Below are 53973 nucleotides of genomic sequence, written 5' to 3' on the forward strand. Positions count from 1 at the left end.
AGATCATCAATGAGAACTTTGCCGAGCTGGATACCCGTACGGCTGCAGCGCTGGCAAAGGCTGGGCAGGGTGTGGCGGACGCTGCTGCAGCCAAGGTCAAAGCGGATGCTGCAGTTCCTGGTACGGCGCTGGGGGTCTCTGTGGCGCAACTGATCGATGGCTTGGTACCGGCTTCCCAGCTTCCCAGCTTCGTCGATGACGTGCTTGAGTTTCCCACCCTTGCCGATTTTCCTGCCACCGGTGAGACAGGCAAGATCTACATCGCTATCAACGACGGTGACAGCCCAGCCAACCCGACGCGCCAGTACCGCTGGGGTGGTTCCGCGTTTGTGCTAATTCCATCCTCGCCTGGCTCAACTGACCAGGTTCCGGAGGGATCGATAAATCAGTACTTCACGCAGCCCCGCGTGCGTTCGACAGCGCTTTCAGGACTGGGCGCTCTGCTCAATGCCGCGATTTTGGCAACCGATACGGTGCTGCAGGCTTTTGCAAAGCTGCAGGGTCAGCTCAACGTCAAGCTGGGCAAGAATGAGGTGGCGACAGACTCCGACAAGCTCGGAGGTCAGCCGGCATCCTTCTACACGGCAGTGATGACTGGAGCCACTGCTACCGCCGGCGGCACAAAAGGACTAGTACCAGCGCCCTCGGCAGGTGATCAGGCAAAGTTTCTGACGGGCGCTGGCACTTATGCTGCACCGTCTACTACCCAGACATCCTGGGGAGGAATCGCCGGCGTGATTTCAGATCAAGCCGACTTGAAGGCTGCGTTGGATGCAAAGCCTGGCATTTCAAGCCTGGGTATCTCGAAAAAGTGGAGTAGCGGGCCGCTTACTTGGTCCGTAGCCGGGATACTAAATTTGACTCACAACCTCGGGTTTGAACCTGCCATTGTTGTTGTGAAAGGGCGCTACAAAGTGGCGGCGAACGGAATGGCTATCGGTGAGAGTGAGTTCTCTGTCGGCATTCTTTATCAGTCTGCATTTCTTGGCGTCATTACGAGAAAGCCGACAACTACCACTCTGCAGGTACAAGTGGCTCGTGACGGTTTGAGGCTTTCAAACTCTGCCGGAGAGCTCATGCCTGTCACCCCGGCACAAGTTGACCTCGTTGTGGAGATCTGGGCATGACGGAAGTAATCGAAAACCGAATCGTGCTGATGCTATGCGTGTTTCCCGACGGTCGCATGGATGGTTGGTACGAAGTGCCGCCAGAGGGCAGCATTCCGGTCGATATGGCAAACGAGTATTATGATCAAATATGGCTGTTCCCGGGCTGGAGTCCGAGCCCCTCAAATCTCCGTCGCATTGAGGACGATTGGCGCGAGTCTGAGCTGATCGCAATTTCCGCCCAGCTCGATGCGCTGGAAGAGGTAGAGGCTGGTGATGCTCCGCCAGATCTTCTCGCCGGAACTCGGTCTCAGTGGCTGAGGTACCGGGGGCTGGTTCGGAACTGGGCCGAAGGGAAGGGTGACTATCCAGAAATCACCAAGCGTCCGAAGCGCCCCTGCTAAATCACTGTCACCCGCCTTCGCGCGGGTTTCTTTTTGCCTTGAGGAAACACCATGCCGATCACGGCCGATATCCAGACCCTGGAGCCTGGCGCGTGGGTGGAGCTTTTCGAGCTCGACGCCACCAGCCTCGGCGCCGAACTCTACCGCTTTCACGGTTACCCCCAGCAGTCGTCGATCTTCTGGCAGGGGCTCGAGTATTCCCCCTGGCCGATCCAGGCCGAGGGCTTCGAAATGACCGGCAAGGGCTCGCAGCCGACCCCGACCCTGTCGGTGGGCAACGTCGATGGTTTCATCACCGCCCTGGTGCTGTATTTCGAAGACCTGGTAGGGGCCCGGCTGATTCGCCATCGGACCCTGGGCAAGTACCTGGACGGCCAGCCCGAGGCCGACCCCGAGGAAGAGCTGCCGCCGGACATCTGGTACGTCGAGCGCAAGGTCGCCGAAGACAACGAGGTGGTGCAGTTCGAGCTGTCCAGCGCCCTGGACTTCAACGGCGTGCAGCTGCCACGGCGGCAGATCGTCGCCAACGTCTGCTGGTGGCTCAGCTGCGGCGGTTATCGCGGCCCTTACTGTGGCTACAACGGCGGCCCGGTGGCGGACGTCAACGACGTGATCGTCACCGATGCCGCCAAGGATAAATGCGGCGGGCGCCTGAGCAGCTGCAAGCTGCGTTTCGGCGAGAACAACCCGCTGCCCTACGGTTCGTTTCCTGCGGCGGGCCTGCTACGGAGCTGAACATGAACAAGGCGAACCTGGCGGCCATCGAGCGCCACGCCCTGGCCGAATACCCCCGCGAGTGCTGCGGGTTGCTGATTCGCGAGGGCCGGCGGCGGGTCTATGTGCCGTGTCGCAATACCGCCGCCACCCCCAGCGAGCACTTTCGCCTGGCTCCCGCGGACTACGCGGCAGCCGAGGAGCGCGGCGAGGTGCTGGCGGTGATCCACAGCCACCCGGATTACTCGGCCACGCCCAGCGAGGCGGACCGGGTGGCCTGCGAGGCCTCCGGGTTGCCCTGGCACATCGTCCAGGTGCTGGCGGACGACGCCGGCCAACCGCGTATTGGCCAGTGGGCCCAACTGGCGCCCAACGGCTACCAGGCACCCTTGGTTGGCCGGGCCTTCGCCCATGGCGTGCACGACTGCCTGAGCATCATCCTCGACTACTACCGGCGCGAGCTGGGTATAGAACTGGGCGACTACCAGCGCGAGGACGGCTGGTGGGACAAGGGCGGCAACCTCTACCTGGAGCACTTGCCCGAGGCCGGTTTCGAGCGGGTAGGGGACCTGCGCCAGGGCGACGTGGTGTTGATGCAGATCCGCTCGCCGGTGCCCAACCACGCGGCCATCTACCTGGCCGATGGCGTGCTCAAGAGCGAGCCTGCGCACTACCCGGCACCGGGCTCCATCCTGCACCACCTCTATGGCCGCGACAGCAAGCGCGACACCTATGGCGGCTACTGGGACGAAGTCACGGTCAGCATCTGGCGCCATCGCCAGCTCATGGCGTCGGCTTGAGGCCGTTGCCTTTCCCGGCTGCCAACCGGGGATCTTTCTTCCTGGGAGTCATGTGATGAATCAGCAAAAAGTCCGGGTCGTGCGGTTGTACGGCTCGCTGGGAGCCCGCTTCGGCCGGGTGCATCGGTTGGCGGTGGGCAGCGCTGCGGAGGCGATCCGCGCCTTGTGCGTGCTGGTGCCGGGATTCGAGGCCTTCCTGATGGCATCCAAGGATCGCGGGGTGACCTACTCGCTGTTCCTCGGGCGCGACAACCTGGGCCAGGATCGCCTGCACGCTCCTTGCGGCAACAGCGATATCCGCATTGCCCCGCTGCTCATCGGCAGCAAGCGCTCGGGCGGGTTGCAGACCATCATCGGCGTCGCCCTGGTGGTGGCCGCGTCCTATTTTTCCGGTGGCATTGCCGCCGCGGGTGGCAGTTCAACCTTGATCGGGACTACCGGCACCACTGGCTGGACCTTCGCCGCCAGCATGGGCATTTCCCTGGCCATGGGCGGGGTGATGCAGATGATGTCGCCGCAGCTCAAGGGCCTGGGGGCCATGGACCGTCCCGATAACCGTGCCAACTACAGCTTCAACGGCCCGGTCAACACCACGGCCCAGGGCAACCCGGTGGGCCTGCTCTATGGCCAGTTGATCGTCGGCAGCTCGGTGATCAGCGCCGGCATCTACGCCCAGGACCAGCTCTGAAACAGCGGTCTGCGTTGTCCATCCAAACCCGCCGCGGCGGGTTTTTTATCGCCAGGAGAACCCCATGGGTTTGGCCGTAGAACCACAAAAGATGCAAACCGTGCTGCTGTCCGGCTCCCTGGCCCGGCTGTTCGGGCGTGAACACCGGGTGGCCATCAGCGCAGGCTTCAAGGACGTGATGGGTTACTTCCGGCAGTTCCCGGGTTTTGAGCGCTACATGGTGCAAAGCGCCGACAAGGGCCTGCGCTTCGCCGTGTTCAACGGTCGGCGCAACCTGTCCGAGACCGATATCCACCAGCCCCTGGGCAAGCAGGTGATCCGCATCGCCCCGGTGCTCGGTGGTTCCAAGCGTGCGGGAGGCCTGCAGACCATCCTCGGCGCGGTACTGATGGCCGTGGCCTACTACAACCCCTTCGGCTTTCTCACCGGCCCGGCAGTCACGGCCATGATGATGACCGGAGCGACCATGGTGATCGGCGGCGTGACGCAGATGCTCGCGCCCATGCCCAGGGGCCTGGGCGCCCAGGAACGCCCGGAAAACCGCCCCAGCTACAGCTTCAACGGGCCAATCAATACCACGGCCCAGGGCAACCCGGTGGGCCTGCTCTATGGCCAGTTGACCATCGGCAGCACCGTGATCAGCTCTGGCATCTACGCCCAGGACCAACTCTAAGCATTCCCGTCTTCCACCTGCCTGCGATGCCGCGGGCCTCATTTCGCCTGAAGGAAAGCCATGACCGACCCTATTCTCGCCGGTAGCAAGGGCGGCGGCGCCAAGCCGCCCCGTCCCTCCGTGGAAGCCCCGGACAGCCTGCACAGCACGGCCTATGCCCGGATCCTCGATCTCGTCAGCGAAGGCGAGATCGTGGGCCTGAAGAACGGCAAGCGCTCGGTGTTCCTCAACGAGACGCCCCTGGCCAACGCCGACGGCAGCCTGAACTTCTCCGGGGTCAGCCTCGAGACCCGCAACGGCAGCCAGGACCAGACCTACATCCCGGGCTTTCCGGCGGTGGAGAACGAGTCCCAGGTGGCGGTGGAACTGCGCAGCGACCAACCCTGGACCCGCGTCATCACCAACCTGCAACTGTCGGCGGTGCGCATCCGCCTGGCGGTCTCGCGCCTGGCCCAGACCAACACCAGCAACGGCGACACCAACGGCTACACGGTGCGTTACGCCATCGAGCTGTCCACCGATGGCGGGGCGTTCGTCGAAGTGCTGCAGTCGGCCTTCAGCGGCAAGAGCTCCAGCAAGTACGAGCGCTCCCACCGGGTCGACCTGCCAGCGGCCAAGGCCGGCTGGACCGTGCGAGTGCGGCGGCTGACGGCGAACTCCAGCAGCGGGGCAATCGCCGATACCACCAGCGTGGAGTCCATCACCGACGTGATCGACGCCAAGTTGCGCTACCCCGGTTCGGCGATCATCGGCCTGCAGTTCGATGCCTCGCAGTTCCAGTCGATTCCCAACCGCTCCTTCGAATTGCAAGGACGGATCATCCGCGTGCCGAGCAACTACGATCCGGCCACCCGGACCTACAGCGGCGTGTGGGACGGCACCTTCAAGTCGGCCTGGACCGACAACCCGGCCTGGATCTACTACGACCTGCTGCTGCACCAGCGTTATGGCCTCGGGCACCTGCTCAACGCCGCCCAGGTGGACAAGTGGGAGCTGTACCGCATCGGCCAGTACTGCGACCAGCCGGTGTCCGATGGCAAGGGCGGCACCGAGCCGCGCTTTACCTGCAACCTCTATCTCTCGGTGCGCGCCGATGCGCTGAAAGTGCTGCAGGACCTGGCCACCACCTTCCGCGGCATGGCCTATTGGGGCGCGGGGTCGGTGATGGCGGTGGCCGACATGCCGGAAGACCCGGTGTACACCTATAGCAACGCCAACGTGATCGACGGCAAGTTCGTCTACGGCGGCTCGGCGAAAAAGACTCGCTACAGCGTGGCCCTGGTGAGCTGGAACGACCCGGCGGACTTCTACCGGCAGAAGGTGCAGTACGTCGACGATCCGGAAGGCATCGCCCGTTATGGCGTGCAGCAGACCGAGATCACCGCCACCGGCTGCACCTCCCAGGCCCAGGCCCAGCGCATCGGCAAATGGGCGCTGCTGACCAACCGCCTGGAAACCGAAAGCGTGAGTTTTTCCGTGGGCCTGGACGGCACCCTGGTGCGTCCGGGGCAGGTGATCCGCGTGGCGGACAACGACCGGGCCGGCCGGCGGATCGGCGGGCGCCTGCGCTCGGCGACCCTGGACGCCCTGGTGCTGGATGCCGACGTCAAGGCCTACCCCGGCGATACCCTGACCCTGATCATGCCCACCGGCAAGGCGATCTCCCGGGTGATCAAGTCCGTGGGTTATCCACTGACCTGGGACAGCACCGGCATCACCTGGGACAGCGGCGCCACCACCCTCGACACCACCGGCTTTCCTGCTGAAGTGCAGCGGGTGGTGCTGGAGAAAAAGCTCGAGGAGCTGCCACCGGTGCATTCGATGTGGGCCATCGATTCACCGACCCTGGCGGTCCAGCAGTTTCGCGTGTTGTCGGTGGCCGAGGACTTCTCCGACTCGGCGATCAAGTACAGCATCAGCGCGGTCAAGCATGTCGCCGCCAAGTTCGCGGCGATCGACAACGGCGCGCGCATCGACCAGCCACCGGTGACGGTGATCCCGCCGAGCGTGCAGAACCCACCGAAGAACGTGCGGGTGCGCAACGAGCATTTCGTCGACCAGGGCAGCGCGGTCGGGGTCATGACCATCGACTGGGAGCGCCCGGACAACGCCATCGCCTACGAGGTGCACTGGCGCAAGAACGACGGGGACTGGGTGTTCGCCGGACGTACCGGGGGCAACGCCTTCGAAGTCAGCGGTATCTATGCCGGGCGCTACGTGGCCAAGGTCCGGGCGATCAACGCCCTGGACATCGGCTCGGTGTTCGCCACCTCGGCCGAGACCGTGCTCAACGGCAAGACCACACCGCCGCCGATGGTGGCTTCCTTCAACGCCGAGTCGATCGTGTTCGGCATCAAGCTCAAGTGGAGCATCCCGGCCGGGCTGAGCACCGCCGACCTGCAACGGACCGAGATCTGGTACAGCCAGGGCAGCGACATGGCCACGGCCACCAAGTTCGGCGACTACGCCTACCCGCAGACCGATCTGACCATCATGGGCTTGGCCGCTGGCGTACGGTTCTTCTTCTGGGCGCGCCTGGTGGACAAGATCGGCAACCTGGGTGCCTTCCATGGGCCGGTCACCGGACAGTCATCCTCGGATGCCGGGCCGATCCTCGAATACCTCAGCGACAAGATCAGCGAGACGCAACTGAGCCAGCACCTGCTGCAGAAGATCGAGTCCGGCGGCGGCGCCCAGGTCGAAGTCGAGACCATGAAGCGCGAGCTGGCGGCAATGTATTCGATCAAGACGCAACTGACGGTGGATGGGAAACCCTATCTGGCGGGGATTGGTGTCGGGGTCGAGAACGATAAGGGCGTTATTACCAGTCAGGTATTGGTTGCGGCTAATCGGTTTGCGGTTGTCGATCCTAATACTGCCAAGGCGGTATCTCCGTTTGTTATTGAGAATGGCGCTACTTATATAGATTCTGCGTTTATTGCAAAGGGATCAATTACCAATGCAAAGATTGGCGAGTATATCCAGTCTGACGACTATCGACCGGGTGAACGCGGATGGTGCATGAAGAAGTCGGGGACTCTTGAGATCAATGGCAATGGTATTGGTTATAAGCTTCAGGTTTTGGATAGAGGCGTATATCTAACAGATACCACGACCAATGTAATGGTGGTTGAACTGGGATTGCTTTCATGACTTTTGGTCTAAGAGTTAGAGATGCAGAAACTGGGAGTATCACGTTAGAAGTCACCGATCGCTTGACGCGTCAGCTTGGGGTTATAGAGACCGGAGTGTCAAATGGGTCAATAACCAATCCAGGGTTTTCTCTGGGGCAGCCGTTTTTTGTAGTGGTAGACCCATACTCCGATCTGTGGACAAACTACACGCGACCTATACCGTCGATATCTGGAAATACACTTTCCTGGAACTTTCCGGATATCTACGGTTTTAGAGTCTCCGTGAAAATTTTATACGGTGTCTCATGAGCGAAATTGGATTCAGGGTTAAGAATTCCGCAAGAAGCATTCAAATTGACAGTCAATTCAGAAACCACTGCCTCCTAACAAAAGGGCGCGTGACCCCAAGTCAGACTGGTGATTTCGACTCTAGTTTGAGGTTTGAGGATGTTCCGCTGCCTCTGTCGACGACCCCTTGCATCGTAGCTATCAGGGCAAACAATCCTGCTTTTTACGTGATGGTGGAGGGGCGTGCGGTAAGGCTGTTCTCAAAAACTAGAACGATGGAGTCCCAGGGCTGGGTTGACTACTTCATATTCGGAACCCCGTTTGCTGACCCGGGAGGTCGCCCAGGACTTCGGATACGAAACAGGTTGACGGGTGAAACGGTTTACAACTCGCTCAGAAAGTATCTTCGAGTGATTAGAACATACACCGGAAACGAGCAGAACTCTGGAGAGATCGGTGCGGGAAGAGTGTGTGCACTAGTCCAAAATCTCCGAAGTTATGGTGCGAGAAAACAAAAGGCAGGAGGAACTAATGGATCCATTGTCATTGAAGATGTGAAATCTAGTACTATCAAGACACCTACTGATAATAGCTGGGAGCATAGATCTGGCATAGTTGCTCAGGCAACTAGGCCATGGGATGGAATGTCATTTGGTGAGTATAACTATCAACAAGCCCAGCGGAGTGTGACTGTCATCGATGTAACAGACTTTTAATAGGGTGATTTTTATGGTGTCACACTCTGTCCACAATTGTGCGGATTGTTTTTCTGGAGTTTTCTCGTCCCAAGTACTGTGTCGAGTTATTTTGCCAAACCTCTGTGATTGCTTGGGGGGTATATGAAAATTACCCCTGTCTATACCCAGGTAGCGACTCAGTGCGTAGGTCTTGCCGTTAGAGTAGTAATTGGCATTGATTTAACTCCGCAAAATCCATTTGCTGTTCTAGATACCCCTGCTGTTCTTATCGTGCCCCTAGCTGATCTTTCCAGTCGAAGCACTGCTGAAAATAACAGTGCATCGATCATCCGCGACCGCTTCGAAGTCGCCTTGCTCCTCGATGCCACTCACCCGCAACAGGCCCTGGACCAGCTCCATGACCTGCGAGCCGAGGTCTGGCGTGCGCTGGTGGGTTTCAAGCCTGGGGCCGAGTACAGCCCGATCCAGTACGAGGGCGGTGAGCTGGTGCCGGTGGGCAATGAGCGGTTGCTCTATCGCCTGCGTTTTTTCGCCGAGTTCCAGTTGGGGCGCAATCGTTCCGGGCAGCCGGCGGAAACCTGGCATGAACGTGAACTCGACGGCTTGCCGTCCTTTACCGGGGTCACGGTCCGGGTCGATGCCATCGATCCGGCGGATCCCAATTTGAAAAGCCCGGGCCCTGATGGGCGCCTGGAGCTGACTTTCTCAGGAGAGCTGAAGCAATGAGCAAACGCATCACCGTGCTGCCGGCCGCTGGCCGTGCCGTACCCGATCCGGAAGCGGGCGACCTGCTGCCGGTCACTGGCCGTGAAGTCACGGACAACGCCTGGTGGCGTCGCCGTCTGGCCGATGGCGATATCACCATCAACGCCGTGCAAGCGGCACAACCGAAGGGAGCCCAATAATGGCGATCGGATTCAGCAATATCCCCGCGGACATTCGTGTTCCGCTGTTCTATGCCGAGATGGACAACTCGGCGGCCAATAGCGCCTCGTCGGCCATGCGCCGGCTGATCGTCGCCCAGGTCAACGACAACGTGCCCGCCAGCGACGTGGGCAAGCTGGTGCTGGTGTCCAGCGTGGCCCTGGCCAAGAGCATCGGCGGCCAGGGTTCGATGCTGGCCTCCATGTACGAGACCTTCCGCAAGACCGACCCGGTCGGCGAGATCTGGTGCCTGCCGCTGCACAACAGCGAAGGCAGCGTGGCCAAGGGCACTTTGACCCTGACCGGCAGCGCCACCGAGAGCGGCGTGCTCAACCTCTATGTGGGCGGCGTGCGGGTCCAGGCCGCCATCGCCAAGGGCGCCACCGCGGCCCAGGCGGCCACCGCCCTGGTGCAGAAGATCAACACCTCGGCCGACCTGCCGCTGAGCGCCAGCGCCGCCGAAGGCGTGGTGACCCTGAACGCCAAGTGGACCGGCGACAGCGGCAACGACATCAGCCTGCAGCTCAATCGCCTGGGCAAGAGCAACGGCGAGAGCACCCCGGAAGGCCTGGCCATCGTCATCGGCAAGATGGCCGGTGGTGCCGGCGTGCCCGACCAGGTGGCCGCGGTCGCCGCCCTGGGCGATGAGCCGTTCGAGTTCATCTGCATGCCCTGGACCGACGTCGCCAGCCTCAACACCTGGCAAGCGGTCATGGATGACAGCGTGGGTCGCTGGTCCTGGGCCAAGCAGCTGTTCGGCCATGTCTACACCGCCAAGCGCGGCACCGTGGGCACCCTGGTCGCCGCCGGGCAGGCGCGCAACGACCAGCACATGACCATCCAGGCCCTGGAACCGGGCGTTCCGCAACCGGCCTGGGTCCAGGCTGCGGCACTGGCCGCGCGCACCGCGGTGTTCATCTCCGCCGATGCCAGCCGTCCGACCCAGAGCGGCAGCCTGCCAGGCCTGGACCCGGCCGCGGCCAGCGAGCGCTTCACCCTGACCGAGCGCCAGTCACTGCTCAACTACGGCATCGCCACCGCCTACTACGAAGGCGGCTACGTGCGCATCCAGCGTTCGATCACCACCTACCAGAAGAACGCGTTCGGCCAGGCGGACAACTCCTACCTGGACAGCGAGACCCTGCACCAGTCGGCCTACATCGTGCGCCGCCTGCAAAGCGTGATCACCAGCAAGTACGGGCGCCACAAGCTGGCCGCCGACGGCACCCGCTTCGGCGCCGGCCAGCCGATCGTCACCCCGAGCACCATTCGCGGCGAGCTGATCGCCCAGTACGCCAAGCTGGAGCTGGAAGGCCATGTGGAAAACGCCGAGCGGTTCGCCGAGCACCTGGTGGTGGAACGCGATGCCCGGGACCCGAACCGCATCAACGTGCTGTTCCCGCCGGACTACATCAACGGCCTGCGAGTGTTCGCGCTGCTCAACCAGTTCCGCCTGCAGTACGACAACGCCGCCTGAACGCGCGTTCGACTGTGAATCCAGCCCACCTTGCGTGGGCTTTTTATTGAAGGGAGAAACACCATGGGTCAAGTGATTGCGGGCACCTGCTACGTCAAGGTCGACGGTGCTCAACTGACGATCAACGGCGGCTGCGAGGCGCCGCTGATGTCCACCAAGCGTGAAACCGTCGTGCCGGGTTTCTACAAGGAAGTCGAGGTCACCCCGACATTCAAGGTCACGGCGCTGCACACCCCGGACTTCCCGCTCAAGCAGCTGGTGGCCGGTACCGACATGACCGTCACCTGCGAATTCAACAACGGCAAGGTCTTCGTCCTGGCCGGCGCCTACCTGGTGGACGAGCCGGTATCCAAGGGCGACGACGCCAGCATCGCGCTGGTGTTCAACGGCGTGAAGGGGACCTGGCAATGACTCAAGTCGTGAAGCTGCAAGTGGCCATCGAAGCCCACGGCGAAACGCTCGATGAACTGACCCTGCGCCGCCCGACGGTGCAGGAGGTGCGCAACATCAAGGCGCTGCCGTACCGGATCGACAAGAGCGAGGAAGTGAGCCTGGACATGGATGTCGCGGCCAAGTACATCGCGGTCTGCGCCGGTATCCCACCGTCCTCGGTGAACCAGCTGGACCTGGCCGACCTCAACGGCCTGAGCTGGGCCGTCGCGAGTTTTTTCATGAGTGCGGCGTCGCAGCCATCGGCGACCTGATCGCGGCCGCCTATGACCTGGCCTGGTTCTGGAAGGTTGACCCCGAACAGATGATGGCCAGGCCATTGGATGTGCTCCGCGAGTCACTGGAGCACGCGCAACGGATCAATGCGATGCAGCAGGTGCAGTGATGGCGAATATTCAACAAAGCATGAGCCTGACGAACATCCAGACCACGGTGCACATGTCCGTGGTGGTGCTCGGCGCACAGAAACTCGAAGCCCAGATGTCGGGGATCCGCGCCAGGATCGGCGCCTTCAAGAAGAGCATCGAGGGCAGCGGCCTCGGCTCCCTCGACCTGGGCGGCTTCATCAAGGGTGGCGGTCTGCTGGAGCCGTTCATCCATGGCATCAAGCAGGCGATCAAGGCCGAGGACGACCTGCAAGCCAGCAGCCAGCAACTCACCCAGCTCAAGGCGCCGCAAGTGCCCCTGGGGGAAACCTCGGCCCACCTCAAGCAGTTCGACGACGCCTTGCAAGGGGTGTCGCTGAAGATGGGCCAGGCGCTGTTGCCGGCGGTCAACCAGCTGATCACCGGACTGACGCCGCTGATCAGCAGTGTCGGTGCCTTCGTTGCCGACAACCCGGCCCTGGTGGAAGGCTTGGCCGCAGCGGCCGTGGCCTTCACCGTGGTCACCACCGGGGCCATGGGCCTGGCGGCGGTGGTCGGCCTCTTGGCCTCGCCGGTGGGCATCGTGGCGGCGGCGATCGCCGTGGCCGCTGGTTTGATCGTGGCCTACTGGGAGCCGATATCAGGCTTCTTCAGCGGGATCTGGAACAGCCTGCAGCAGGCGGCGCAGGTGGCCTTCGCCACCTTCAAGAGTCTGTTCGGCTGGAGCCCGTTGCAGGCCCTGGCCGGTGCCTGGGGCGCGCTCACGGGGTTCTTCTCCGGGCTCTGGAGCTCGGTGGTCGGCGAGGCGACCCAGGCCTGGGCGCCGCTCAGCGAGTTCTTCAGTGGCTTGTGGCAGGGCATCCAGGCCCTGGCGTTGCCGCTGCTGGATTTCTTCAAGACCTTGTTTTCCTGGAGCCCGCTGGGGCTGGTGATCGATAACTGGCAGCCATTGACCGGGTTGTTCTCGGCGCTGTGGGAGCTGTTGCGGGCACTGTCGGTGCCGGTGATGAGCTTCTTCAAGACCTTGTTCGACTGGTCGCCCCTGGGCCTGGTGATCAATAACTGGCAGCCGCTGCTGGGCTTTTTCGGGCGCTGCTGGGATGGCCTGCGGGCGCTGTCGGAACCGGTGCTGGGGTTCTTCAAGACCTTGTTCGACTGGTCGCCCCTGGGCCTGGTGATCAATAACTGGCAGCCGCTGCTGGGCTTTTTCGGACGCTGCTGGGATGGCCTGCGGGCCCAGGCGGAACCGGTGCTGGGGTTCTTCAAGACCCTGTTCGACTGGTCGCCCCTTGGGCTGGTGATCAATAACTGGCAACCGCTGATGGGCTTCTTTTCGGCCACCTGGAACCAGTTGCTGGCGCTGAGCGCGCCGGTGGGCGAGTTCTTTCGGGCGCTGTTCAATTGGTCGCCGATGCCGCTGATCAATGCGGCCTGGGAGCCCGTAGCCGGATTCTTCAGTGGCTTGTGGGACTCGCTGCTGGCGATCACGGCGCCGGTCCAGGGGTTCTTGCAGGAGCTGTTCAACTGGTCGCCCATGGATATGGTCACGGCCAACTGGCAGCCGATCGCCGACTGGTTCTCGGCGTTCTGGGACAAGCTCAAGGGCACCCTGGGCGGCATCCGGGAAATGCTCGGCGGCAGCTTTGGCGGCTTCATCGCCAAGATCACCGGCAAGGTCGAAGGCCTGACCGAGGCCCAGCAGCGCACCAACGCCGAAGGCAAGGGCCAGTTGGCCCCGGCATTCTTCGGTGCCGAGGCTTCGCCGGCGGCGCGTAACCTGAACCAGGGCTCTGGTGCGTTGGTGCAGCAGAGTGCGGCCAACAATCGCACGCAACTCGAAGGCGGCCTGACGGTGCGCTTCGAAAACGCCCCGGCGGGCCTGCGCACCAGCCAGCCGCAGACCAACCAGCCGGGCCTGGCGGTGACTCCGCGCATCGGCTATCGCTCACTTTCCCTAGGAGGTTCCAATGAGCTGGCGTGATCGGTTGTTGCCGGCGTCGTTTCGCGGCGTCGGTTTCTGGGTCGACCAGGCCAAGACCCCGGTGGGCCAGAAGGGCCAGTTGCATGAGTATCCCCAGCGCGACCAGCCCTTCTACGAAGGGCTCGGCCAGCAGGCCAAGGTCCACGACCTGACGGCCTTCATCGTGGGCGAGAACTGCCTGGAGCAGCGCGACCAGCTGCTCCAGGCCCTGGAGCAGGGGGCCGGGGAACTGGTCCACCCTTGGCTGGGACGGATGCAGGTCAAGGTCGGCGAGTGCGAAATGACCCATACCCGCCAGGACGGCGGCCTGGTGACGTTCGCCCTCAAGTTCCACCCCGACCAGCCGCTGCTGTTCCCCACGGCGGTGGTCAACTCCCGCGAGCAATTGCTGGTGGCCGCCGACAGCCTGCTGGGTTCGGCGGTACGACGCTTCGAGGAGGTCATCAGCCTGATCAAGGCCGCACGGATCGCGGTCAAGGAACTGCGCGATTGCCTCAAGGACGTCTACGCGGTGATCGAGCATGAGTTCAAGGCGCTGATCGACACCTACAAGGACCTGCGCCAGCTGGTGCTGGCGCTCAAGGAGCTGCCCCGGGAGGTCAGCGCCGAGTTCAAGGGCTTGCTCAAGGACATCCGCGAGCTCAAGGACTTCGCCCGCGAGGGTTATCGCGGAGTGCTGGCCAATGCTTCGCAACAGGTCGAGGCGGCGAAGAAGATCGATACGCCCAAGCTCACCACCGGCAAGGACACGGTGGCCGCGGCCCAGGCCATGGCCAACCTGGTTCAGGACATGCTGCTGGTGAAGCTCGGCTACCAGGTCGCGCAGATGCCGGCGGCGGCGCCGGTGGTCAAGCTCAACTCCACGCCTTCGGTGGCCCAGCAGGCGGTCCAGCCGGTACGCCGCCTGGATGTGCCGGTGGCCGAGGATGTGCTGAGCCTGCGTGATGCCCTCAATGAGGTGATCTGGCAGGCCGCGCTCAAGGCCGATGCCCTGCATTACCAGGCGCTCAACAGCCTGCGCCAGCAGCTGTTCGGCCATCTCACGGCGGTGTCGTCCACCGGGGTGCGGCTGCTGACCCTGTCGCCCAAGCAGAGCCTGCCGGCCCTGGTGGTGGCCTACCAGCGCTTTGGCGATGCCACTCGGGTGGGGGAGGTGAGCCAGCGCAACAAGGCGGTGCATCCAGGCTTCCTGCCGCCGGCCGACCTGAAAATCGCCGAGGTGTAGACCATGAACCCAGCACAAGATGCCGTCACCCTGACCGTTGACGGCCTGGACTACGGCGGCTGGAAAAGCGTCGAGATCAGCGCGGACCTGGAGCGCCAGTTCCGCAGCTTCAGCCTCAACATCACCTGGCAGTGGCCGGGGCAACTGGAGGTCAAGCCGATCAAGCCCGGCTCGCGTTGCCAGGTGCGTATCGGCAGCGACCTGGTGCTCACCGGCTACGTGTACAAGGCGCCGGTCAGCTATGACGCGCACCAGGTCAGCCTGAGCATCGAAGGCAGTTCGTTGACCCAGGACCTGGCCGACTGCGCGGCCATCAACCGCCCGAGCCAGTGGCAGGAGCAGAGCCTGTTGAGCATCGTCCAGGCCCTGGCGGGCGCCTATGGCGTGGGCGTGGTCAGCGAGATCCCGCAGACCGCCAAGCTCGGCAAGCACAGCATCGTGCCCGGGGAGACGGTGTTCCAGTCCATCGACCGCTTGCTGACCCTGTACCGGGTGTTTTCCACCGATGACGCCGAGGGCCGCGTGCTGCTGGCCAAGCCCGGCAGTAGCGGGCGGGCCAGCGATGCCCTGGAGCTGGGCAAGAACATCCTGTCGGCCAATGCGCCGATGGATTTCAGCCAGGTGTTCTCCGAGTACCGGGTCATCGGCCAGCACAAGGGCAGCGACCAGAAAAGCGGCGCTGCGGTCGCCGAGGTCTCGGGCCAGGCCCGGGACCCGAGCATGGCGCGCAAGCGGGTCACGGTGATCAGCGAAAGCGCGCAGCTGACCCCCGAACTGGCCCAGCAGCGGGCCGACTGGGAGAGCGCCACCCGCATGGGCAAGGCGCTGACCACCACCTACCGGGTCCAGGGCTGGCGCCAGGGCAACGGCGATTTGTGGCGGCACAACACCCTGGTGCGGGTGATCGACAAGGTCCTGGGCTTCGACCAGGACATGCTGATCTCCAAGGTCACCTATTCGCTCTCCGAACAGGGCTCGATCACCACCTTGCAAGTGGCGCCGCCACACACCTTCGACGCCAACCCCGTCCCCGCGAAAACCTGAGCCGCCCCCGGCGGCCTACAGGCCACCGGGGCCCGCCATTGCCTGCCCGATGCGTCGGGCCCGGGCCAGCCAAGGAATCCACCATGAGCCTACTGACACGCCTGTTGGCGCGCGGCACCGTCGTGCTCGCCAACTCGGCCAACAAACTGCAATCGCTCCAGATGCGCCTGACCGCCGGCGAGGTGAATGACGACATGGAGCATTTCGAGCCCTACGGCTTCACCAGCAATCCGCTGGCCGGGGCCGAAGGCATCGCGACCTTCCTCGGTGGCGACCGCTCCCACGCCGTGGTGCTGGTGGTCGCTGATCGCCGCTACCGCCTCCAGGCCCTGGCGCCCGGCGAGGTGGCGATCTACACCGACGAAGGCGACAAGGTGCACTTCAAGCGTGGCCGGGTGATCGATATCCAGACCGGCACCCTGAACATCCGGGCGGACACGGCGGTGAACATCGATACGCCGACCCTGACCCAGACCGGCAAGATCGTCTCCCAGGGCGACCAGGTGGCCGGCGGCATCAGCCAGATGCGCCACCCGCATGCCGGCGTGCAGCCGGGCCCCGGCCAGACCGGCGCACCGGTGGGAGGTCCATGATGTTCCTCACCCACGACCTCAAGACCGCGCTGACCCGCGCGGTGCTGATCAGCCTCTACACCTGGCGCCGCGCCGCCGACGATGACGTGCTCGACGATGACGAGCGCTTCGGTTGGTGGGGCGACAGTTTTCCCACGGTGGCCGACGACCGCATCGGCTCGCGGCTGTGGTTGCTGCGCCGGGTCAAGCTGACCCGCCAGACCCAGCTCGACGCCGAGTTCTACGCCCGCGAAGCCCTGCAATGGCTGATCGACGATGGCCATTGCAGCGCCGTGGACATCAGCAGCGAACGCCTCGACGCCCAACGCCTGAACCTGCGCATCGTGCTGGTACTGGCCGGTGGCGAGCGCCTGGACATCAACCCCGAACACAGTTGGCAGGTGACCTATGCCGTTTGAAACGCCTTCGCTGCCGGTGCTGATCAAGCGCACCCAAAGCGACCTGGCCAGCGATTCGCTGCGCCAGTCCGATGCCCAAGTCCTGGCCCGAACCCTCAGCGGCGCCGCCTTTGGCCTGTATGGCTACCTGGATTGGATCGCCGAGCAGATCCTGCCGGACAAGGCCGATGAGTCGACCCTGGAACGGATCGCCGCCCTGCGCCTGAACCAGCCACGCAAGGCCGCCCAGGCGGCCAGCGGCAACGTCAGCTTCATGGCGTCGGCCGGGGCGGTGCTGGATGTCGATACGCTGCTGCAGTCCAGCGATGGCCGCAGCTACAAGGTGACCGCCGCGCGGACCACCAGCAGCGGCCTGAACAGCACCAGCATCGCCGCCCTGGATGCCGGTTCCCTGGGCAATGCCGAGGCCGGCCTGAGCCTGATCCCGGTGCAGCCGATCCAGGGCATCAGCGGCAGCTTCACGGTGCTGGCGCCAGGGCTGGTGGGCGGCGTCGCGCGCGAGAGCCTGGAGTCGCTGCGCTCGCGGGTGATCCGTTCGTACCGGGTCATTCCCCATGGCGGCTCGGCCCAGGACTACGAGACCTGGGCCCTGGAGTGCCCCGGCGTGACCCGCGCCTGGTGCCGTGGCAGCTACCTCGGGCCGGGCACCGTGGGCCTGTTCGTGATGCGTGACGATGATCCGCACCCGGTGCCGGATGCCGCGCAACTGGCCGAGGTGCAAGCGCATATCGAGCCGCTGCGGCCGGTGACCGCCGAGGTCCACGTGCTGGCCCCGGTGCAGCAGCCGGTGACCTATCGCCTGCGCCTGAGCCCGGACACCAGCGCCGTGCGCGCCGCGGTGGAAGCCCAGTTGCGCGATCTGCACCACCGTGAAGCCGGTCTCGGCGAAACCTTGCTGCTGACCCATATCGCCGAAGCCATCAGCAGCGCCACCGGCGAGAACGACCACAAGCTGATGGCGCCCAGCGCCGACGTACCGGCCGCCAACAACCAGCTGCTGACCTTCGGAGGTTGTGTATGGCTGGAATGAGAAGCGCGGCCCAGTACCAGGAACAACTGCGCAGCTTGCTGCCCAGCGGCCCGGCCTGGGACCCGGAGCAAGTGCCGGAACTGGAGCAGGTGCTCGAAGGCATCGCCCAGGAACTGGCGCGCCTGGATGCCCGGGCCGCCGACCTGCTCAACGAGATGGACCCCGCCGGGGTCAGCGAATTGGTGCCGGACTGGGAGCGGGTGATGGAGCTGCCCGACCCCTGCCTGGGGGCCATGCCGCTGTTCGACGACCGCCGCCTGGCGGTGCGTCGGCGCTTGCTGGCGGTGGGCAGCCAGGCGCTGAGCTACTACGTGGAAATCGCCCGCAGCCAGGGTTACCCCAACGCCACCATCACCGAGCTGGAGGCTCCGCGCATGGGTCGCGCCCGCTTCGGCTCGGCGCACTTCGGCACCTGGCAGGCGCAGTTCATGTGGACGCTCAACACCGGCGGCCGGCTGCTGCTCGGGCGGCGCTACGGCGCCAGCTACTGGGGCGAACGCTTCGGCATGAACCCCGGATCGGCCCTGGAGTGCCTGATCCACCGCAGCGCCCCGGCCCATACCCGGGTGCATATCAATTACGACTAGAGGGCAGGTGATGGACTTTCCCAGAAGTGTGCCCAGCGCGGGGCTGGTCAACGGCCGGTTCGCCGACGAAAACCCGCTGACCGGGACGCCCGGCTCGTTGATCACCGCCGCCTGGGGCAATGGCGTGACCGAGGAGTTGCTCAATGTGATTCGTGCGGCGGGCATCACGCCAGCCGAAAGCGAATCGGACCAGTTGCTCAGGGCCTTGAAGAGCGTACTGGCCCAGGATGCCCAGCCCCTGGCGGCGTTGGCCTTTCCCACCGTGGCCACGGCCGACGGGCGTATCGCGGTGACACCGGGTACGGCTGCGGCGGGTGGCACGGTCATGGTGCCCGGCGGGGTGCTGGTCAGCCTGGGCGAAGAAGCCCTGGTGGGCATCACCGCCCGTCCGCGGGCGCTGTACAGCGTGCCCTGGATTTCTCCCGACCTGGATATCAACAGCACCTACTTCTTGCGCATGCAGGTCATGGGCGGGGCGTTGGGCTGCTACCTGCAAAAGGGCACCGACAACGACGCCGTTCCCCCGGCGCTCAAGGGCGCCGCCGGCGCCTCCGGAGGCGGTTTCGATTCCACCTGCATCGACATGCTCCTGGCCAAGGTGGTCACCGCCGGTGCCGGGACCCTGCCCAAGCTGACCTTGCTGGCCAACAAGGCGCGGCTGGAAGCCGTGGGGGTCTGGTCCGGAGCAAGCGGCAGTTACGCGCTGCCCCTGAACTGGGCCAGGAAACCCCGGGCCTACGTTGCGGGAATGATGGACTACGACGATCTCGTCAAGACCGACTACAGCATCGTGGCCGAGGACACCGGCCATAACTTCAGGGCGGCGACATCGGTCATGCCCGAAGGTGGCTTCAGCGATCGCTACATGGGGCGTGTACTGATCCTGTCCTGGGCGCAGAACACCAGTACGTCGGGGGTGATCAACGCCCGTGTCAGATGGGAGGCCTAGGAATGAAAGCCTTTATCGAACAGGGCGTGGTGACGGCCCTGGTGAGCGGCGATATCGACGGTGGCGTCGAGCTGCCGCCAGGCCTTGCGGTGACCGTCGGCTGGCGCTACCAGGATGAGCTGTTCAGCCCGGCTCCGGACAGCCTTGGCGCCGAACCACAGCAGCCGCTTTTGCAAGCCGAGCGCGACTGGCGCCGCATGGCCCTGGCCGGGACCGACTGGCTGGTGGCCCGCCATCGCGATGAACTCGACGCTGGCGTCCCGGCGACCCTGGGGCGCAAGCAGTTCGCCAAGCTGTTGGCTTACCGCCAGGCCCTGCGGGACTGGCCGGCCTCGGCCGGCGAGTCGCAAACCCAAGCGCGACCCGAGCCGCCCAAGTGGCTGGCGAAGTTGCCCCACTGACAGGACATGAACCATGGATTATCCGAAAAGCGTACCCAGTGCGGGCCTGGTCAATGGCCGCTTCGTCGATGAAAACCCACTGACCGGCTCGCCGGGATCGCTGATTCCCGCCGACTGGGGCAATGGCGTCACCCAGGAGATCCTCAACGTCATCAAGGCGGCCGGCCTGGTGCCGGATGAACGCAAGACTGACCAGCTGACCCAGGCCATTGGCGAGTTGCTCGACTTCAAGCGCTTGAAGAACACCCCCACCACCCTGGGCGGCTACGGCATCAGCGATGCTGGCGGGCGGCTGTTGGCGGTGAAGCAGTTTGAAACCGTGGGCATCACCCTATACCGACCCGACCCCAGGGCCAAGCGCATTCGCGTACGCCTGGTGGGCGCCGGTGGTTCCGGCGGCGGCTGCCAGCCGGTGCCCGCAGGTAGTTTCACCGTGGGCGGTGGCGGTGGTTCCGGCGCCTATGCCGAGGGCTTGTTCGATGTGACCCCACAGATGCTGGCGGGGGTGCCCATTACCCTGGGTGCCGGTGGCGAGGCGCGAACGGCGGTGGGCGCCAGTGGCGGTAGCGCCTCTTTCGGCAGCTACATGAGTGCCTCTGGAGGTACGGGCGGCCAGGTGATCACCTTTGTTTCGACTGCCCCCGGATTCGTCCAGGGGGGCGTAGGCGGTGGCGTGGTGACGGGCGGCAACCTTTCCAGCGCCCGTGGCATACAGGGCGGTTATGCCATGAGCAATCCGAACTGGGGCACGCTGGCGGGCTGCGGTGCAGCCAGTCCGTTCGACGGCGGTGCTGGCGCCACTGGCCTGAACACCACGGGTATTGCCGGGGTGCGGGGTTCGGGTGGTGGCGGTAGTTGCTCATACAACGCCAGCGCTGCCTGCTTGAGCGGCGCCGGTGGTAATGGCTTTTGTGAAATCTGGGAGTACGCGTGATGGCCCGTTATGTCCGTGTGGAAGAGGGCGTGGTGGTCGAGTTGATCGAGACCGGCGACTACGCCATCGCTGATTTGTTCGCCCCGCAGTTCCTCGCGGCCATCCACCCTGCGCCCCCGGGGCGCGAAGTGCGGGTGGGCATGGAATGGCAGGCCAGCCCAGTGCCGGCTGCGGCGGCTGAGGCAACCGAGCCGGTGGCTGCGCCGCTGGCGACACCGCCAGGCGACAAGCTGGAAACCATGGCCCGGGCCCATGTGGCCGAAGTGGTGGCCCAGGGGGCGGAAGCCCGGGAGCGCCAATGGCGCAGCGACAGCCTGGAAGCCAGCCAGTGGCTGGCGGCCCGGCACCGCGATGAACAGGACCTGGGTCGCGGTACTAGCCTTAGCGCGCAGCAGTACCTGGAGTTGCTGGAGTACCGCCAGGCCTTGCGCGAATGGCCCGATCGCCAGGGGTTTCCGGCCGTGGCGGCGCGCCCGCAGGCCCCCCAATGGTTGCCAGGCAACCTGCCTGGCCAATGACCGGCGCGAATCCTTCGAGCCGTTTTCAATCATCTCAAGACGCCTGCCCGCCACCCGGGTGCCGACGTTGCCTGGCCGCAGGCCGAGCCGCGTCGCACCCGGGGCGCAGCGGTGGACGTCCTTTTCAGGACATCACCTGTGGACTATCCAAAAAGCGTGCCCAGCTCCGGGCTGGTCAATGGCCGGTTCATCGATGAAAACCCGGTTGCCGGCACGCCGGGGTCGCTGATCCCGGCCAGCTGGGGCAACGCGATCACCGATGAAATCCTCAATGTGCTGTCGGCGGCGGGCATCGCTCCGCTGGAGGGCAGCAACAACCAGCTGATCACCGCGCTGCGCAGCGGCGCGCTGTTCCAGACCAAACCGCAGTTCGACAACGGCAAGTCGGCGGCCACCACCGAGTTCGTGCAACGCGCCCTGGGTTCGCTGCGCGATGTGGCGGTCTACAACGCGGCCACCACCCTGACCGCCGCCGACATCGGTCGTTGCGTGCGCTTCGGTTATGGCGGCTACAGCATCACCTTGCCCGCGGCCGGGCCGGCCATCGCCAATGGCAGCGCCCTGTACCTGATGAACACCGGCACCGGGGCCATGACCGTGGTCGTCAATGGGGGCGACAAGATCGCCGTCGGTAACGGCTACCTCGGCAGCTTCGAGTTCGGCGTGGGCGATTCGGTGGTGCTGGTCAAGCATCTCAATGGCGAATGGACGGCGCTGCTGGGCAGCGTACCGATGCGCTACATGCCGGGTTTTGCCTGTGCGTTGAACACCACGGGTTATCAGAAATTGCCCAGTGGCTTGATCGTGCAGTGGATCGCCGGTGGCTCCGACAGCAACGGCAACATGATCGTCTCGTTGCCTATCCAGTTTCCCAACGCGGTGCTGGGCGGGATTGCCAACGAACTCAATCCCCTGGGCTGGGGAGCCACGGGCCGAACCACGGTCTGGGCCTTCGACCTGCTCAGTAGTAACAAGGCGGTGGTGGTGGCCAAGTCCCGGGATATCTTTGGGACCAACGCCCCCATTCCGACTGCCATCGGCGGCCGCATCCTGGTTTGGGGGTATTGAATGAGCAAGTATTTTCTAGCGCAGACCCTGGGTTTCCTGTGCTCCGACGAGCATGAACCGGCGCTGCTGGAGCAGGCGGTGAAGATCACCGACCTGGAGTACCTGAAGCTGTTCGAGGGCCAGGCCCAGGGCCTGGCCATCGCCGCCGACGAGTTGGGCCGGCCGATCCTGGTGGAGCGCCCCGGGCCTTCGGCCGAGACCTTGGCGCTGATCGAGCGGGCCTGGCGCGACGATCAATTGCAGGCGACCGACGGCGTGGTGGCACGCCATCGCGATGAGCTGGACGCCGGTGGCGCCACCAGCTTGTCGGCGGCTCAATTCCAGAGCCTGCAGGAGTATCGGCGGCTGTTGCGCCAATGGCCGGCCCAGGACGGTTTCCCCGCCAGCGACAAGCGCCCCGTGCTAGCGATGCCGGCGCCGGCAGCGGCTGCCGCGGTGAAGCGCACCCGGGCCAGAAAGCCCGCGCAACCGGCCCCGGATGCAGCGTCCTGATGTGGGCCAGCAGGCGTCGTGAGGCCGATGGGGCGGCATGCCCAGGCCTTGTTCATTGGAAAAAACATGCAGGAGTAGAACAGTGGATTATCCCAAAAGCGTTCCTGGCATAGGCCTGCTCAACGGCAAGTTCGTCGATGAGAATCCTGTGGCCGGAACTCCCGGGTCGCTGATCCCCGCCGCCTGGGGCAACAGCATTACCCAGGAGCTGTTGACGGTGATTGGCCGCGCCGGGCTTGTACCTGATGAAGCCGATACCGCTCAGCTGCTCAAGGCGTTGCAGGTCATGTTGGCCAACGCCAGTCCCATGCTTTCGCGCGTGCTCCAGATCAACCATTCCAGAAGCCTGGCCGCGCAGGACCTGGGTCTGGTGATGGTCAACGGCGCACAGGAACCGATTACGCTGACGCTACCGGCGGCGGACTCGGTACTGGGTGTGCGCGACGTGATCGTGCGGCGGCTCGACAACGGTGGCAACCGGATACTGGTGCAATGCACGGGGGCTGACACTATCAAGTTCCACACCCATCTGCGTGCCGGGGGGTACGGTTTCCTGGTGTTGATGGGCGCTGGTGATTTTTGGCATCTGCGCAGTGATGGGGCGGGAGGCTGGTGGCCGGTCGGGCGCTATGACAATGCTGCCCTTGGGCGAATGTTCTTCGAGACCACGACCCAGTTCAGCCCGGGTGGATATGGCGCCTTGAACGGCAAGTTGCTGAACCGCGCCGACTGGCCCTGGCTGTGGGATCACGCGAAGCAATCGGGCATGTTGCGCCCCGACAACGATCGTGCGGGGGGCTGGAGCTACGGTGATGGTGTATCGACTTTTCGCCTGCCCGAGGCCCAGGGCGAATTCCTGCGGGTACTCGACGAGGATCGTGGGGTCGATGTCGGGCGTGGGGCGGGCAGCTGGCAAACCGGAACCAATATCACCGGCGACAACGGCCAGGCCCCGGCGGTGCACGGTATTGGCGAGATGGCCAAGGTAGGGGTCGATCCGACCTCGTTCAATGGAATGATCTACTACAACTTTGCGGCCAATACAGAAGTGATCTCAAGTGTTTTCTGGGGCATGGTGCGTCCGCGAAACATCGCCTATCCCGGCCGTATCAAACTTATCTGAGGTTCTCATGCCTGAATATCTTGTGAGCCCTGCCGGAGCGTTGATCGGGCCGGTGGTATTTCCTGTGGTTCCCGGGCTGGGTGTGCAGTTGCCGGCCAATGCCGTGGAATTGCCCAGCGAGTTGAGTCCGCCCGAAAAGGGATTCGCCTGGGCCTGGGTCGATGGTGCTCCCCAACTGTTGCCTGATCACCGCGGCCAGGTATTCCAGATCCATGGTGGTGCGGCAAGTACCTGGGAGCGCCTGGGTGATCTGCCCGAGGGACTGACTACCCAGCCCCGTCCCGATCCCTATCACGTTTGGCTCGATGACCGCTGGCAACTTGACCGGGAGGCCCGGGAGTCCGCGACTCTGGAACAGCTGCTGTTGGAGCGAGACAACCGTTTGCGTGAGGCGGCTATCCGCCTGGCCCCCCTGCAGTACGCCGTCGACCTTGGAGAGGCCTCTACCGAGGAGAAAAACGCCTTGCTCGATTGGAAGCGCTATTGCATCGCCTTGAATCGTATCGAACAGCAGCCCGGATATCCGTCCGAGATCGAGTGGCCGGTACTGGCGCCTTCCGTATTGAAGGCTCCATCCAACCCACTGTTCGCGCTGTTTCGTGGGAAGAACAAATGAAAGGAATCCTCTATGTCGATCACTGAAGAGCAGTTGCTCAAGATCATGCCGAACGCCCGCCGCCAAGCGGGCGTTTTCGTATCCCCGCTCAACGCTGCCATGGCTCGCCGGCAGATCGATACGCCCAAGCGCCAGGCGGCGTTCCTGGCGCAGATCGGCCATGAATCGGGGCAGTTGCAGTACGTGCGCGAGCTGGGCAACGACCAGTACCTGAGCAAGTACGACACCGGCACCCTGGCCGCGCGGCTGGGCAATACCCCCGAGGCCGATGGCGACGGCCAGCGCTATCGCGGGCGTGGGCTGATCCAGGTCACCGGGCGCAGCAACTATCGCCAGTGCAGCCTCGGCCTGTTCGGCGACGAGCGCCTGCTGGAGTTGCCCGAGCTGCTGGAGCAGGCGCAATGGGCCGCCGAATCGGCAGCCTGGTTCTGGGAACGGGCGGGGCTCAATGCCTTGGCCGATCGTGATGAGTTCAACGCCATCACCCGCCGTATCAATGGCGGCCTGAACGGCTTGGAAGATCGCCGCCAGCTCTGGGGCCGGGCGCGCTCGGTACTGGGCCTGCCGGCCGCCTGAGGCCGCCGGCCTGCGCCAAGGAGAATCAGCATGAACATTCGCAGTTGGCTGGCCGTGGCGGTCATGGCCGGGCTGCTCTATGCCCTGGGCTACATCACCGGGGTCGGCAGCGAGCGTAGCCGCAACCACGTCCTGGACGAGGCGCGCCTGCGCCAGTCCTTCGAACAGGGCCAGGCCCTGGGTACGGTCAAGGAGAAGGTGGTGGTCGAGTACGTCGACCGCATCGTCAAGGTCTACCAGGCGGGCGCCACGATTACCAAGGAGGTTCCTATCTATGTTTCCCAAGCCGCTGATAGTGCTTGCGTGGTGCCTGCCGGTTTTGTCCGGGTGCACGACGCCGGCGCCCGCAACCTGCCCGTGGCCGGAGGCCCCCGCGGCACTGATGGCGCCGCCTCGGGCCTTGCACTCTCTACCGTCGCCGCCAGCGTCGTCGACAACTACAACCAGTGCCACGCCAACGCCGAGCAACTGAAGGCGTTGCAGCAGTGGGTGCGCGAGTCCCAGGCCCTGCTGCAGGGCGCCCCGGCGGTGGCCCGGCATCCCTGAGGGGAACAGGAGACTTTCATGTCCGTACCGGATATTCGTAAACCTTCCGAACTGCTGCAGGCCATCGAGCGTGGCTTGCGCCAGGCCGAGCCGGGCTTGCAGGTGGGCACGCGCCAGGACTTCGACAACACCTCCGGGCAGCCCTGGCTTTTGCTGGATATCGAGCGTAACCAGCAGGCCCCGCGTTCCTCCCAGGGGCGCCAGGCGCAGTTGCTGCGCATCGTCCTGCAGCTGTATGTGCCGCGCCAGGCGGGTTCGACCCAGGCCGCCTGGGACCTGGCCAGCCGGCTGCTGACGGTGCTGGCGGATAACCGCTGGGGCTGGTCGGCCGAGCAGTGTGGCGCGGCGGGCAACATCGTCGCGCAGCCTTTGCCGGCGGCCGATCCGCAGCCGACCCATGACGCCTGGAGCCTGAGTTTCGAGCAGGCCATCTACCTGGGCCCGGCGCTGCTGGACGACCCTGTGGGCAAACCGCTGTTCGCCCGCACCTGGGAAGTCTCCAGCATCGACGATCCGAGCCAATACCGAGCCCTGGAGGACTGAACCATGTTCGATGCCTTCCTTAGGGTGCAACTGGCCCCGATCATCGAGCGCCTGGCCGAGATGGAAACCGAGCTGGACGACCTGCATCGGCGTGCCGAGAGTTTCTGCCGGATCGGCGTTTGCCATTCGGTGGACGCCGCCAGCAATACCTGCCGGGTCAGCCATGGCGACCTGCTGACCCCGGCCATCCGTTTCTTCAACCCCAGCGCTGGGGAGCAGAGCGAGTCGCGCATTCCTTCGGTGGGCGAGCAATGCCTGTTGCTCAACCACGGCGCGGGGGAGGGCGGGGGCCAGTCGGTGGCTTTGTTCGGGCTCAACAGCCAGCGCTTCCCCCCGGCCTCCACGGTCGCCGGCCTGACCCGGCGGCAATACCGCGATGGCAGCCAGAGCAGCTACGACGACACCAGCCATACCCTGAACTGGAGCAACGGCCCGGCGGCGTTCAGCGGCAGCCGTGAAGCGCTGGAGTTGAGCCTGGGCAATGCCCGCCTGGTGATGACCGCCGATGCCGTGGACCTGAGCCTGGGCGCCAGCGGCCTGCGGCTGGACGCCGGGGGCGTGCACTTGCGCGGCCCGCTGGTGGAGCACCAGGGCCGAGTCATCAGTACCGCATAAGGAGTTCGCCATGATCGGCGTTGATAGACACACCGGGGCAGCGGTCGATGACTGGCTGCAATTCGTCCAGCGTGCCACCCGAGCGCTGACCACCCCTTTGGGCACCCGGCAGAAGCGACCGCTGTACGGTTCGCTGATTCCCCAGTTGCTGGGGCGCAATCTTGGCGACGACCTGCTGGTCCTGGCCCAGAGCCACGCCGCCGAGGCGTTCTACAACAAGGCCAACGGCATCGCCGACTTCGAGCCCGAGGTCATCGTCGCCAGTCGCCAGGGCGCGGGCGTGCTGCTGCGCTTCGCCGGGACCTGGAACAACCGCCGGCAATCCTTCGAGGTGGTGACATGAGCATGCTGATTCCCGGGCAGAACCAGCTCGAAGAACCGGAGATCGTCAAGGTCGATGAGTTCGAGCCGTTGCTGGCCGAGTTCAAGGCCTTCGTCCTTGACTATGTGGCTGCCCGTTCCCCGGAGCAGGCGGCCAAGTTGCGCACCAGCCTGGATAACGAAAGCGAACTGCTGACCATGGCCCTGGAGGCCTTCTGCGTGCGCTTGCAGACCCACGAGCGCAAGTACAACGCACGGATTCGGCAGATGCTGGCGTGGTGGGCCACTGGCAGCAACCTGGACGCGCGCCTGGCCGACATGGGCCTGGAGCGCCAGTTGCTGGTGCCGGGCGACGACCAGGCCTTTCCGCCGGTGCCGCCGGTGTACGAAAGCGACGACGATGCGCGGCTGCGCTATTACCTGGCGCCCCATGCGCCAGCGGCCGGTTCGCGCATGCAGTATCGACGGGAGATCTTCACCCTGGGGGAGCGGCCGGTGGTCAAGGTCGACTCCGGCGACGCCGGGGTGGTGACGGTCACCTACACCTTCGACCCGGATGGCTTCGCCGTCCAGGTCAAGGATGGCAATGCCCGCCGCACGGCACCGGGGGAGGTGATGGTGACGGTGCTGTCACGCTCCGGGGATGGCGTGCCGTCTGCTGAGCTTCTGGAGGCTGTTCGCAAGCATTTTGCTCGTGATGACGTGCGCCCGGAAACCGACAAGGTCAGGGTGCAGGGCGCCCAGGTCAAAGACTACAAGATCCGTGTGATAGCCAAGATACATGCAGGCCCTGATTCCGGATTGACCAAGGTGGCCGTTGAGCAGCAGCTACGTCGATATGCCGAGTCGTGCCACCGGCTTGAGGGACGGGTCGATCCCAGTTGGATCGATTACACCCTGCATGCCGCGGGCGCGGTGCAATTGGAAATTCTCGAGCCGCAGCAGCCGGTGGTCACCACGGCGTTTCAGGCGCCTTATTGCACAGAGGTGCAGGTGGAGGTCCGTACGTTATGACTGGCTCGTCGATCTTGCCCGGGCTGCTTCCTGCCAACAGCTCATCCCTGGAAAAGGCCTTGGACCTTGGCTTCGGCAGTCTGCTGGAGCGAGTGGCACCACCGTTTCCCGAACTGATGACCCCCAAGGCCACGCCTGTCGAGTTCTTGCCGTACCTGGCGGCGGATCGTGGCGTCGGGGAGTGGAGCTCCGAGGCCCGGGAATCCGAAAAACGCCTGACTGTCGAATTGGCCTGGCCCACGAAGCGCCAGGCGGGTACCCGACGCGCCTTGGAAAACGCCGTACGTGGCCTGGAGCTGATGCCTGAGGTGGTTGCCTGGCATGAGCGAGAACCGGCTGGTGCGCCCTACAGCTTTTCTGTACGGGCCTATTCCCAGCGGCCCTACAGCGAAGCAATCAATGACCGCCTGGATCGGCGCCTGGCCGAGGCCAAGAGTGAGAGGGACATCCTCTCTGTCTCGGTAGGCCTGGGTACCAGCGGCCAGCACTACGTTGCCGCAACCACGATATGCGGCGAGATGTCGACCATCTATCCACTGGCCCTCGATGGCCTGCAAAGCTCCGGGATGGCCTTCATGGCAGCCGGGGCCTACATCGTCGAGAGCTCTACCATTTATCCTCAGGGGGCATGAATGTCCGACTATTACACCCTGCTGACGCAGGCAGGGATTGCCTATGAAACCGCCTGCAAGGCAGCGGGTACGCCGATTCGCTTGTCCAAGTTTTCCGTGGGGGATGGCAATGGCGCCGTCTACAACCCCGACGCCTCTGCTACGGCGCTGCGTCGGGAGGTCTGGCGGGGCGACTTGAACGCGCTGTACCAGGATCCGAAGAACCCCAGTTGGCTGATGGCCGAGGCCACCATTCCCGATGATGTTGGCGGGTGGTATGTCCGAGAAGCGGGAATCTGGACCGACACGGGTATTTTGTATGCGGTTATCAAGTATGCGGAGTCCTACAAGCCGGTCCTGGCTACATCCGGGCAAGGCAAGGAGTTCTACCTACGGGCGATCTTCCAGAGCAGCAACGCGGCCCAGGTCACGTTGCTGGTGGACGACACCCTCGTCAAGGCTACTCGTTCCTGGGTAGCCGGGTACGTTGCCGACGAACTGGCCAAGCTCGACCAGAAACAGTCCGTGCGCGCAGCCAGCACTGCCAACATCACACTCTCCGGTGCGCAAAAGATCGATGGTGTCGCTGTCGTCGAGGGAGATCGGGTTTTGGTCAAGTCCCAGGTGGCGGCCAAAGACAACGGGATCTATGTCGTGGCCAACGGCCCTTGGCTACGGGCCACGGATGCGAACTCCAATGCCAAGGTCACGCCCGCCTTGAGTGTGTCGGTAGAGGAGGGTGCGACGCTTGCCGACACCATCTGGCAGTTGGTCACGGACGGTGTGATCGTACTGGGGACTACAGCCCTGACATTCCAGAACATCAGTCAGGGATTCGCGCCCTTAAATGCTCCGGCGCTGCTTAACCCAACAGCCAATACCCCTGTGCAATTCAATAACGGCAAGGCATTGGCTACGACTGAGTTCGTGCAGCGAGCCTTGGGCAGTCGCAGTGGATATACGGACTACCAGGCGGCAAGTGGCGTCATTCCTGTCACGGATGCCGGTAAGTACATTGGCTTCAATCGGGGGAGTGCCCAAGCCTATGCACTGCCTGATGCCAATACGCTGCCGCTGGGAACCAGCTTTTATCTTGAAGCGGTCGGGGGCGATGTTTCCCTGACGGCAGCCAATTCAAGATTCGCCGGCCCCGCCGCCCAGGTTGTTTCGCCTACCTATGTGTTGAGGAATGGCACGGCCTGCGAGTTCATCGTCATGTCGAGCGCTTCGGTCGGCGAGCCTGGTTTGTCCTATCGAGTGGTGGGTGGGGTCGGTAAAGCGCTGCTCGCCCGCAACGGTTTCGAACGCATGCCAAACGGGCTTATCCGCATGTGGGGCGATGGTGTGGCTGGGGGCGATCCCAGCCACTTGTCCTTCGGTAGTTCGATTGCGAAGACGGCTTACAACCCTTTCCCGATGGCCTTTCCGAACGAATTGTTCGGAGTGCTCGTCACACATCGTTCCGCAGGCGGAGTGGCGATTCCGGTGGTGACAACGGGTGAAACGGTCAATGGGTTCAAATCTGCGGCATCTTGGGCAAATGACATTGCAATTCACTGGCAGGCCATTGGCCGTTGAGGAGACCTGATGAAATTCAGTCCCAGTAACAATCAGTTTTTCCCCGAGGACTTCGGCTATCAGGATCACGCTATTCCCGATGATGCAGTCGAGGTTCCTGAAGAGGATTTCATCGCTGCCATGCAGCGAGCGCCGGGAGCCACGCTGGCGCTGGAGCATGGTCGGGTGGTGATACTGCCAGCTTCCACTGAAGAACCGGCCGAACACTCCGCCGCGCTGGAGCGTTTCTGGCGGTCGCAGCAGCTTATGCGCACCGACAACCTGGTTGCTCGTCATCGTGACGAGCTTGAGAGAGCGGATAAGACCACGCTGTCCGCCGAGCGCTATTCAGCATTGCAGAGCTATCGGCAAGCCCTTCGCCAATGGCCCCAGTCGGGAAGGTTTCCGTTGAGCGAGCATCGTCCCTCCGCTCCGTCCTGGTTGGCTGACGCCATTCAATGAACGCCCCGCTTGCCCCGGGGCGTTTTCTTTTCCTCTTTGCTGCACCCACTCACTGCCCCGCTTATCCCGGGGCTTTTTCATGTATGGAGACATTCACATGGCTATCCGCCAGAAATACACCGTGCTCGTGCCATTTCCCACCGGTGGTGGGCACTGGTCGAGCGTCGGCGAAGAACTCGACCTGCTCGATGTCCAGGCCAGCGCGCTGCACAGTGCCGGGCGCCTGGAGCTGACCAGCGTCCTTGCGGCGCAGACCCCATCCACCAAGGCCGCCAAGGCCGCGACCAAGAAGGCTGACTGACCATGGCTGAGGTTTTGAACTTCGAGCACAACGGCATCACCGTCAATGCCAGCGAATCCCCCGAGGCCATGGGTGGCCTGGGCGACAACGTCATCGGCCTGGTGGGCACCGCGCCCAACGCCCATGCCTCGCTGGCCAAGAACACGCCGATCCGCATCAGCAACTTCAGCACCCAGGCGTTGCTGGACCCTACCGGCGCCGAGGCCGGCACGCTGTTCCAGGCGGTGCTGCAGATCCTCAAGGTGGTCAAGGTGCCGGTCTACGTGGTGATCGTCGACGAGGGCGCGACCCCGGCCGACACCTTGAACAACGTGATCGGCGGCGACGAGGCGGTGACCGGGCGCAAGCTGGGCCTGGCGGCCCTGAGCAGCGTGCCCGAGGACCTGACCATCATCGGCGCCCCGGGCTTCACCGGCAGCAAGGCGGTGGCCGGTGAGTTCGCCGCGTTCGGCAAGCGCATCAAGGCGCGGGTGGTGCTCGATGGCAAGGATGCCTCGGTGGCCGACCAGGTGGCGTACAGCAAGGAACTGGGCGGCGCCGACCTGGGCTTCGACCGCTGCCTGGTGGTGCACAACCTGCCGGCGGTGTACTCCAAGGCGGCCAAGGCCAATGTGTTCCTGGCCCCATCGAGCCTGGCCATCGCGGCCCTGGCCAAGGTCAAGCAGTGGGAGAGTCCGGGCAACCAGGTGACCTTCGCCGAAGATGTTTCGCGCAGCGTGGAATACAACATCCTCGACACCTCCACTGAGGGCGACCTGCTCAACCGCCATGGCATCAGCTACTACGCACGCACCGTGCTGGGCGGCTTCTCGCTGCTGGGCAACCGCTCCATCACCGGCAAGTTCATCAGCTACGTCGGCCTGGAGGACGCCATCAGCCGCAAGCTGGTCAAGGCCGGGCAGAAGGCCATGGCCAAGAACCTGACCAAGTCGTTCATGGACCAGGAGGTCAAGCGCATCAACGACTGGCTGCAGACCCTGGTGGCCGACGAGACCATCCCGGGCGGCAAGGTCTACCTGCACCCCGAGCTCAACAGCGTCGAGAAGTACAAGAACGGTACCTGGTACGTGGTCATCGACTACGGCCGCTACGCGCCGAACGAGCACATGATTTATCAACTCAATGCCCGCGATGAAATCATCGAGCAGTTCCTGGAGGACGTTCTCTAATGTTTACCAACCGAGTCAGACAGGCCATCGCGGCCACCCTGCAAGGCCTGCCGCTGTCGGCGACGGTGGAGGAGTTCACGCCACCGAAGATCGAGTTCGAGATGCAGGAAATGCGTGGCGGGCGTTTCATCGGCGAGGAAATGGCCAAGGGCGGCAAGGTCCTGGGGGCCAAGCTGGTGCTGCAAGGCGCAGGTCCGGAAATCATGCTGGCCCTGGGCGTCAGCGTGGGTGACGACATTCTGCTCAACGTCCGGGAAGCCGGGCAGGACCAGGACGGCAACACCTACTTCATCTACCACACCGTGGGCGGCAAGCTGAAGTCGCTGGAAGAGGCCCCGCTGAAGATGGGCGAGCAGCCCAAGACCACCCTGGAATTGAGCTGCCGCACCTACAACCGCCTGGAAAACGGCGTGCCGGTGATCGACGTCGATGTGCGCACCCAGAAGTTCATGCTCAACGGGGTCGACATCCTCGGCGCGGCGCGGCGTGCGGTGTTGCTGCCCTAAACGGCGCGACCCTTCCTTGCCAATGCCGGTCAGTCAAGCGCGGTGATCCCCTGCAGGAGCAGCCAGTCGACGCTCGATTGCTCGCGAGGGGCGTTAAGCCAGTGGATGAACCCAGCACCCTGAAGTCCATCGCGGGCAAGCCTCGCTCCTACAAGTTCCCCAACTGATCGGCATTGCCCTTTCATGCCTCCGGTGCCTGAGCTGTTCTGCCGCCGACGGCGTTTTTGTTTTTCCAAGGAATTGATCTCATGTCCTGGACACCTCCGGTCCATGTGCTGCTGGCGCCGATTACCGGCGACGATGGCAGTACCCTTGAGCGGATCACGCTCAAGCCTTTGTTCTACGCTGCGCAAAAAGAAGCCCTGGCCCGTGCCGGGGATGATGAAGACGATCAGTTCTTCGCCCTGGCCAAGCTCGCCACGGGGCTGTCCGACAAGGAGCTGGACCAGCTCAAGCGTCCGGACTACGTGAGCATTGCCCAGTACGTACACGATATGTCGACCCGTCCAACTTCCTACTTCCTGGAGCAGGACGAGCAGGCCGACCCGGACCAGGTACCGCTGCTGTTGCCGCTGGACCTGGCCGGCCAGGGCCGGACGTCGCTGACCCTGGAGATGCCAGCGCTGCGCGCGACCAAGGTGATGAAGAAACTCGCGACGCCCAAGGAACGGGCCGAGTTCATCACCGCCCATTGCACCGGTCTGATGATCCCGGACCTGGCCATGCTGACCGTGCCGGACTGGACCCAGTTGCAGGTGCGCATCGACGATTTTTTAAACCAACCGGCGGACTTCTTTCGCAGCGCGACATCGAAGTGATCCTCGATGTGGTGCCGCTGATCTACTCGGTGACCGAGGCCGAGATCCTGGAGTGGGACGCCGGCAAGGCCATGCGTCGCTACGACATAGCGATGACCCGCCTGGGCCTGAACAAGGAGTAGCGTGCGATGGCACAAGGTAATTTTTCCCTGAGGTTCGCCACGGTGCAGCAGGCTGGCGGATTGTCCGCCGATGTCACTGCGACGTTGCAGTGGTCGGCCCCGCTGCCGGAGCGCGATGGCGCCCTTGGCGGCGGGCTCAGGCAGCTGGTTCGCGGGCAGGAACGACTGCTGGCGGTGATCGAATCCCTCAGGGGCGTGCTGGTCTCCCAGCGTTCGTTGCTGATGACCCTCAATGACCGCCAGGTCCTGGCCGCACCTGCTGCGACGCAGCCAGCCAAGGCCTCGGTGCTGGACAACACGCCCCTGAGCCATCTCAAGCCGGCCATCGGCCTGGATACCGCGATGGTGGAGCTCAAGCGGGTGCTGCCGCTGACCGCCGAGCAGCAGCGGCAGATGGTGGAGCAGCACATCAAGCTGGCCAACGAACCCCTGGTGGCGCCCTCCGGTGCCACGGCCACCGACCTGGTGCGGGTCGGGCTGGCGGCGGCCAGGGCCGGGGTCGGCGTCGAGGGTTCGGGCGCTTCGGCCCAGTACCAGCCGCAGCAGGTGCTGGACTTTGCCCGGGATGCGGCGCTGGTCGGCTCCGGCCTGGAGTTGAAGGTCAAGCAGGCGGGGGACTTGCTGTTGGGCTGGCGCAGTGCGATGCAGCTCGACCGCGGCCAACGCCTGGACCTGGCCGATGCCACCCAGCACTTGGGCAGCGGGCTCAAGGTCTCGGCGGCGGACATCGGTTCGATCCTCGGCCGTTATGGCGGTAACGCGGTGGCCGCGGGCATGACCCCGGAACAAGCGGCCGCGCTGCTGGCCGCCTTGCTCAATTCGGGGGTCGACCAGGCCAGTGCCGGAGTGGCATTGGCCCAGTTCAGCCAGGCCCTGGTCCAGGGTGACAAGGCCTCGCCGGAGCAGCTTGCGGCCTGGCGTGAGCTCAAGCTCGATCCACGAGCCGTGGCTCGCGATATGCAAACCCAGGCGCCGCAGACGATCCAGGCGGTGCTCGCGGCGTTGCAGGCACGACCGGCCGAACGCCAGGGCGCCATCGCCGCGCAGCTGTTCGCCGACAATGGGGCTTTGCAGGCGCTGTTGCCACGCCTGGACGGGCTGGCCCAGGCCTTTGCCCTGGTGGCGGACAAGCCGCAGTACGCCAGCTCGCTGCGCGATGGCCAGGGGGCGGTGGCCAAGGCTGCCCAGGAGGCTGCGCAAACGCCCCAGGCCCAGTGGAACCGCCTCGATGCCCAGGTCGATGGCTTCAAGAGCTCCGTGGGTTCGGCGGTGCTGGCCGACTACGGCAGTTCGTTGACCGGCGCTGGTGCGGTGCTGCAGAAGTTCGGCGAACTGGCGCAGATGTTCCCTCATGTGGCCGCTGCCCTGGCGATCTCGGTGGCTGCGGTTTCGGCGCTGGTGAAGCTCAAGGGCCTCTACACCGATGTCAGTGACCTGTTCTCGTTGGGCAAGAAGCCTCGCGGGCCCCAACCTCCGGCGGGAGGGGCGGGTGGCGGTGCTATTCGCTCACGGCTGGGGCCGGTGTTCTCGCGCTTGACCAGCACGCTGTCGAACCTGGCTGGCAGGAGCGCGGTAGCCGTGCAAGCGGCGGGCAGGGGACTGGGCGCGGCGGTGTCTGGCCTCGGGACCCGGTTGGCCACGGTGACCCGGCAGGCTTCTGCCCGGGTGGCTGCCAGCGCCGGGCAGCTGTCATCGCGGTTGGGAACAGCGATGTCCGGGTTGGCCACCCGAGCGGCGGCCATGGGCCGCCTGGCCGCTGAGCGGGTGGGTTCCACGGTGGGCCGGCGTTTTTCCGGCAAGGCCCCGCGACTTTCCGCAGGGGCCGGAGGCAAGCTGATGGGCAAGCTGTTCCGTCCCTTGAGCCTGATCGAGGCTGGAGTCGACCTGGTCCAGGGCTGGCGCGCGGGTGACTCCGGCAAGGTCGGGGCCGCCGTGGGTTCGCTCGGCGGTGGCCTGGCGGGCACATATGCCGGGGCCAGCGCCGGAGCGGCGATCGGCACGCTGATCTTCCCCGGTGTCGGTACTGCCATCGGTGGCCTGCTGGGTGGCGCCCTGGGCGGCCTGGCCGGCGGCGAGGCCGGTGCCTGGCTCGGTGACAAGCTTGGCCGCCAGGCGGACCGCCTGGCCGCGCCGGCAGCGGTCAGCCAGAACCTGGCGGCAGCCCAGGCCGACAACCGACAGATCAACTTTGCCCCGGTGGTGCATATCCACGGCCAGGACCAGGCCAGCGCCCAGCAACTGGCCGACCGGGTGGTGCAGCAACTGCAAGCGCAGTGGCTGCCGCTGATGGGCGATTCACTGGCCGTGCGGCGTGGCGCGGCGTTGACCGATGGAGTGGCGTGATGAAACAGCAGATGGCATTGGGAGAATTCATCTTCGGCCTGTCCCGCAGCTTTGCCTATGACGCCCTGGTGCGTACCACCGATGGGGGCTGGAAGCCCTTGAACATCCTGGTGAGCAAACCGCGCACCAACCAGGGCGGGCAGGGCCTGGAAACCTTGAAGATCACCGGCAAGGCCATGTACGGCGTGGCCATGGCGCGCCTCGACGAGTTGCGCGCCTTGCAGGCCCGCCGTGTGCCACTGCCGTTGATCGACGGCGTGGGGCGCAACTGGGGGCGCTGGGTGATCAAGAGCGTCACCGAAACCCAGAGTTCGGTCATCGACGACGGTACGGCGATGCTGATCGATTGGGTGGTGGATCTGGAGGAGTTCGCCAATGCGTAGGGCTCGAAGCATCGCCGGCGATTCGGCGAACCTGTTGCTGTACCGCGAATTGGCCCGCAGCGACGACGAGGTCGAGGAGGCGTTCTGGCGTCTCAATCCCGGGCTCGCGGAGTTGGGGCCTGTGTTGCCGGCCGGAGTCTGGGTACTGCTGCCGGAAGTGGCAGCGCGGCCGCGGGCGCTGGCGCCGGTTTCGGCCTGGGATTGAGGAGGCCACATGACACTTGGATTTACACCGGTGGTGGAGATCTACGGCGCCAACTCGGAGCTGATCATGCAGCGCTTGCTGGATTGGCAGCATGTGGATGCCGCGGGCATCGAGTCCGACCAGCTCCAACTGACCCTGGACATCGAGGGCCTGGAGGGCCTGCCGAGCCTGGGCGGGAAGATCGGCTTGCGGGTCGGCTATCGGGAAACCGGGTTGGTGGACAAGGGCTTGTTCGTGGTGAACCAGCGCACCCCGTTGCTGTTTCCCATGCGCTTGAAGCTGGTGGCCACCGCCGCGCCCTTCGGCGCGGCCGATGAGAGTGGTTTCCGCCAGCGTCGCAGTGCCAGCCATGGACCCACGACCCTCGGCGCGCTGTTTCGCCAACTGGTCAGCCGCCATGGTTTTTCACCCAGGGTGGCTGCGGAGCTCGAAGGCAAGGTCATCGAGCACATCGACCAGTCCAACGAAACCGACATGGGCTTCCTGACGCGCCTGGCCCGGCGCTACGACGCGGTCACCAAGCCGATCAACGGCCTTTATGTGCTGGCCCGCAGCGGCCAGGTCAAGTCCCTCTCGGGCAAGCCGCTGGAAGATGTGACGCTGAGCGTGACCCGTGACAATCGCCCGGGGGACCGGGCCTTCATCACTGCCTCGCTCGACGAGACGGCACGGATGAAGTACGGCGGTTGCATCACCGCCTGGTGGGATGGTGCGGCGGGCCAGGAGCGGCGGGTGAGCCTGGGACTCAAGCCGTTCAAGACCTTGCGCCAGCGGTATCAGAGCGAGGTCGAGGCACGGGCAGCGGCGGAAGGCGAGATACGCAAGCTGGAGCGGGCGGCGCGCAAGGTCAACATCGATTGCCCGGGCAATCCCGCCCTGGCGGCCGAAGGCTTGCTGTTGCTGGATTCAAGCTGGCCGGGGTTCATGCAGGGGCGCTGGTCGATCGACAAGGTGACGGCCAGCGGCAGCCGTGAACAGAGCTATCGCTGCCTGGTCAGCGCCAGTTGCCTGGGCGCCTAGGTGGCGGGGTGGCTCGCAGCCCGGCTCTTGTGGGCTGGGCGGTTGAAATCGAAGGAATTGCAAGATGCTCAAAGAATGCAGGTGCGGTAGTTGTAAACGACTGCTCGCCCGGGTGGGCGAGTTCACGGAGCTCCAGATCAAGTGCTCGCGTTGCGGCACCTTGAATCATGTGAAGGGCTTGAACCTCGGGCGAGCGCCTGGCATGGGGACGGCGGCCACCACGGAACAGGGGGCGTTCGAGCCCGGTTGAGCCTTCTCTCATCATCATGCGCCTTGGTGCGGCCGCGCCAGGGTGGTGACGAATGCTGTTTCCCAAGGCCCGTCGGCAGGGGAGTAGCTAGCTCTTTTGCACCGTAAACGGTCGGCAGGGCAGAGATCTGCCGGGTGGTTGGCCGGGTGCAAAAAACTTCCCGGACAAGGGTGTCCGGGGAGACATTCAAATAGTAAGGAGAAACAAAAATGGCTGAGAAATACATTTCGGTGACCGCGGTGAACGGTCAGGCGGCGCTGGTTTCCGTAGGCAGCGTTTCCAAGGTGATCGACCAGGGCAACTACCGGGTGATCTACCAGGGCTCGGACACCAACAACTACCAGGTCACCAATACCCTGGCGTCGTTGAAAGTGGCGCTGAACGCGGTGTAGGTGCTGTGGCAGGCAGCATTGCGTGAAGCTTGGGAACTTCGTGCGATTGCCTTCGAGCGGCATGGATACGGAGTCTTCATGGGACACGCAATGCCCTGCATCGCGCACGAGCCAGAGAGCCTGGAGCTCCCCTCATCGCCCTCGAGCGACGCTTCTTGCGCAATCCTGCGCAGGACAATCGACTTCAAGGTGAAAAAATGGAAGCAGTTCCAGTGGGTAACCACTTCGTATCGATCTATCCGATTCCGGCCGGCATCACCACCATCGTGGATCCGGCCAAGAATACCCATGGCGTCACCCTTCGCACGGGGTACATCGCGCCATCCAACGGCGCTGTCGACCTCTACTGTGGCCAGGTGGCGCCGACAATGCCCGGCGACAGGACCGTGCCCATCATTTTCTCGGGCAATGGCAACAGCGCCGCCGGGTCGCATTCGGAAGTCGTGTTGCCCTATCCACTGTTCATTCCTGCGGGTAAAGGGCTGTGGCTGGGTACTTCGGTGCCTGCCAGCACCCCACGACCCGCTGGCATTGCCCTAACCTGGGATTTCCTGGGTTGATCTGCCCCAGGGCCCTGGCCTCACGAGGGTTGAGGGCCCTGGGACGGCGTGTCACTTGCAAGCCATGGGGCCTGGTGTAGGTTAGGCACATGCCCGCCTCATCAGGAGATCAATGTGAAAGAAATCACCCAGCTTGCCGCGGAACTTGGCCGTCGCCTGCAGGTTCTCAATGCCCACGTCAGTACGGCGGAGTCTTGTACGGGCGGCGGGATCGCCGAGGCCATCACCCGGGTGCCGGGCAGCTCGGCCTGGTTCGAGGCCGGCTACGTGACCTATTCCAATCGCCAGAAGACCGAGCAATTGGGAGTGCCCACGGGGCTTTTCGAGTCGGTGGGAGCCGTCAGCCGCGAAGTGGTGGAGGCCATGGTCCGTGGCGCCCAGGCTCGCAGCCATGCGCGTTTCGCCGTGGCGGTCAGTGGCATCGCCGGACCGGATGGCGGCTCGCCGCAAAAGCCGGTGGGCACCGTATGGCTGGCCTGGGGCGTGGGCGAGCGACAGGTGAGCGAGTGCCGGCACTTCCCCGGCAACCGCGATGAAGTCCGCCGACAAACGGTGAAGGCCGCCCTAGAGGGGCTGCTGCAACATGCGGCGGCAGAAATCGCAAATCAGGGGTAGGCGATCTGCGAACGCTGTGGAATAATACTGGCTACTTATACAGGTGTTGGCCGTCAGGCCTTATTGATTACGTGAGGACTTTAATGGACGACAACAAGAAGAAAGCCTTGGCTGCGGCCCTGGGTCAGATCGAACGTCAATTCGGCAAGGGTGCCGTAATGCGTATGGGCGATCATGACCGCCAGGCGATCCCGGCCATTTCCACTGGCTCTCTGGGTCTGGACATCGCTCTGGGCATTGGCGGCCTGCCGAAAGGCCGTATCGTTGAAATCTACGGTCCTGAGTCGTCCGGTAAAACTACCCTGACCCTGTCGGTCATCGCCCAGGCACAGAAAGCCGGCGCTACCTGCGCGTTCGTCGACGCCGAGCATGCCCTGGACCCGGAATACGCTGGCAAGCTGGGCGTCAATGTCGACGACCTGCTGGTTTCCCAGCCGGATACCGGCGAGCAGGCCCTGGAAATCACCGACATGCTGGTGCGTTCCAATGCGGTTGACGTGATCATCGTCGACTCCGTGGCGGCCCTGGTACCCAAGGCCGAGATCGAAGGCGAGATGGGCGACATGCACGTGGGCTTGCAAGCCCGCCTGATGTCCCAGGCGCTGCGCAAGATCACCGGTAACATCAAGAACGCCAACTGCCTGGTTATCTTCATCAACCAGATCCGTATGAAGATCGGCGTGATGTTCGGTAGCCCGGAAACCACCACCGGTGGTAACGCCCTGAAGTTCTACGCTTCCGTTCGTCTCGACATCCGCCGTACCGGCGCGGTGAAGGAAGGCGACGAGGTGGTGGGCAGCGAAACTCGGGTCAAGATCGTCAAGAACAAGGTGGCTCCACCTTTCCGCCAGGCCGAGTTCCAGATCCTCTACGGCAAGGGCATCTACCTCAACGGCGAGATCATCGACCTGGGCGTGCTGCATGGCTTCCTGGAGAAATCCGGTGCCTGGTACAGCTACCAGGGCAACAAGATCGGCCAGGGCAAGGCCAACTCGGCCAAGTTCCTGCAGGACAACCCGGAAATCGGCAACGCGTTGGAGAAGCAGATCCGCGACAAGCTGTTGAGCGGTTCGCCGGACCTCAAGTCCAACCCGGTCAAAGAGACCGAAGACGACATGGCCGACGCTGACTTCTGATTGGCCCCATGATCGCCGTACTCGATACCCTCGTCGCGGTGCGGCGAGCTGCAATGGACCTGCTCGCGCGACGCGAGCATGGTCGAGTCGAGCTGACGCGCAAGTTGCGTCAGCGCGGCGCCTCTCCTGAAATGATCGACACTGCTCTCGACCGCTTGACGGAAGAGGGTTTGTTGTCCGAATCCCGCTATCTCGAAAGCTTCATTTCCTACCGTGCCCGCTCGGGCTACGGGCCTATGCGCATCCGTGAAGAGCTTGGCCAGCGTGGTTTGCAACGCAGTGATATCGAACTTGCCTTGCGTGAGTGCGGAATCGACTGGCAGGAGCAACTACGGGATGTCTGGCAGCGCAAGTTCGCCGGGCAGCTACCAGCCGATGCCCGGGAGCGTGCCCGCCAAGGACGTTTCCTGGCATACCGTGGATACCCCGTGGAAATGATCAATCGCGTGTTGAGCCGTCGCGGCCTGGATGATTGAGAGCTTGCCCGCCGCATGAAGCAGCGGGCGAGGGTGTCGATCAGTTGGCCTTGCTGGTTTCCCTTTCTCGTGGTGCGGCCTTGGCTTGTTGCCTGGACCAGTTTTCCGGCCGGTTGATGAAGTCGATAAGCTCGCGCAGGCGGCCATTGTCACGGGCATTGAAAGCGAACGACAGCCGCGCCAGATGGCTGAATTGCACGTCGTCCTGCTCTTCGGCGCTGTAGGCATGCTGGTGGAACTGGCCGCTCAGGCACAGGTCGGCGAACTCCTTGTGCATCCTCTGCAGTGCCTGCTCATTGAGGTTGTGGTTCATGCGGATGACGAACTGCTGCTTGAGCCAGCGACTGGAGTGGAAGTTGGCATAGAACTGCTGGATTTCCTGTACCGCTTCTTCGGTGCTGTGCACCAGGCGCATCAGCTTCATGTCACTGGGCAGGATGTAGCGATTGGCTTCCAGTTGGTTCTGGATGAAATCCAGGGCGCCTTGCCAGAACTGCCCTCCGGGAGTGTCCAGCAACACCACGGGTACCAGCGGGCTCTTGCCGGTCTGGATCAGGGTCAACACTTCGAGGGCTTCATCGAGAGTGCCGAAGCCGCCGGGGCACAGCACCAGGGCGTCGGCTTCCTTGACGAAGAACAGCTTGCGGGTGAAGAAGAAGTGGAATGACAGCAGGTTTTCGGTACCGCCAACGGTTGGGTTGGCGTGCTGTTCGAAGGGTAGGGTGATGTTGAAGCCCAGGCTGTGTTCCAATCCGGCACCATCGTGGGCCGCGGCCATGATGCCGCCGCCGGCTCCGGTGATGACCATCAGGTCAGAGCGAGCCAGGGCCGCCCCCAGTTCCCTGGCCATGGCATACAGCGGATGTTCGCTGGGCGTACGGGCCGAGCCGAACACCGTTACCTTGCGCCGGCCCTTGAATTGCTCGAGCACCCTGAAGGCGTGCTCCAGTTCCCGTAGGGCCTGCAAGGTGATCTTGGCGTTCCAGCGGTTGAGGTCCTCTTCGGCCATGCGCAGCACGGTAAGGACCATATCGCGATAAAGAGGGATGTTCGGGCTGTTGGGGGCAATCAGGGTAAGTTGCTTTTCGACCTGGCTCGTGAAGTCGATGCCATTGCTTTGAAAGTGGCGGGCCAGCAGCTCATTCGTTTGGTAGGGCATTCAGCTTCTCCTTCTGCACAGAACCTGATGCACGCCCGGCATGTACCAGCGCGCCACGACACTGCCTGTGTCGCCGTCTGCCAGGCTGGCGGCCTGGGCAGTTCTTCGAGCCGGTCACGACTGGCGATTGTGGGGCGTGGCCGGCTCGCCCTCAGAGGTCCTGCTTTCCTTTATTTGAGAAAAACGTGCACTGCAAGACGCGGTTGACGGCCTCCTGAACCGCCGTGGGCAATCATCGGGAATCTCTTAACATGGCTCGATCATGTGCCCATGAAGTCTTGGCTGGCAACTGCTTCTTGCTGATTTTTCAGCTGTGCGCGCCGCTTATCAGAAGAAGCGGCAGCGCTTGCAGGCTCTGATTTACTAAGTGGTAGCGCATGATCTGGAAGCGAGTCCGGGGCGAGGTTTGCATGGTTTTTGTCGGCATCGGCCAGGCGCATGGAGGCAATGGATGACCACGGTCACGCTGGATATCGATCCGCAGCTCTACCAAGTATTACAGGAAGCCGCGGCAGCCCATCGATTGAGCCTGGAGGAGGAGTGTCGCCGTCGTTTGGCGGGAGAGGAACGGCCTTCGCCTTATTTGCAGGCTCTGGTGGCGGAGTTGCGCGCCGACGATCAGCAGCGGCGCGCAGCCCACGATTGATCATTTCTTCTTTGGGGCGCCTTGTGATGGGCAGTCCGATTCCTGGAAGCGCGCGGAGGCCACCGGGCGATTGGTCCGGTTCTCGGTGAACTCGTAACGCATGACCGCGCCCTTGGCCATCAGTTTGCGATAATTAGGGTTGCGGCAGACGCTGGCTCCCAGTTGCAGGTAGACGGCCTTGGGGTTGGCGCGCATTTGCGCGGCGTGGGCAGCCTGGACGCTCAAGTGGTTGATCAACTCCTTGCCGTCGACGGTGTACCCTTGGTCAAGGATGTTTTCGTTGATTTCCCGGGGAGTGCCGATGTTGCTTTCCGCTGCGACCTTCTCCAGCATCTTGCTCAGTTCGAATTCTTGCAGCGACGCCGCCTGGGCACCCAGGGGCAGGGCCAGCAGAAGGGCGACGGTAGGAATGGTAAAGCGCAACATGAAACTCTCCTGGTGCAGTGACTGATGTTTCGACCCGTCACTCGACTGTGCGTTCAGTGGCGTCGGATTATAGGTGCAGAGTCAGGAAGGCGGTACAGGTTTGCATAGATAGCTCTGATAAACTTGCGCGACTTTTCCTCTTCGAGTCATTTTTGTGTCGATTCCCCCCTCTTGCCGGTGTGGCCAGCGATGAGCCATGCGGTTTCCCGTCTACGCGACCAGCGTATGGCTCGCGTGCTCAAGCCTTTTGTCGCCCGTGGTTCCCGGGCTGAACGCTGCCCGCGTTGCCGGGTGATCCCCAGCCATTGCCTGTGTGCCTGGCGACCCAAGGTCACGGCCGACTCGGCCATGTGCCTGGTGATGCACGATGTCGAACCGCTCAAACCGAGCAATACCGGCTGGCTGATCGCCGACGTGGTTGCCGACACTTCGGCGTTTCACTGGTCGCGCACCGAGGTGGATCCACAGTTGCTGGCGCTTCTGGCCGATCCGCAATGGCAGCCGTATATCGTGTTTCCGGGGGAGTTCGTGGCGCCGCAGCGGGTGGTTACCGAGGTCCGGCGCCAGGAGGGCAAGCGTCCCCTGTTCATCCTGCTGGACGCCACCTGGAGCGAAGCTCGCAAGATGTTCCGCAAGAGCCCGTACCTGGAACATCTGCCGGTGCTGAGCCTTTCGTCCGAGCGGCTTTCACGTTACAAGCTGCGCCGCTCCAAGCGCGACGATCACTTTTGTACGGCGGAGGTGGCGGCGTTATGCCTGGAGCTGGCCGGCGACGAGCAGGTCAGCCAGGTACTGGATGCCTATCTCGATGTGTTCAGCACCCACTACCTGTCGGCGAAATTCCAGAAGGCGATCGATCCGGACGACGAGGTCCATGCCCGGCTCAAGCCTTTTGTGTAGTCCCGGCGTTTATTTTTGGGACCAGGGGCCAGAGTTGCGCCACCAGCATTCCCATGAGCATCAGGGCGCAGCCGATGTAGCCGCGCATTTGCAGTGATTCATCCAGCAGCCAGGCTCCGGCAATGGCTGCGAATACCGCTTCCAGGGACAAGATGATGGCTGCATGGGAGGCAATGGCGTCTTTCTGTGCGATCACCTGCAAGGTATAGCCGATGCTGACGGCAACCACTCCACCATAAAGAATGGCTGGCCCGGCGCTGATTATGGCAGGCCAATGGATTGGCTCCAGGCACAACGCAAGGACCAGGCTCGCCACCGAGCAGGTGGCGAACTGCAGGAAGGCCAGGCGAATCGGATCGTGACGACTGGCAAAGAGACCCACCAGGATCACATGTCCGCCCCAGACGAAAGCGCCGATCAGTTGCAGCCAGTCGCCCGGCGCGACATGGAAATTGTCGCCGACACTCAACAGGAACATGCCCAGCACGGCCAGTACCGCGCCAAGCCAGGTACCCAGCCCGGTCCGCTGGCCGATCAGCAAGCCCAGCAGTGGCACTACAATGACATACAGTCCAGTGATGAATCCGGCATTGGTGACGCTGGTGAACATCAGCCCGACTTGTTGCAGGTTGATCCCCAGGGCGAGCGCCAGGCCCATGAGCACGCCCCCCAGCAGCAGGCCTCGGGTGAGCATGGGTTCGGGTGGTCGGTCGTGGGGCGGGCGGCGCAGCACCAGGGGTAGCAGGCATAGCGATCCAAGGGCAAAACGCAGGCCGGAATAAAGGAAGGGGCCGATGTGATTCATGCCGGAGGTTTGTGCGACAAAGGCCGAGCCCCAGATCACTGCGGTGACCAGCATCAGGGCGTCGGCACGCAAGGCTTGGCTGCGCATGATGGCTCTCTTATTAGTTAGCTGGCCAAGATGCCGCAAAGCTTCGAACTTGACCACCCCGGCTTCGCTGGGCATGCTTGGCGCCGGTTAGGGCGCCAGCGCTGTTTGAACCGCCGTTTTACTCAGGCTTTTCGCGGCGTTCGTGCTCTTTGGGTGCCGCATTCTGGCGAGCCCCGTGCTTTGGTGAGGATTGAATGCATCAGTCCTGCCATGAAAACAGGATCATCTGAAAAATGGCCACATACGACATCCTGATTGCCGATGACCACCCGCTTTTTCGCAGTGCGCTGCACCAGGCCGTTACCTTGGGCCTGGGTTCCGACGTGCGCCTGGTTGAAGTGGCGAGCATCGCCGAACTGGAAACCCGCCTTACCGAAAAAGCCGATTGGGACCTGGTCCTCCTGGACCTGAACATGCCCGGCGCCTATGGCTTTTCCGGACTGGTGCTACTGCGAGGCCAGTACCCGCAGATTCCGGTTGTGATGGTCTCGGCCCAGGAAGAAGCATCCGTCATGGTCCGCTCCCGCGAGTTCGGTGCCAGTGGCTTCATTCCCAAGTCCAGCTCCCTGGAGGTTATCCAGCAAGCCGTGCGCAGCGTGCTGGATGGTGATGTCTGGTGGCCGCCGCAAGCCTTCGAAGAAGTCAGCGTCTCGGAAGAGGCCAAGGCAGCCAGCGAAGGCCTGGCGAGCCTGACACCCCAGCAGTTCCGGGTTCTGACCATGGTGTGCGAAGGCTTGCTGAACAAGCAGATCGCTTATGAGCTGAATGTGTCGGAGGCGACGATCAAGGCCCATGTGACCGCGATCTTCCGCAAACTGGGCGTTCGTACCCGGACTCAGGCGGCGCTGCTCTTGCAACAACTTGAGTCAATTTCCGGTCATTGATCGGCGGTTCGTTCACGCTTTTTTGACTTTTGTTGAACTAGTTTCCTCACTCCTTCTTTTCAGTTGCTCTGCTTATGTCGCCTTTCAAAGGTCAAACCGGTCTTAAACGTATCCTCAATGCCGCAGGCTATTCCTTCGACGGCTTGCGCGCGGCTTTCACAGGCGAGGCGGCCTTTCGGCAGCTGGTACTGCTCAATGTGATCCTCGTCCCCCTGAGCTTCTTGCTCAACGTCAGTCGGGTCGAGCGGGCGTTGTTGATCGCCGTGTGCCTGCTGGCGCTGATCGTCGAGCTGCTCAACTCGGCGGTGGAGGCGGCCATCGACCGGATTTCCCTGGATCGCCATCCGTTGTCGAAGAACGCCAAGGATATGGGCAGCGCCGCGCAGTTCGTCGCCCTGAGCATGATCACCATCGTCTGGGCGGTGATCCTGATCTAGGGAATGCTTGGCAGCACTATCTCGTCGCTGCGTCGCACGCCTGCCGTGAACGAACGGCACAGTTCCAGGAACTCACGCATGGCCGAAGTCTGGTATTTCTGCTTGTGCCAGATGAAATAGAACTGCCTGGCCAGGTCCAGGCCCGGTGTCTCCACCGGTACCAGGCTGCCGCGACGAAACGCATCGCGCAGCGCCAGCCTTGAGATGCAGCCAATCCCCAATCCCGACTCCACGGCGCGCTTGATGGCCTCGGTGTGTTCGAGCTCCAGGCGAATGTTCAACGCACTACGGTGGTGACGCATGGCCTGGTCGAAGGTCAACCGTGTTCCCGAACCCTGTTCGCGAAGGATCCAGGCTTCGCGAGTCAGTTCCTCCATGGTGGCGTGGCCACGTTTGGCCAGCGGATGTTGCGGTGCGCAGAACACCACCAGCTCGTCCTCGACCCAGCTTTGCACTTCGATGTCCGGGTGATTGCAGTCGCCCTCGATTAGACCCAGATCAATTTCGTAGTGGGCGACCTGTTGCACGATGTGCGCAGTGTTTTGCACATGGAGCTTGACCTGGCTTTCGGGGTGCACCTGCATGAAGCTGCCGATCAGCAAGGTCGCCAGGTAATTGCCGATGGTCAGGGTCGCGCCCACCGACAGCGAGCCGAAACCTGACTTGCCATTGAGCAGGTCTTCGATTTCCTTGGCCTGGTCCAGCAGTGCCACGGCTTGAGGCAGCAATTGCTTGCCCAGGGCGTTGAGACTCAGGCGTTTGCCGGCCCGATCGAACAACTGGCAGCTGGACTGGCGCTCGAGTTCGGTGATCGAGGTACTCGCTGCCGATTGCGACAGGGCAAGGAGTCCGGCGGCCCGGGAGACGCTCTCTTGCTGGGCGACGGCGACGAAAACCTGGAGTTGACGGAGAGTGAATCGCATATCTATATAACCGATAACCCTTATCTTAATAATCCAGTTAACAGATATTGTCGCTGCCATTAGAATGCTGTGCAATTGCGCTCATGGTCGGCGCAGGCAATTTCTAGGAGTCCCTGTACATGAGCAACATGAACCACGAGCGTGTCCTCAGTGTTCATCACTGGAACGACACTCTGTTCAGCTTCAAGTGCACCCGCGATCCGGGCCTGCGCTTCGAGAACGGTCAGTTCGTGATGATCGGCCTGCAACAGCCCAACGGCCGTCCGCTTATGCGTGCTTACTCCATTGCCAGCCCGAACTGGGAAGAGCATCTCGAATTCTTCAGCATCAAGGTTCCCGACGGTCCGCTGACCTCCCAGCTGCAGCACCTGAAGGAAGGCGACGAGATCATCATCAGCAAGAAACCAACCGGAACCCTGGTACTGGACGACCTGAAGCCTGGCAAGCACCTCTATCTGCTCAGCACCGGTACCGGCCTGGCACCGTTCATGAGCGTGATCCAGGATCCGGAAACCTACGAGCGTTTCGAAAAAGTGATCCTGTGCCACGGCGTACGCTACGTCAATGAAGTCGCTTACCGCGAGTTCATCACCGAGCACCTGCCGCAGAACGAGTTCTTCGGCGAGGCCCTGCGCGAGAAGCTGATCTACTACCCCACCGTGACTCGCGAACCGTTCGAGAACGAAGGCCGCCTGACCGACCTGATGCGCAGCGGCAAGCTGTTCCGCGACATCGGCCTGCCGCCGATCAACCCTCAGGACGACCGCGCCATGCTGTGCGGTAGCCCGAGCATGCTGGAAGAAACCAGTGAAGTGCTCAACAGCTTCGGCCTGACCGTGTCGCCGCGCATGCGCGAGCCGGGTGACTACCTGATCGAGCGCGCCTTCGTCGAGAAATAAGCGTCTCGCATCCTGCAAAAAGCCCGCGTTGCCTGTGAAGGCAGCGCGGGCTTTTTTGTTTGCGCAGGATCAGTTGGCCGGCACCACTGCCAATACCCGGATCAGTCCGGGCTCGGGGTAATGCCAGCGCACGTCCAGGTCCCAGAACTGGGCACCGTACTCGCGTTCCGGGCTGGGCACCTGATAGGCCGGACGAGGGTTCTGGGCCAGGCACTGCTCGATCAGTTCCAGCAATGGCTCCTGCAGGCGCAAGGCGTGCAGCCGTGCTTGTTCCAGGGCCTGGGGTTGCCATTGCACCGGAATGAGCAGCGGCGCGGTGCTGGCGATTTGATTGCTGGCCCCGGTGACGATGTCGGCATAAGGCACGTAGGGCTTGATGTCGAGGATGGGCGTGCCATCGAGCAGGTCGATGCCGGAAATCCACAGGCGATCCGCCTCGACCCGGTCCAGCTTGACCACCGACTGGCCGATGCCGTTGGGCCTGTGGGTGGCCCGGGTGGCGAAGACGCCCATGGACTTGTTGCCTCCCAGGCGTGGCGGACGCACCTTGAGTCGTGGCTTGTCCTCCAGGGCCTGGTGGAAGAGGAACAGCAGCCAGACATGGCTGACCTGCTCCAGCCCCTGGATTGCGTCGCCCTGGTCGAAAGGTGGCACCAGCTCCAGCACACCGCGGGCGGCGGGTGCCAGTTGCGGCTGGCGCGGGATGGCGAACTTCTCCTTGAAACAGGAACGCACGAAGCCGATGGGGGAGACGCTGTAGGTCATGGTCGCCTGACTTAGCCGCGCACGCGCAGGGTCAGGCCCTTGAGGAAGTTGCGCAGCAACTGGTCACCGCAAGGCCGGTAGTTGTTGTGTCCGAACTTGCGGAACAGGGCGCTCAACTCCGGCTTGGACACCGGGAAGTTGGCCGCCTTGAGCACGGCATGCATGTCGTCCTCCTTGAGCTCGAAGGCCACGCGCAATTTCTTCAGGATGATGTTGTTGGTCACCGGCAGTTCGATCGGCAGCGGCGGGCGGCTGTCATCCTTGCCGCGCTTGAAGATCACCAGGCCATCGAGGAAGTACGCCATGGTCTGGTCCGGGCAGCGCATGAAGCCCTCTTCCTCGTCCTTCTTCAGGTAGCTGACGACTTCTTCCAGGCTGACGCTGAAACCGGTGAGCTTGATGATATCGACCATCTTCTGGTCGCTGATGTCGAGCATGTAGCGCACGCTGCGCAGTACGTCGTTGTGGATCATGTTGAGGTCCTGGTCTGTGCACCTGTACCGAACGAGGGCAGGGGCTGGGGAATTCAGAATTTCTCTTTGGCCGACAGGTAGCGCCACTGGCCCAGCGGCACCTTGCCGATCGATACGCCGCCGATGCGGATCCGGCGGATGGCGATGACCTGCAGGCCTACGGCCTGGCAGAACAGCGCGATCACCCCGGGTTGCGGATTCTTCAGGGCGAAGCGCAGGCGGTTCTCGCTCTGCCAGCTGGCCTTCACCGGCGGCAGCTCGCGGCCCTTGTAGGTCACGCCGTGGTTCAGGCGATTGAAGCCGTGCTCGATCATCTGCCCGGAAACCTCGACCAGGTATTCCTGTTCGATCCTGGAGGCATCGGCACTGAGCTTGCGCTGAACCCGCCAGTCCTGGGTGAACACCAACAGGCCGCTGGCGCCGGGTTGCAGGTCGTCGCAGGCATTGAGGCGGGCAAAATGCCCGCGCAGGGGGCGTTTGCCGAAGCGATGCTCATCCGACAGGCTGGCGGCGCTGATCGACAGCCGGGCGCTTTCCAGGTCCTGGCCGGCGGGCACATTGAGCAGGATGGTCACAGGCTCCGGAGCGGTGGCCTTGGCCTCGGGGTCGAGGACCACCTTCTGGGCGCCGACCTTGAACTGTGGCTCGTCGATGACTTCGCCATCCACGGTGACCCAGCCGCCTTCGATGAACAGCTCGGCCTCCCGGCGGGAGCAGCCAACCAGCTCGATGAGGCGTTTGGAAAGACGAATCGGGTCGGTCATGACAGGGGCCGTTGCAAAAGAGGGCAGCTATTGTACCTGCCCAGCGCCGGTTGATGCGGGTCCATTCACCGGCTGTGGCCATTAGCCGCTTCGCGCCTGCGCCTGCGGCTGTTTCAGGCGCATGTGCAGCAAAGGGTAGGGCTGGCCCATGCCATCCTGTTCCGAGCGACCGACGATCTCGAAACCCTGTTTGAAGTAGAACCCCAGGGCCTGGGGGTTCTGTTCGTTGACGTCCAGCTGGATGGCGTTCAGGTGTTCCACGGCGTAGTGCAGCAACTGCCGGCCCAGCCCCTGGCCGCGGTGGTCCGGATGAATGAACAGCATTTCCACCTTGCCCGCCGCGACCCCGGCGAAACCACTGATGCGCTGGCGCTGGTCGCGGGTACAGATCAGCATCACCGCATCCAGGTAGCGGGTCAGCACCAGGTTCCTCAACAGCTCGATATAGCTATCCGGGAGAAAGTCGTGGGTGGCGCGCACCGAGGCTTCCCAGACCTGGGTCAGTTCCGGGTAGTCGCTGAATTTCGGGGTATGGATGACTGGATGTTGGCGCATGCCGCCTGCTCCTTGGGCCGAGGTTGAAGCGCATTCCAGAGCAAACGATAGACCTAAAAAAGCCCCGCATCTCGTCGCGAGAGCGGGGCTTGGCGGTTTTTTATGCCTTATAGGATCTCGGCCCAGAGATCGTACTCGTCGGCGTCGGTCACCCGGCAGCGGACCTTGTCGCCCGGCTTCAGGTGGCTGGCATTGTCGATGAAGACGTTGCCGTCGATTTCCGGAGCATCGAAGAAGCAGCGGCCCACGGCGCCTTGCTCGTCGACTTCGTCGATCAGTACTTCGATTTCCTTGCCGACGCGCTGTTGCAGGCGTGCCGAGCTGATTTCCTGCTGGTGCGCCATGAAGCGCTCCCAGCGATCCTGCTTGACGTCATCGGGCACCACTTCCAGGTCCAGGTCGTTGGCCGGGGCGCCTTCCACCGGCGAGTACTGGAAGCAGCCGACGCGGTCCAGCTGGGCTTCGGTCAGCCAGTCCAGCAGGTACTGGAAGTCTTCCTCGGTTTCGCCGGGGAAACCGACGATGAAGGTGGAGCGGATGATCAGCTCGGGGCAGACCTGGCGCCAGGCCTTGATCCGGGCCAGGGTCTTGTCCTCGAAGGCCGGGCGCTTCATGGCCTTGAGCACTTTCGGGCTGGCGTGCTGGAACGGGATGTCCAGGTACGGCAGGATCTTGCCGGCGGCCATCAGCGGGATCAGCTCGTCGACGTGCGGGTATGGATAGACATAGTGCAGCCGGACCCAGACGCCCAGGGTGCTCAGGGCTTCGCAAAGCTCGGTCATGCGCGTCTTGACCGGCGCGCCGTTCCAGAAGCCGGTGCGGTACTTGACGTCGACGCCGTAGGCGCTGGTGTCCTGGGAGATCACCAGCAACTCCTTGACCCCGGACTTGACCAGGCGCTGGGCTTCGTCGAGCACGTCGCCCACCGGGCGGCTGACCAGCTTGCCGCGCATCGACGGGATGATGCAGAAGCTGCAGCTGTGGTTGCAGCCTTCGGAAATCTTCAGGTAGGCGTAGTGCCGTGGGGTCAGCTTGATGCCTTGCGGCGGCACCAGGTCGATCAGCGGGTTGTGGTCCTGCTTGGGCGGTACTACTTCATGCACGGCGCTGACCACTTGCTCGTACTGCTGCGGTCCGGTTACGGCCAGCACGCTGGGGTGCACCTCGCGGATGTTGCCTTCTTCCACGCCCATGCAGCCGGTCACGATGACCTTGCCGTTCTCCTTGATGGCTTCGCCGATCACTTCCAGGGATTCGGCCTTGGCCGAGTCGATGAAGCCGCAAGTATTGACCACCACGACATCGGCATCCTGGTAGGTGGATACCACGTCATAGCCTTCCATGCGCAGTTGAGTGAGGATGCGCTCGGAATCGACCAGAGCCTTGGGGCAACCCAGGGAAACGAAGCCGACCTTGGGGTTGGCTGGCGCGGTAGGGGTGGACATGTCTAACCTCGGTATAGGTGTCTGGCCGCTCGGCGATCTGCATGGATGCGCTGGCGGTGAACGGGCGTTTGGGGCGCCTCTGATCAAAAAGTGCGCAATTCTAGCGATGAGCAGCGCACTTGACCAGCTTTATGCAGGGAAATACGACGAGTGCTGCGCTATGCTTCGCGCCGTTGCACATAGGCGAATTCTTTCAGTCAATCAAACGTCTGTAACAACAAGTAAAGCCGCACATGCTGCAATACCAAAGCATAGCGTTTCATTCTAAGAAGCCGGGTCTGGAATCAGGAGTATTGGATGGGTCAGGCAAGTAGTCAGGCGGCGGACGCCGAGCATTCGGCCGCGCGGCCGTTGAGCATGCTGGTCGCCGCGGTAGGGGTGGTTTATGGCGACATCGGTACCAGCCCGCTCTATACCCTCAAAGAAGTCTTTTCCGGCAGTTATGGCGTCCAGGTCAACCACGATGGTGTGTTCGGCATCCTGGCGCTGATCTTCTGGTCGCTGGTCTGGGTCGTCTCGATCAAGTACGTGTTGTTCATCCTGCGTGCCGACAACCAGGGCGAGGGCGGGATCATGGCCCTGACGGCGCTGGCCCGTCGGGCATCGGCGCCCTATCCGCGCTTGCGCTCGGTGCTGGTGATCCTTGGCCTGATCGGCGCCTCGTTGTTCTATGGCGACAGCATGATTACCCCGGCGATTTCGGTGCTCTCGGCGGTCGAGGGGCTGGAGCTGGCGTTCAGTGGCCTGGAGCATTGGGTCGTGCCATTGGCCCTGGTGGTCTTGGTAGCCCTGTTCCTGATCCAGAAGCACGGCACCGATCGCATCGGCAAGCTGTTCGGTCCGGTGATGGTGGCCTGGTTCCTGGTCCTTGGGGGCTTGGGTATCCATGGCATCGCCCAGCATCCGGAAGTGTTGCAGGCGTTGAACCCGGTATGGGCCGTGCGCTTCTTCATCTCCCATCCGGGCATGGGCGTGGCGATCCTGGGGGCCGTGGTACTGGCCCTGACCGGTGCCGAGGCGCTGTATGCCGACATGGGTCACTTCGGGCGCAAGCCCATCGCCCGGGCCTGGTTCGCCCTGGTGTTGCCGGCGCTGGTGCTGAACTACTTCGGCCAGGGCGCATTGCTGCTGGAAAACCCCGAGGCTGCGCGCAACCCGTTCTACCTGCTGGCACCGGGCTGGGCGCTGATCCCACTGGTGGGGCTGGCGACCCTGGCCACGGTGATCGCTTCCCAGGCGGTGATATCCGGCGCCTTCTCCCTGACCCGCCAGGCCATCCAGCTGGGGTACATCCCGCGGATGTACATCCAGCACACTTCCAGCGCCGAGCAAGGGCAGATCTACATCGGTGCGGTGAACTGGTCGCTGATGGTGGGGGTGATCCTGCTGGTGCTGGGCTTCGAATCCTCCGGTGCCCTGGCGTCGGCCTATGGCGTGGCGGTGACCGGCACCATGCTGATCACCAGCATCCTGGTGTCGGCGGTAATGCTGCTGCTGTGGAAATGGTCGCCGGTGCTAGCCTTGCCAGTGCTGTTGGGTTTCCTCTTGGTGGATGGGCTGTTCTTCGCCGCCAACGTGCCGAAG

At 63.4% G+C, this 53973-nt stretch carries 67 protein-coding genes (1 of these 67 only partly in view); 58 read left to right on the plus strand and 9 right to left on the minus strand.

The genetic code is table 11. From position 1 onward, the window contains the following. From H7A76_RS06775 to recX, 52 genes are all read left to right on the plus strand, one after another. Positions 1-1127: hypothetical protein (locus H7A76_RS06775; RefSeq protein ID WP_260497926.1), on the plus strand; the 1127-nt coding region annotated here is incomplete at its 5' end. Next, positions 1124-1510, plus strand: coding sequence for a hypothetical protein (locus H7A76_RS06780; RefSeq protein WP_221775148.1), 387 nt, complete (start codon positions 1124-1126; stop codon positions 1508-1510). The genes H7A76_RS06775 and H7A76_RS06780, both read left to right, overlap by 4 nt. 51 nt (positions 1511-1561) lie before the next feature. Further along, positions 1562-2245, plus strand: coding sequence for a phage minor tail protein L (locus H7A76_RS06785; protein WP_053134540.1), 684 nt, complete (start codon positions 1562-1564; stop codon positions 2243-2245). A gap of 2 nt (positions 2246-2247) precedes the next feature. Then, positions 2248-3024 (plus strand): C40 family peptidase, encoded by a 777-nt coding sequence (locus H7A76_RS06790; protein WP_185697808.1) that lies wholly within the window; start codon positions 2248-2250, stop codon positions 3022-3024. A gap of 55 nt (positions 3025-3079) precedes the next feature. Beyond that, positions 3080-3712, plus strand: a complete 633-nt coding sequence (locus tag H7A76_RS06795; RefSeq protein ID WP_185697809.1) for a tail assembly protein — start codon at positions 3080-3082, stop codon at positions 3710-3712. 64 nt (positions 3713-3776) lie between these two features. Continuing rightward, positions 3777-4385 carry a tail assembly protein gene (locus H7A76_RS06800; protein ID WP_185697810.1) on the plus strand — a complete coding sequence of 203 codons (609 nt, stop codon included), beginning with the start codon at positions 3777-3779 and terminating at the stop codon, positions 4383-4385. Positions 4386-4445: 60 nt separating this feature from the next. Next, positions 4446-7538, plus strand: a complete 3093-nt coding sequence (locus tag H7A76_RS06805; protein ID WP_185697811.1) for a host specificity protein J — start codon at positions 4446-4448, stop codon at positions 7536-7538. A gap of 286 nt (positions 7539-7824) precedes the next feature. After that, positions 7825-8523 carry a hypothetical protein gene (locus H7A76_RS06810; RefSeq protein WP_185697812.1) on the plus strand — a complete coding sequence of 233 codons (699 nt, stop codon included), beginning with the start codon at positions 7825-7827 and terminating at the stop codon, positions 8521-8523. 123 nt (positions 8524-8646) lie between these two features. Then, entirely contained in the window at positions 8647-9231 is a 585-nt protein-coding gene (locus tag H7A76_RS06815; protein WP_185697813.1) for a hypothetical protein, read from the plus strand. Continuing rightward, positions 9228-9410 (plus strand): DUF2635 domain-containing protein, encoded by a 183-nt coding sequence (locus tag H7A76_RS06820; protein WP_022642608.1) that lies wholly within the window; start codon positions 9228-9230, stop codon positions 9408-9410. The genes H7A76_RS06815 and H7A76_RS06820 overlap by 4 nt, the downstream gene beginning before the upstream one ends. Further along, entirely contained in the window at positions 9410-10906 is a 1497-nt protein-coding gene (locus H7A76_RS06825) for a phage tail sheath subtilisin-like domain-containing protein (protein WP_185697814.1), read from the plus strand. Before H7A76_RS06820 ends, H7A76_RS06825 begins: the two co-directional genes overlap by 1 nt. Positions 10907-10969: 63 nt before the next feature. Next, entirely contained in the window at positions 10970-11317 is a 348-nt protein-coding gene (locus tag H7A76_RS06830; protein ID WP_022642610.1) for a phage tail tube protein, read from the plus strand. After that, positions 11314-11610, plus strand: coding sequence for a phage tail assembly protein (locus H7A76_RS06835; RefSeq protein ID WP_031321005.1), 297 nt, complete (start codon positions 11314-11316; stop codon positions 11608-11610). The genes H7A76_RS06830 and H7A76_RS06835 overlap by 4 nt, the downstream gene beginning before the upstream one ends. A gap of 130 nt (positions 11611-11740) precedes the next feature. Beyond that, complete coding sequence (locus H7A76_RS06840; RefSeq protein WP_260497927.1) at positions 11741-13702, plus strand: phage tail protein; 1962 nt, start codon at positions 11741-11743, stop codon at positions 13700-13702. After that, entirely contained in the window at positions 13689-14927 is a 1239-nt protein-coding gene (locus H7A76_RS06845) for a DNA circularization protein (protein ID WP_185697815.1), read from the plus strand. Before H7A76_RS06840 ends, H7A76_RS06845 begins: the two co-directional genes overlap by 14 nt. 3 nt (positions 14928-14930) lie before the next feature. Continuing rightward, entirely contained in the window at positions 14931-15971 is a 1041-nt protein-coding gene (locus tag H7A76_RS06850) for a phage baseplate assembly protein (RefSeq protein WP_185697816.1), read from the plus strand. Positions 15972-16054: 83 nt separating this feature from the next. Next, positions 16055-16564, plus strand: coding sequence for a phage baseplate assembly protein V (locus H7A76_RS06855; RefSeq protein WP_185697817.1), 510 nt, complete (start codon positions 16055-16057; stop codon positions 16562-16564). Next, positions 16564-16962, plus strand: a complete 399-nt coding sequence (locus tag H7A76_RS06860) for a phage GP46 family protein (protein WP_185698142.1) — start codon at positions 16564-16566, stop codon at positions 16960-16962. The genes H7A76_RS06855 and H7A76_RS06860 overlap by 1 nt, the downstream gene beginning before the upstream one ends. Then, on the plus strand, positions 16952-17992 hold the full coding sequence (locus tag H7A76_RS06865) for a baseplate J/gp47 family protein (protein WP_068580489.1): 1041 nt from the start codon (positions 16952-16954) through the stop codon (positions 17990-17992). The genes H7A76_RS06860 and H7A76_RS06865 overlap by 11 nt, the downstream gene beginning before the upstream one ends. After that, positions 17980-18579 (plus strand): YmfQ family protein, encoded by a 600-nt coding sequence (locus tag H7A76_RS06870; RefSeq protein WP_185697818.1) that lies wholly within the window; start codon positions 17980-17982, stop codon positions 18577-18579. Before H7A76_RS06865 ends, H7A76_RS06870 begins: the two co-directional genes overlap by 13 nt. Before the next feature lie 10 nt (positions 18580-18589). Then, entirely contained in the window at positions 18590-19528 is a 939-nt protein-coding gene (locus H7A76_RS32275) for a hypothetical protein (RefSeq protein ID WP_260497928.1), read from the plus strand. Positions 19529-19530: 2 nt separating this feature from the next. Beyond that, the gene (locus H7A76_RS06880) at positions 19531-19929 is read left to right on the plus strand and encodes a phage tail assembly chaperone (protein WP_185697819.1); all 399 of its coding nucleotides are present in this window, start codon (positions 19531-19533) and stop codon (positions 19927-19929) included. A gap of 13 nt (positions 19930-19942) precedes the next feature. After that, positions 19943-20863, plus strand: coding sequence for a hypothetical protein (locus tag H7A76_RS06885; protein WP_185697820.1), 921 nt, complete (start codon positions 19943-19945; stop codon positions 20861-20863). Continuing rightward, positions 20863-21381 (plus strand): phage tail assembly chaperone, encoded by a 519-nt coding sequence (locus H7A76_RS06890; protein ID WP_185697821.1) that lies wholly within the window; start codon positions 20863-20865, stop codon positions 21379-21381. Before H7A76_RS06885 ends, H7A76_RS06890 begins: the two co-directional genes overlap by 1 nt. A gap of 138 nt (positions 21382-21519) precedes the next feature. Further along, entirely contained in the window at positions 21520-22449 is a 930-nt protein-coding gene (locus tag H7A76_RS06895) for a phage tail protein (RefSeq protein ID WP_185697822.1), read from the plus strand. Continuing rightward, a complete protein-coding gene (locus tag H7A76_RS06900; protein WP_185697823.1) occupies positions 22450-22941 on the plus strand; it encodes a phage tail assembly chaperone in 492 nt (163 codons plus the stop codon). 82 nt (positions 22942-23023) lie between these two features. Further along, positions 23024-24064 (plus strand): phage tail protein, encoded by a 1041-nt coding sequence (locus tag H7A76_RS06905; RefSeq protein WP_185697824.1) that lies wholly within the window; start codon positions 23024-23026, stop codon positions 24062-24064. A gap of 7 nt (positions 24065-24071) precedes the next feature. Then, a complete protein-coding gene (locus H7A76_RS06910; RefSeq protein WP_085066047.1) occupies positions 24072-24680 on the plus strand; it encodes a tail fiber assembly protein in 609 nt (202 codons plus the stop codon). 12 nt (positions 24681-24692) lie between these two features. Next, a complete protein-coding gene (locus tag H7A76_RS06915; RefSeq protein ID WP_022642626.1) occupies positions 24693-25256 on the plus strand; it encodes a glycoside hydrolase family 19 protein in 564 nt (187 codons plus the stop codon). 30 nt (positions 25257-25286) lie between these two features. Beyond that, the gene (locus tag H7A76_RS06920) at positions 25287-25802 is read left to right on the plus strand and encodes a hypothetical protein (protein ID WP_124345887.1); all 516 of its coding nucleotides are present in this window, start codon (positions 25287-25289) and stop codon (positions 25800-25802) included. 18 nt (positions 25803-25820) lie between these two features. Next, positions 25821-26345: a hypothetical protein gene (locus tag H7A76_RS06925; protein WP_185697825.1), complete on the plus strand. Its 525-nt coding sequence runs from the start codon at positions 25821-25823 to the stop codon at positions 26343-26345. Positions 26346-26348: 3 nt separating this feature from the next. Further along, on the plus strand, positions 26349-26960 hold the full coding sequence (locus tag H7A76_RS06930) for a phage baseplate assembly protein V (RefSeq protein WP_022642629.1): 612 nt from the start codon (positions 26349-26351) through the stop codon (positions 26958-26960). A gap of 10 nt (positions 26961-26970) precedes the next feature. Then, positions 26971-27303, plus strand: coding sequence for a phage baseplate protein (locus H7A76_RS06935; protein WP_185697826.1), 333 nt, complete (start codon positions 26971-26973; stop codon positions 27301-27303). Then, positions 27300-28295, plus strand: a complete 996-nt coding sequence (locus tag H7A76_RS06940) for a baseplate J/gp47 family protein (protein ID WP_185697827.1) — start codon at positions 27300-27302, stop codon at positions 28293-28295. The genes H7A76_RS06935 and H7A76_RS06940 overlap by 4 nt, the downstream gene beginning before the upstream one ends. Beyond that, positions 28292-28927 carry a phage tail protein I gene (locus H7A76_RS06945; RefSeq protein WP_185697828.1) on the plus strand — a complete coding sequence of 212 codons (636 nt, stop codon included), beginning with the start codon at positions 28292-28294 and terminating at the stop codon, positions 28925-28927. The genes H7A76_RS06940 and H7A76_RS06945 overlap by 4 nt, the downstream gene beginning before the upstream one ends. Continuing rightward, positions 28928-30484 carry a phage tail protein gene (locus H7A76_RS06950; RefSeq protein WP_185697829.1) on the plus strand — a complete coding sequence of 519 codons (1557 nt, stop codon included), beginning with the start codon at positions 28928-28930 and terminating at the stop codon, positions 30482-30484. It begins immediately after the preceding gene. 9 nt (positions 30485-30493) lie between these two features. After that, entirely contained in the window at positions 30494-30925 is a 432-nt protein-coding gene (locus H7A76_RS06955) for a phage tail assembly chaperone (protein WP_185697830.1), read from the plus strand. 97 nt (positions 30926-31022) lie between these two features. Further along, positions 31023-31226: a hypothetical protein gene (locus tag H7A76_RS06960; protein WP_185697831.1), complete on the plus strand. Its 204-nt coding sequence runs from the start codon at positions 31023-31025 to the stop codon at positions 31224-31226. 2 nt (positions 31227-31228) lie between these two features. After that, entirely contained in the window at positions 31229-32395 is a 1167-nt protein-coding gene (locus H7A76_RS06965; RefSeq protein WP_185697832.1) for a phage tail protein, read from the plus strand. Then, positions 32395-32901, plus strand: a complete 507-nt coding sequence (locus H7A76_RS06970) for a phage major tail tube protein (protein ID WP_068580522.1) — start codon at positions 32395-32397, stop codon at positions 32899-32901. The genes H7A76_RS06965 and H7A76_RS06970 overlap by 1 nt, the downstream gene beginning before the upstream one ends. 248 nt (positions 32902-33149) lie before the next feature. Next, positions 33150-33719, plus strand: coding sequence for a phage tail assembly protein (locus H7A76_RS06975; protein WP_185697833.1), 570 nt, complete (start codon positions 33150-33152; stop codon positions 33717-33719). Next, positions 33716-33841 (plus strand): hypothetical protein, encoded by a 126-nt coding sequence (locus H7A76_RS32280; RefSeq protein WP_022642640.1) that lies wholly within the window; start codon positions 33716-33718, stop codon positions 33839-33841. The genes H7A76_RS06975 and H7A76_RS32280 overlap by 4 nt, the downstream gene beginning before the upstream one ends. Before the next feature lie 6 nt (positions 33842-33847). Beyond that, the gene (locus H7A76_RS06980) at positions 33848-36184 is read left to right on the plus strand and encodes a phage tail tape measure protein (RefSeq protein WP_185697834.1); all 2337 of its coding nucleotides are present in this window, start codon (positions 33848-33850) and stop codon (positions 36182-36184) included. Beyond that, positions 36184-36567, plus strand: a complete 384-nt coding sequence (locus tag H7A76_RS06985; protein WP_185697835.1) for a phage tail protein — start codon at positions 36184-36186, stop codon at positions 36565-36567. The genes H7A76_RS06980 and H7A76_RS06985 overlap by 1 nt, the downstream gene beginning before the upstream one ends. After that, a complete protein-coding gene (locus H7A76_RS06990) occupies positions 36560-36772 on the plus strand; it encodes a tail protein X (protein WP_185697836.1) in 213 nt (70 codons plus the stop codon). The genes H7A76_RS06985 and H7A76_RS06990 overlap by 8 nt, the downstream gene beginning before the upstream one ends. A gap of 9 nt (positions 36773-36781) precedes the next feature. Further along, positions 36782-37792, plus strand: a complete 1011-nt coding sequence (locus H7A76_RS06995) for a contractile injection system protein, VgrG/Pvc8 family (RefSeq protein WP_185697837.1) — start codon at positions 36782-36784, stop codon at positions 37790-37792. Between the two features lie 64 nt (positions 37793-37856). Further along, positions 37857-38042 (plus strand): Com family DNA-binding transcriptional regulator, encoded by a 186-nt coding sequence (locus tag H7A76_RS07000; RefSeq protein ID WP_185697838.1) that lies wholly within the window; start codon positions 37857-37859, stop codon positions 38040-38042. A gap of 209 nt (positions 38043-38251) precedes the next feature. Further along, entirely contained in the window at positions 38252-38434 is a 183-nt protein-coding gene (locus H7A76_RS07005; RefSeq protein WP_022642646.1) for a hypothetical protein, read from the plus strand. Between the two features lie 197 nt (positions 38435-38631). Further along, positions 38632-38994 carry a hypothetical protein gene (locus H7A76_RS07010; protein WP_185697839.1) on the plus strand — a complete coding sequence of 121 codons (363 nt, stop codon included), beginning with the start codon at positions 38632-38634 and terminating at the stop codon, positions 38992-38994. A 114-nt stretch (positions 38995-39108) separates the two neighbouring features. Next, positions 39109-39609, plus strand: coding sequence for a CinA family protein (locus H7A76_RS07015; RefSeq protein ID WP_185697840.1), 501 nt, complete (start codon positions 39109-39111; stop codon positions 39607-39609). Positions 39610-39692: 83 nt separating this feature from the next. Next, complete coding sequence (gene recA, locus H7A76_RS07020; RefSeq protein ID WP_068580539.1) at positions 39693-40745, plus strand: recombinase RecA; 1053 nt, start codon at positions 39693-39695, stop codon at positions 40743-40745. An 8-nt stretch (positions 40746-40753) separates the two neighbouring features. After that, positions 40754-41221 (plus strand): recombination regulator RecX, encoded by a 468-nt coding sequence (recX, locus tag H7A76_RS07025; RefSeq protein ID WP_185697841.1) that lies wholly within the window; start codon positions 40754-40756, stop codon positions 41219-41221. 40 nt (positions 41222-41261) lie between these two features. Here recX and H7A76_RS07030 read toward each other — a convergent pair whose 3' ends face one another. Further along, the gene (locus tag H7A76_RS07030) at positions 41262-42380 is read right to left on the minus strand and encodes a TIGR00730 family Rossman fold protein (protein WP_185697842.1); all 1119 of its coding nucleotides are present in this window, start codon (positions 42378-42380) and stop codon (positions 41262-41264) included. 451 nt (positions 42381-42831) lie between these two features. On the opposite strand from H7A76_RS07030, the gene H7A76_RS07035 reads away from it, so the two are divergent. Further along, on the plus strand, positions 42832-43026 hold the full coding sequence (locus tag H7A76_RS07035; RefSeq protein ID WP_185697843.1) for a hypothetical protein: 195 nt from the start codon (positions 42832-42834) through the stop codon (positions 43024-43026). Here H7A76_RS07035 and H7A76_RS07040 read toward each other — a convergent pair whose 3' ends face one another. Next, the gene (locus H7A76_RS07040; RefSeq protein WP_185697844.1) at positions 43027-43452 is read right to left on the minus strand and encodes a quorum-sensing-regulated virulence factor family protein; all 426 of its coding nucleotides are present in this window, start codon (positions 43450-43452) and stop codon (positions 43027-43029) included. Positions 43453-43641: 189 nt separating this feature from the next. Here H7A76_RS07040 and H7A76_RS07045 point away from each other — a divergent pair, with 189 nt between their 5' ends. Continuing rightward, positions 43642-44352, plus strand: a complete 711-nt coding sequence (locus tag H7A76_RS07045; RefSeq protein WP_185697845.1) for a tRNA-uridine aminocarboxypropyltransferase — start codon at positions 43642-43644, stop codon at positions 44350-44352. On the opposite strand, the gene H7A76_RS07050 is transcribed toward H7A76_RS07045, so the two are convergent. Continuing rightward, positions 44336-45244, minus strand: coding sequence for a DMT family transporter (locus H7A76_RS07050; RefSeq protein WP_185697846.1), 909 nt, complete (start codon positions 45242-45244; stop codon positions 44336-44338). The two genes, H7A76_RS07045 and H7A76_RS07050, sit on opposite strands and share 17 nt — an antisense overlap. 233 nt (positions 45245-45477) lie before the next feature. Between H7A76_RS07050 and erdR the strand changes: the two genes are divergently transcribed. After that, on the plus strand, positions 45478-46128 hold the full coding sequence (gene erdR, locus H7A76_RS07055) for a response regulator transcription factor ErdR (protein ID WP_185697847.1): 651 nt from the start codon (positions 45478-45480) through the stop codon (positions 46126-46128). A gap of 68 nt (positions 46129-46196) precedes the next feature. After that, a complete protein-coding gene (locus H7A76_RS07060; RefSeq protein ID WP_176719838.1) occupies positions 46197-46565 on the plus strand; it encodes a diacylglycerol kinase in 369 nt (122 codons plus the stop codon). On the opposite strand, the gene H7A76_RS07065 is transcribed toward H7A76_RS07060, so the two are convergent. Then, entirely contained in the window at positions 46562-47488 is a 927-nt protein-coding gene (locus tag H7A76_RS07065; RefSeq protein WP_185697848.1) for a LysR family transcriptional regulator, read from the minus strand. The genes H7A76_RS07060 and H7A76_RS07065 overlap by 4 nt on opposite strands. Before the next feature lie 119 nt (positions 47489-47607). On the opposite strand from H7A76_RS07065, the gene fpr reads away from it, so the two are divergent. Then, entirely contained in the window at positions 47608-48387 is a 780-nt protein-coding gene (gene fpr / locus H7A76_RS07070) for a ferredoxin-NADP reductase (RefSeq protein WP_016966062.1), read from the plus strand. 69 nt (positions 48388-48456) lie between these two features. Here the strand turns inward: fpr and tsaA are convergent, their stop codons facing one another. From tsaA to rimO, 5 genes are all read right to left on the minus strand, one after another. Then, the gene (gene tsaA / locus H7A76_RS07075) at positions 48457-49152 is read right to left on the minus strand and encodes a tRNA (N6-threonylcarbamoyladenosine(37)-N6)-methyltransferase TrmO (RefSeq protein ID WP_185697849.1); all 696 of its coding nucleotides are present in this window, start codon (positions 49150-49152) and stop codon (positions 48457-48459) included. Between the two features lie 11 nt (positions 49153-49163). Beyond that, positions 49164-49625, minus strand: a complete 462-nt coding sequence (locus H7A76_RS07080) for a DUF1456 family protein (protein ID WP_185697850.1) — start codon at positions 49623-49625, stop codon at positions 49164-49166. A 53-nt stretch (positions 49626-49678) separates the two neighbouring features. Then, on the minus strand, positions 49679-50389 hold the full coding sequence (locus tag H7A76_RS07085) for an rRNA pseudouridine synthase (protein ID WP_185697851.1): 711 nt from the start codon (positions 50387-50389) through the stop codon (positions 49679-49681). Positions 50390-50470: 81 nt separating this feature from the next. Next, entirely contained in the window at positions 50471-50944 is a 474-nt protein-coding gene (locus H7A76_RS07090) for a GNAT family N-acetyltransferase (protein ID WP_152896802.1), read from the minus strand. A 107-nt stretch (positions 50945-51051) separates the two neighbouring features. Continuing rightward, positions 51052-52389: a 30S ribosomal protein S12 methylthiotransferase RimO gene (gene rimO / locus H7A76_RS07095; protein WP_185697852.1), complete on the minus strand. Its 1338-nt coding sequence runs from the start codon at positions 52387-52389 to the stop codon at positions 51052-51054. A 357-nt stretch (positions 52390-52746) separates the two neighbouring features. Here rimO and H7A76_RS07100 point away from each other — a divergent pair, with 357 nt between their 5' ends. Beyond that, positions 52747-53973, plus strand: partial view of a potassium transporter Kup gene (locus H7A76_RS07100; RefSeq protein ID WP_409297283.1) — the 5' portion only. It continues 615 nt past the right edge of the window; only the first 1227 of its 1842 coding nucleotides appear in the window; its start codon is at positions 52747-52749; its stop codon lies off the right edge, out of view.

Source organism: Pseudomonas sp. MSSRFD41, assembly GCF_014230245.1.
GTDB classification, from domain to species: Bacteria; Pseudomonadota; Gammaproteobacteria; order Pseudomonadales; family Pseudomonadaceae; genus Aquipseudomonas; species Aquipseudomonas piscis.

What these genes read in the sequence shown, in the direction of transcription:
- H7A76_RS06960 (WP_185697831.1), top strand. Translation starts at nt 31,023, where the DNA reads ATGGCTATCCGCCAGAAATACACCGTGCTCGTGCCATTTCCCACCGGT.
- H7A76_RS06860 (WP_185698142.1), top strand. Translation starts at nt 16,564, where the DNA reads ATGTTCCTCACCCACGACCTCAAGACCGCGCTGACCCGCGCGGTGCTG.
- H7A76_RS07080 (WP_185697850.1), bottom strand. Translation starts at nt 49,625, where the DNA reads ATGATCCACAACGACGTACTGCGCAGCGTGCGCTACATGCTCGACATC.
- recX (WP_185697841.1), top strand. Translation starts at nt 40,754, where the DNA reads ATGATCGCCGTACTCGATACCCTCGTCGCGGTGCGGCGAGCTGCAATG.
- H7A76_RS06815 (WP_185697813.1), top strand. Translation starts at nt 8,647, where the DNA reads ATGAAAATTACCCCTGTCTATACCCAGGTAGCGACTCAGTGCGTAGGT.
- H7A76_RS06920 (WP_124345887.1), top strand. Translation starts at nt 25,287, where the DNA reads ATGAACATTCGCAGTTGGCTGGCCGTGGCGGTCATGGCCGGGCTGCTC.
- H7A76_RS06945 (WP_185697828.1), top strand. Translation starts at nt 28,292, where the DNA reads ATGACTGGCTCGTCGATCTTGCCCGGGCTGCTTCCTGCCAACAGCTCA.
- H7A76_RS06950 (WP_185697829.1), top strand. Translation starts at nt 28,928, where the DNA reads ATGTCCGACTATTACACCCTGCTGACGCAGGCAGGGATTGCCTATGAA.
- H7A76_RS07000 (WP_185697838.1), top strand. Translation starts at nt 37,857, where the DNA reads ATGCTCAAAGAATGCAGGTGCGGTAGTTGTAAACGACTGCTCGCCCGG.
- H7A76_RS06935 (WP_185697826.1), top strand. Translation starts at nt 26,971, where the DNA reads ATGATCGGCGTTGATAGACACACCGGGGCAGCGGTCGATGACTGGCTG.
- H7A76_RS06855 (WP_185697817.1), top strand. Translation starts at nt 16,055, where the DNA reads ATGAGCCTACTGACACGCCTGTTGGCGCGCGGCACCGTCGTGCTCGCC.
- H7A76_RS06790 (WP_185697808.1), top strand. Translation starts at nt 2,248, where the DNA reads ATGAACAAGGCGAACCTGGCGGCCATCGAGCGCCACGCCCTGGCCGAA.
- H7A76_RS06845 (WP_185697815.1), top strand. Translation starts at nt 13,689, where the DNA reads ATGAGCTGGCGTGATCGGTTGTTGCCGGCGTCGTTTCGCGGCGTCGGT.
- H7A76_RS06795 (WP_185697809.1), top strand. Translation starts at nt 3,080, where the DNA reads ATGAATCAGCAAAAAGTCCGGGTCGTGCGGTTGTACGGCTCGCTGGGA.
- H7A76_RS06985 (WP_185697835.1), top strand. Translation starts at nt 36,184, where the DNA reads ATGAAACAGCAGATGGCATTGGGAGAATTCATCTTCGGCCTGTCCCGC.
- H7A76_RS06850 (WP_185697816.1), top strand. Translation starts at nt 14,931, where the DNA reads ATGAACCCAGCACAAGATGCCGTCACCCTGACCGTTGACGGCCTGGAC.
- H7A76_RS06785 (WP_053134540.1), top strand. Translation starts at nt 1,562, where the DNA reads ATGCCGATCACGGCCGATATCCAGACCCTGGAGCCTGGCGCGTGGGTG.
- tsaA (WP_185697849.1), bottom strand. Translation starts at nt 49,152, where the DNA reads ATGACCTACAGCGTCTCCCCCATCGGCTTCGTGCGTTCCTGTTTCAAG.
- H7A76_RS07045 (WP_185697845.1), top strand. Translation starts at nt 43,642, where the DNA reads ATGAGCCATGCGGTTTCCCGTCTACGCGACCAGCGTATGGCTCGCGTG.
- H7A76_RS06805 (WP_185697811.1), top strand. Translation starts at nt 4,446, where the DNA reads ATGACCGACCCTATTCTCGCCGGTAGCAAGGGCGGCGGCGCCAAGCCG.
- H7A76_RS06780 (WP_221775148.1), top strand. Translation starts at nt 1,124, where the DNA reads ATGACGGAAGTAATCGAAAACCGAATCGTGCTGATGCTATGCGTGTTT.
- H7A76_RS06825 (WP_185697814.1), top strand. Translation starts at nt 9,410, where the DNA reads ATGGCGATCGGATTCAGCAATATCCCCGCGGACATTCGTGTTCCGCTG.
- H7A76_RS06910 (WP_085066047.1), top strand. Translation starts at nt 24,072, where the DNA reads ATGCCTGAATATCTTGTGAGCCCTGCCGGAGCGTTGATCGGGCCGGTG.
- H7A76_RS07065 (WP_185697848.1), bottom strand. Translation starts at nt 47,488, where the DNA reads ATGCGATTCACTCTCCGTCAACTCCAGGTTTTCGTCGCCGTCGCCCAG.
- H7A76_RS06930 (WP_022642629.1), top strand. Translation starts at nt 26,349, where the DNA reads ATGTTCGATGCCTTCCTTAGGGTGCAACTGGCCCCGATCATCGAGCGC.
- H7A76_RS06925 (WP_185697825.1), top strand. Translation starts at nt 25,821, where the DNA reads ATGTCCGTACCGGATATTCGTAAACCTTCCGAACTGCTGCAGGCCATC.
- H7A76_RS06870 (WP_185697818.1), top strand. Translation starts at nt 17,980, where the DNA reads ATGGCTGGAATGAGAAGCGCGGCCCAGTACCAGGAACAACTGCGCAGC.
- H7A76_RS07030 (WP_185697842.1), bottom strand. Translation starts at nt 42,380, where the DNA reads ATGCCCTACCAAACGAATGAGCTGCTGGCCCGCCACTTTCAAAGCAAT.
- H7A76_RS07050 (WP_185697846.1), bottom strand. Translation starts at nt 45,244, where the DNA reads ATGCGCAGCCAAGCCTTGCGTGCCGACGCCCTGATGCTGGTCACCGCA.
- H7A76_RS06970 (WP_068580522.1), top strand. Translation starts at nt 32,395, where the DNA reads ATGTTTACCAACCGAGTCAGACAGGCCATCGCGGCCACCCTGCAAGGC.
- H7A76_RS06955 (WP_185697830.1), top strand. Translation starts at nt 30,494, where the DNA reads ATGAAATTCAGTCCCAGTAACAATCAGTTTTTCCCCGAGGACTTCGGC.
- H7A76_RS06835 (WP_031321005.1), top strand. Translation starts at nt 11,314, where the DNA reads ATGACTCAAGTCGTGAAGCTGCAAGTGGCCATCGAAGCCCACGGCGAA.
- H7A76_RS07035 (WP_185697843.1), top strand. Translation starts at nt 42,832, where the DNA reads ATGACCACGGTCACGCTGGATATCGATCCGCAGCTCTACCAAGTATTA.
- fpr (WP_016966062.1), top strand. Translation starts at nt 47,608, where the DNA reads ATGAGCAACATGAACCACGAGCGTGTCCTCAGTGTTCATCACTGGAAC.
- H7A76_RS06900 (WP_185697823.1), top strand. Translation starts at nt 22,450, where the DNA reads ATGAGCAAGTATTTTCTAGCGCAGACCCTGGGTTTCCTGTGCTCCGAC.
- erdR (WP_185697847.1), top strand. Translation starts at nt 45,478, where the DNA reads ATGGCCACATACGACATCCTGATTGCCGATGACCACCCGCTTTTTCGC.
- H7A76_RS07010 (WP_185697839.1), top strand. Translation starts at nt 38,632, where the DNA reads ATGGAAGCAGTTCCAGTGGGTAACCACTTCGTATCGATCTATCCGATT.
- H7A76_RS07090 (WP_152896802.1), bottom strand. Translation starts at nt 50,944, where the DNA reads ATGCGCCAACATCCAGTCATCCATACCCCGAAATTCAGCGACTACCCG.
- H7A76_RS07085 (WP_185697851.1), bottom strand. Translation starts at nt 50,389, where the DNA reads ATGACCGACCCGATTCGTCTTTCCAAACGCCTCATCGAGCTGGTTGGC.
- H7A76_RS06880 (WP_185697819.1), top strand. Translation starts at nt 19,531, where the DNA reads ATGAAAGCCTTTATCGAACAGGGCGTGGTGACGGCCCTGGTGAGCGGC.
- H7A76_RS06980 (WP_185697834.1), top strand. Translation starts at nt 33,848, where the DNA reads ATGGCACAAGGTAATTTTTCCCTGAGGTTCGCCACGGTGCAGCAGGCT.
- H7A76_RS06915 (WP_022642626.1), top strand. Translation starts at nt 24,693, where the DNA reads ATGTCGATCACTGAAGAGCAGTTGCTCAAGATCATGCCGAACGCCCGC.
- H7A76_RS06820 (WP_022642608.1), top strand. Translation starts at nt 9,228, where the DNA reads ATGAGCAAACGCATCACCGTGCTGCCGGCCGCTGGCCGTGCCGTACCC.
- H7A76_RS06800 (WP_185697810.1), top strand. Translation starts at nt 3,777, where the DNA reads ATGGGTTTGGCCGTAGAACCACAAAAGATGCAAACCGTGCTGCTGTCC.
- H7A76_RS06975 (WP_185697833.1), top strand. Translation starts at nt 33,150, where the DNA reads ATGTCCTGGACACCTCCGGTCCATGTGCTGCTGGCGCCGATTACCGGC.
- H7A76_RS06940 (WP_185697827.1), top strand. Translation starts at nt 27,300, where the DNA reads ATGAGCATGCTGATTCCCGGGCAGAACCAGCTCGAAGAACCGGAGATC.
- H7A76_RS32275 (WP_260497928.1), top strand. Translation starts at nt 18,590, where the DNA reads ATGGACTTTCCCAGAAGTGTGCCCAGCGCGGGGCTGGTCAACGGCCGG.
- H7A76_RS06965 (WP_185697832.1), top strand. Translation starts at nt 31,229, where the DNA reads ATGGCTGAGGTTTTGAACTTCGAGCACAACGGCATCACCGTCAATGCC.
- H7A76_RS06995 (WP_185697837.1), top strand. Translation starts at nt 36,782, where the DNA reads ATGACACTTGGATTTACACCGGTGGTGGAGATCTACGGCGCCAACTCG.
- H7A76_RS07005 (WP_022642646.1), top strand. Translation starts at nt 38,252, where the DNA reads ATGGCTGAGAAATACATTTCGGTGACCGCGGTGAACGGTCAGGCGGCG.
- H7A76_RS06810 (WP_185697812.1), top strand. Translation starts at nt 7,825, where the DNA reads ATGAGCGAAATTGGATTCAGGGTTAAGAATTCCGCAAGAAGCATTCAA.
- H7A76_RS06990 (WP_185697836.1), top strand. Translation starts at nt 36,560, where the DNA reads ATGCGTAGGGCTCGAAGCATCGCCGGCGATTCGGCGAACCTGTTGCTG.
- H7A76_RS06840 (WP_260497927.1), top strand. Translation starts at nt 11,741, where the DNA reads ATGGCGAATATTCAACAAAGCATGAGCCTGACGAACATCCAGACCACG.
- H7A76_RS06890 (WP_185697821.1), top strand. Translation starts at nt 20,863, where the DNA reads ATGGCCCGTTATGTCCGTGTGGAAGAGGGCGTGGTGGTCGAGTTGATC.
- recA (WP_068580539.1), top strand. Translation starts at nt 39,693, where the DNA reads ATGGACGACAACAAGAAGAAAGCCTTGGCTGCGGCCCTGGGTCAGATC.
- H7A76_RS06865 (WP_068580489.1), top strand. Translation starts at nt 16,952, where the DNA reads ATGCCGTTTGAAACGCCTTCGCTGCCGGTGCTGATCAAGCGCACCCAA.
- H7A76_RS07040 (WP_185697844.1), bottom strand. Translation starts at nt 43,452, where the DNA reads ATGTTGCGCTTTACCATTCCTACCGTCGCCCTTCTGCTGGCCCTGCCC.
- H7A76_RS06885 (WP_185697820.1), top strand. Translation starts at nt 19,943, where the DNA reads ATGGATTATCCGAAAAGCGTACCCAGTGCGGGCCTGGTCAATGGCCGC.
- rimO (WP_185697852.1), bottom strand. Translation starts at nt 52,389, where the DNA reads ATGTCCACCCCTACCGCGCCAGCCAACCCCAAGGTCGGCTTCGTTTCC.
- H7A76_RS06830 (WP_022642610.1), top strand. Translation starts at nt 10,970, where the DNA reads ATGGGTCAAGTGATTGCGGGCACCTGCTACGTCAAGGTCGACGGTGCT.